The following is a 55,678-nucleotide window of genomic DNA, read 5'->3' as shown; positions in this document are numbered from 1 at the left end:
CCCGGAAGGAAGGCTCCGCCGATGAAGATGATGCCGAGGAACGCGGAGATGACGCCGATCGGGAGCCGGAGCAGCAGCAGGCCGACCGGGACCATGTAGGGCATGGCCGTCCCCTGGAGGTTCTTCACGGACGCCGCTCCGGCCAGCGCCGCCGCCGTCATCCCGATGAACGCGACCAGCAGGACGGAGTCCTCCGACGGTTCGCTCCCGACCGGGCACACCGTCTTCGTCGCGCCGGGGTTGTCCGGATCCGGGGGTTCGAAGCAGAGCAGTGCCTGCAGACCGAAGCTCTCGTCGCAGCCGAGCAGGATGAGGCCCACGGCGATGGCGCTGGTGGCGAGGAACGAGACCAGCAGGATGTTGCGGAAGCTCCGCACCCTGGCCAGTTCCGTCTCCTCGACGGAGTTCGAGGCGTAGAGCACGCTCGCGGCGAGGTCCCGGAAGTCCTCGGTCAGCGCGTTCTGGTGCGCGCGCAACTGTTCCTCGAGGAGCGCGAGACGCGGGTCCTCGGCGCCGAGGTGGTGCCGCCCCGTGGTGAGCACGACGGCGCCCCGCCAGCGCAGGTCCTCGGGCGGCGTGAGCTGGAGGAGCGCCACCTCGGCCTCGTGGATGCTGGACGAGACCCGGTCCACCGCCGATCCCGTCAGCCAGGCGAAGAGGCTCCGCCGCCCGGCGGCCTCGCGCGCGGACTCCAGCAGGACGTGGGTCTTGTGGGCCAGCTGCTGCTGTGCGGGCGTGAGCCGGCGGGTGGCCTCGATCTGGTCGAGCTGCGCCTGCAGCGCGGCGATGTGGGTGCTCCTGCGCTGGCGCCAGGACGCGAGCCGGCCGCGGGCGGCCACGTCCCGGTGGCCGTACGTCGGTGCGCGGTGGGCCAGCTGCCGGAGCAGTGTCTCGGCCCGGCTGAGGTCGGCTTCGGCCTGTTCCGCGTCGGCGCTGCTCTGCCACCGCCGGAACCGGCGTGGTTCGGTCGCCTTGTGCGCGTGCTCCAACAGGGTGGCCGCCTCGGCGGCCAGGCTCTGGTTGTCCGGCAGCCCCTCGGCCTTGAGCCGGAGCAGCTCTGCCTCCAGCCCGGCGATCCGGGTCTGGGTCCGGCGCCGCCAGGACGCCGAGCCGCGCCCGTGCCGGCGGCCGCTCGCGGAGCCGCCGGCGGCAGGCGGATCAGGCGGGGGATCGGGCGGGGGAGGGCTGGGCGGGGTCGGGGCGGCGGGCGGCTCTGGTTCCGGCGGCATGCGCCCAGTACGGCACGCGTGCCGGTGGGCCGCAACCGGGCACCGGGCGCGGTGCGGCACCGCAGCTTCGTATGCGGAGCGAAGCCTCCCGGCCGGTCACAGCCGGACCGTCACCGTCTTCGGCCGCTGGTACTCCTGGAGGGCCAGGGTGGACAGGTCGGTGCCGTGGCCGGAGGTGCCGCGGCCGCTGTGGGGGAGCTCGGCGGTCTGGGCGAGGTGGCAGTTGACCCAGGTCTCGCCGGCGTCCAGGCGGGCCGTCAGGTCCAGGGCGGCGCTGAGGTCGCGGGTCCACACGCTGGCGGCGAGGGCCTGGGGGACGTCGTTGGCCAGGGCGAGCGCCGCTTCGAGGTCCTCGGCGTGCTGGACGGTGAGCAGCGGGCCGAACACCTCCTCCTGGACGGCCGGGTCGTCGGCGGGCAGGTCGGCGAGCAGGCGGGCGGGGCGCCAGAGGCCGTCGGCGCGGCCGGGGGCGGCGATCGAGCGCTCGGCGGCGGAGGCGGCGACGAGGCGGTCGTAGCGGGCGGCCTGGTCGGGGTTGTTGAGCGGGCCGAAGTCGCGCCCGGACTGCCGCTCGGCCAGGGCGGCCGTCAGCGCGGCGACGGCCTGTTCGTGGTTCTCCGTCAGGGTGATCACCCGGGCGGGTGCGGCGCAGCTCTGCCCGGCGTTGTAGGTGCAGGCGGTGGCGAGGGCGGCCCAGGTGTGGTCGGGCGCGTCGGGCAGGACGAGGACGGGGCTGTTGCCGCCGAGCTCCAGGCTGACCCGGCGGTGGCCGGCCCGGGCGGCGATGTCGGCGCCGGCGAGCGCGCTGCCGGTGAAGGCGATCATGTCGACGTCGCTCGCGACCAGCAGCCGGCCGGTCTCCCGGTCGCCGGGGAGCGCGGTGAGGACGCGGTCGCCGAGGGCCCGGGCGGCGTGCTCGGCGAGCAGGACGACCGAGTCCGGGGTGGTCTCGGCGGGCTTGACGACGACGGCGTTGCCGGCGGCGAGCGCCGGGGCGCAGCGCCAGGCGGCCATCAGCAGCGGGTAGTTCCAGGGGACGATCGCCCCGACCACGCCGATCGGCTCCCAGCGCACCCAGCTCTCGTGGCCGGCCAGGTAGCGTCCGGCGGCGGGCGCGGTGCCGGCCCGGGCGGCGCCGGCGTAGAACCGGAAGAGGTCGGCGACCTCGCGGACTTCGCCGGTGGCCTCCGCCTCGGGCTTGCCGGTGCCGGCCCGCTCCAGCGCGACGTACTCCGCGAGGTGCTCCTCGATCAGGTCGGCGAGCGCGTCGAGCCGCCGTTCGCGCTCGCGCGGGGTGTACGCCCGCCAGAGCATGGCGCCGAGCCGGGCGAGGCCGACGGCCTCGGCGACCTGTTCGGCGCGGGCCGGGGTCAGCGAGCCCCGGGCGCGGCCGGTCCGGGGGTCGATCAGGTCGACGGGGTCGGCCGGTGCGGGCGGCGCGGGGGGAGCGAACGGGTGTTCCATGCGGGGCCTTTCGGGGCGGTGCGCGGGTCGGTGCGCGGGTCGGGCCGGTCAGAGGTCGTAGGCGCGCAGCCAGAGTTCGAGGGTGAGGACGAGCCAGAGCTTGCCGCCCTGGCGGGGCAGCAGCGTGCCCTCGCGGCGCATCCAGGTGCGGACGGTGTCGGGCCGGACGAGGCCGCGCTCACGGGCGGTGCGGCCGAGCAGCAGGTCGCCGGAGAGGTCGCGCAGCGGGCCGCGCAGCCACTGCTGGACGGGCACCCGCATGCCGCTCTTCGGGCGGTCGACCACGGCCGCCGGGAGCAGGTCGCGGACGGCCTCCTTGAGCACCCACTTCTCGACGGTGCCGTGCAGCTTGAGCCGGGGCGGGGTGGCGAAGGCGTGGTCGACGACGTGCCGGTCGAAGAGCGGGGAGCGTCCCTGCACGCCCTGCGAGGCGGTGAGCCGTTCCACCTTGGTGAGGATGTGGTGCGCGCCCTTGGTGCGCAGGTTGCAGTGGAGCAGCTGGTTGAGCAGCGAGCGCATCGGGCCGGGCCGCAGGTAGGGCGCGACGAAGCGGCGCGGTTCGGGCGCGGACTCCAGGGCCCGCAGCGCGGCCGGGGTGAGCAGCCGGGGCAGGTCCTCGTAGCACTTGCGGTAGGAGCGCAGGTAGGCCTCGGCGCGGACCTCGGGGGCCGGGTCGTCCCGGTGCATCTCGTGCACCAGCATCGGCAGGTTCTTCGGCCCGCCGAAGACCGGGTCGCCGCCCTCGCCGTTGAGCGAGACGGTGAGGCCGTCGCCGGCGACGGCCTCGGCGAGCATCAGGTTGGGGACGGTCAGCGGGTCGCCGACCGGGCTGTCCAGCAGGGCGACGGTGTCGGCGAGCCGGGCGGCGACCTCGGCGCCGGAGACGGTGAGCACCCGGTGGTCGGTGCGGCAGTGGTCGGCGACCAGGCCGGAGTAGCCGAGCTCGTTGGGGAGCCCGTCGCCGAAGCTGATCGAGTAGGTGCGCACCGGGCGGTCGTGCAGGCGGGCGGCCAGCGCGGTGACCAGCGAGCTGTCGACACCGCCCGAGAGCAGGACGGCGACGTCCTCCCCCTCGGGCAGCCGGCGCGCGGTGGCCTGCTCCAGGAGGAGGCGCAGCTGCCGGGCGTACTCGTCCGGCGGTACGGAGTCGGCCTCCGCGGAGAGGAGTTCGGCCGGCTCCCAGTACGACTCCTGGTGCACCGTGCCGTCCGCGCGCAGGCGCAGGACGCGGCCGGGCAGCGCCTCGTGGACGCCGCGCAGCAGGGTCTCCTCGCCGGGCAGGTAGGCGAAGGTGAGGAAGGAGCGGACGGCGGCCAGGTTGACGCCGGTGCCGAGGGCGGGCCAGTGCCGCAGCGCGCGCAGCGAGGTGGAGGCGGCCCAGCAGCCGTCGGCGCGGGCGTAGAAGACGGTGCGGGCGCCGGCGTGGTCGCGGATCAGGACGAGGTCGGCGCCGTCCACCACGACGAGGACGAAGAGGCCGTCGGCGAGCCGGACGCCGTCCGCGCCGAGGCCGCGCCAGAGGCGGAGCAGCAGCTCGCCGTCGGGGCACCTGTCGGGGGCGGGGCGGCCGGCGGCGGCCAGCGCGGCGTGCAGTGCGGCCCGGTTGTGCAGGGTGACCTCGCCGACGGCGGTGACGCCATCGGCGGTGAACGGGCCGGCGGCGAAGCCGGGTTCACCGGTGATCAGGGCGGCCTGGGCGGCTTCGGGGGCCCGGGCGGCCGGGCCCGCGGTGGTGCCGGCGAGTGCGGCCAGGTGGGTGCGGGCCCGGCCGGCGTCGGGGCCGGCGCAGGCGCAGCAGCGTGCCATGCTCGGTGGTGCCTTTCGGTGTGGTGCCTGGTCGGGCGGGGGGCGGGGAGGCGGTTCAGCCGAAGTCGTCGCCGTCCCAGCCGTCGTCGCCGGAGTCGTCCCAGTCGCCCGCGTAGTCGGCGTCGGCGTCCCCGTCGTGGTCCCCGCCGTCACCCGGGTCGCCGCCCGAGTCGCCTCCGCCGCCGGAGTCACCGCCGGAGGGGTCGGCGCTCCGGGCCTGCGCCTGCCGGCGCAGCTCCTCCTCCTCGTCCGCGCTGAGCTCCAGGGGCGGCAGCTGGGAGAGGGCGACGGCGCCGGCCCCCGCGACGCCGAGCGCCCCGAGCACGACGCCGAGCCGGCCGCGGAAGGCCGTCCGGTTGACGGTGACCAGCTCGCCGTGGGCCCAGACGGTGCGCCCGTAGCCGATGTCGCGGCCGTAGCGGACGGTGCCGTCGGCCTCGGTGCGCTTGACCAGGTCGGTGCCGAGCGGTTCGTCGGTGCCGGACCGGCCGGTGCTGTCGTGCCAGTGCACGAGCGGGCCGGCGCCGCGGCGGCGCCACTCGCTCCGGCCGTCCTCGTAGCGGCGGTGCACGGCGCCGTCGGCGAGCAGTTCGTCGCGGTAGCCGAGGTGGCGTGGCTGCGTCATCAGGGGGAGTCCTCGGGAGTCGGGGAGCGCCTCAGGGCGTCGGCCAGGTCAGGAAGCCGGTGTCGCGCACGGAGCGGACGCGCCGGTGGAGCGGGGCCCGGCGCGGGCCGCCGGAGCCGCCGCGGACCTGGCGGATCACGGTGTGCAGCAGCCGGGCGGGGTTGACGGCGGCCAGCTCGATGGTCCGCCCGCTGCCGAGCCAGGCGCGTTCCTCGGGCCGCAGCCCGGCGGGCAGCGGGCCCCGGTACGGCTGCGGGCCGCGCCCGGAGGTCAGGTGCAGGGTGACGGCGTGCCGGGGGACCAGGCCCATCGAGCGGACCCGCGGCCAGCCGTCCCCGCCCGCCCCGCCACCGTCGTTCCCGCGGCCGTCGTTCCCTCCGCCGTCGTTCACGCCGAGGTCGCGCAGCTCCCGGCGGACCCGCTGGTAGCAGGCGAGCCCGCTCGGGCTGGCGTCGTGCAGCACGTGCACCACGGCGTCGCCGGCCCGCCGCAGGCCGGCCACCAGCCGCGGGTCGAGCGGCAGTCGGTCGGCGGCGACGACCGGGCAGGCGGCCTCCAGGTGCAGGTCGTTGGCGATCAGCATCGCGGTGATCTCGGGGCTCTGGCAGACCAGCAGCCGGGGCAGCCCGTAGTCGTAGAGGTCGCTCTCGGCGGCGGACCGCGGCCCCGGTGCCACCGGCGCGGGGGCGGGCAGCAGGCCGGGCAGCTCCTCGCGGCGCTCGGCCACCGCCTCCGCGAACCGGGCGTACCGGACGGGCGGCGCCAGCGTGTAGGGGATCCGGCGCGGCCCGGCGTGCAGCGGCTGCAGCACCCGGCAGAGCTCGTAGTACAGCTGGCGCTCGGTGTACCGCAGGCCGCCGGGCGCCCCGGCCCGGTCGGCGGCGACGGTGAGCGCGCCGTCCAGCAGCAGGCGCAGCGGCCGGCGGCGCGCCGGCCGGGGCGGGGGCGACACGGTCATGCGGGGGACTCCTCGGTCGGCTCGGGCCAGGTCAGGAAGCCGACGGCGAGCGCCCGGCGGCGGGTCTCGGCGGGGTCCTCCGGCTGCGCGGGCGCCGGCCCCTTCTGCAGCGGGACGCGGGCCGGCGGCTCCGGCGCCCGCTCGGCCGCGCGCTCGGCGACGGCCATCAGCCGCTTCGGCGGCAGCGCGGCGAGCGGGCTCCACCAGCCCTCGGCGTACCACTCCCGCTCGCCCGTGGTCAGCCCGGGGACGTCCCGTTCCAGCCGCACCCGGAGCTCCTCGGCCCGGTCGGGATCGCGCAGGACCACGCACTTGTCCTCGACGCTCAGCACCGCGCGCGCCGGCAGGCCGGCGTCCAGCACCCGCCGGCCGGGCTGCGCGGCGCGCGCCTCGGCGACCAGCAGGCAGCCCTCCGGGGAGGCGTCGTGCAGGACGACGACCGGCGGGCCGTCGGGCACCTCGCGCAGGGCGTGGACGAGCAGCGCGCGGTGGCGCCGCGGGTAGCCGTTGGCGTGCAGGAACCGGGTGACGGTACGGCTGGGGCAGAGCAGCACGAAGGCGGGATCGGCCGGCGGCGGCCCCGGTTCGACCAGGTCGTCCTCGACCAGCCCGGCGGGCAGCACGCCGTAGACCCGCTTCCACTGGACGGCCACCCGGTCGTGGAAGCCCCGGGCGTCCCAGGCCGGTCTGACGGCCGACGGAGGTGCGGGTATCCGTGAGAGCACCAGCCGGTTGACGGCCATCCCCAGGAAGATGACGGCGGCGAGCAGGGCCAGCACCATCGCGGTCCCGTGCAGCACCACCAGGGCGGCGATCAGCGGCACGCCTCCGAGCACGCTCAGGCAGCCCGCGCTCTCCCGGGAGCCCCGGAACTCCGGCGCGGGCCGGCCCCGGCGTGCCTCAGCCCAGCGCAACTGGTCGACGGTGCAGACCAGTTGGCGCCCGTCGGTGATCCGTTCGACGAGCTTGCGGATCCGTACGTCGTGCAGCCCGGGGCCGTCGATCTTCGGGTCCAGGGCGAAGCCCTTGTGGCAGGACGAGCAGGTACGGCCGGAGCGGTCGCGCTGCAGCAGGTTCTTGGCGCAGTGGGGACAGATCATCGCGGTGTCTCCAGCGTCGCGGCGAAGCGGCGCAGCCGGGCGGCCAGCCGCTCTCTCGCGCTGACCGTACCCACCCGCTGGTTCCGCTCCACTTCCCGGAGCGCGGAGGCGAGTCGGGCGTCCTCGCGGCGTTCGGCCTCGGCCGCGGTGATCGCGTAGTCCTCGTGGTCGATGCCGAAGCCGGTGTTGGCGGCCAGGATGTTGAGCGGTCCGTCGCCCCGGTTGGCGAAGGAGTGCGGCATCAGTTCGGGGATCCGGATCAGCAGCCCCGGGGTCAGCGGCACGTCCACCACCCGGCGCCGCTCGGCGTCGTACAGTCCGCAGGAGGCGTGGCCGAGGCTCAGCACCAGGTGCTCGCCGCCGTGGGCGTGCGGGGTGAAGGCGCTGTGCGGGGCGACGATGCCGAGCTTGTAGGTGGCGTTGGACGGCCGCTCGGGCGAGGTCTTGGCGTCGCCGACCAGGTAGTGGGCGAACTGGCCCGCGTCGATGAAGCGCAGCAGCTCCTCGCCGGCCTCGCCGTGCGCGCTGCCCGGCCCCAGCTCCCGGGCGCCGTCCCGGTCGGCGATCAGCACGTGACCGTCCGGCCGCAGCTGGTAGAGGTCGACCCCGGCGGGCAGCGGCCGGGCCAGCCGTTCCAGCCCGCGCAGCCCGGATCGTATCGACATCGGCCACCCACCCCCCGTGCTCGAAACCGCCCCGAACGGCATCACTCCCCGTGACGCCGGCCATCACGCGACCGGTTCCGCCGGAGCGGGCGGTCGCGGTTGTGGATCTTACGCATCCCGGGTGAATGTGCCAGGTACCCGGGGGGAGTCCACCGGAGCGGCGGCCGCGGTCAGCGCCCCCGGGACACCACGAAGCCCGGCAGGGCGAGCAGGAACTCCCGTGCCTCGACGCCCTCCTCGGAGAGGCCGGCGGGCGGGGGAGCGGCCGCCAGCACCCGGGCGAGCTCCCGCTCGGCGGCGGCGACCAGCCCGGCGGCCGCCTCCCGGGCGCTCTGCACGCAGTCGTAGGCCGCCATCCGGTCGAGCAGCCAGCGGACGTCCTCCGCCGCGTCGGGGCCGCGCTGGGCCCGGGTGCCGCGCAGGTACCGCTCGGCGCGGGCGCGCTCGGCCGGGGTGCAGCGCTCCAGGAGGTGGATCAGGATCAGCGTGCGCTTGCCCTCCCAGAGGTCCCCGGCGATCTCCTTGCCGTAGTCCGCCTGGGAGCCGACCAGGTTCAGCACGTCGTCCTGGATCTGGTAGGCCGCGCCCAGGTACCAGCCGAACCGGTCCAGCCGGGCGGCGTCGGCGGCCGCGCCCTCGGCGACCAGCAGGCCGGAGCGGCACGGGTAGAGGAAGGTGTACCAGGACGTCTTCTTGAGGCACATCCGGTAGTAGTCGGCGGACACCAGCGCGCAGGCGTTGTCACGGATCCAGGCGATCTCCAGCGCCTGGCCCTCCAGGGTCTGGCGGCACATCAGCTCGGTCTCCTCGAAGAGCCGCCAGGCCAGCTCGTCGCCGAGCTCCCGCCGGTTGGCCATCAGCCGCTGGTGCCCGAGCAGGTGGGTGGCGTGGGCGACGTTCAGCGCCACCTCGACGCCGTAGGCGGCGGGGAGCGTCGGCGTGCCGCGGCGCAGCTCGCTGCCGTCCTGGATGTCGTCGTGGATCAGGAAGGCGTTGTGGAACAGCTCGGCGGTGACGGCCGGGTTGAGCGCGCGCTCCGGACGGCCGCCGACCGCGGCGCAGGTGGCCAGGCAGAGCGCGGCCCGCAGCCCCTTGCCGGGGCGGGCCGGGTAGTCGGCGGCCAACTCGTAGAGGTAGGGCGGGCTCTGTTCGGGGATGTGGCGCAGCAGCGCCGCCACCGTCCGCTCGCCGTACCGGGCGAGCACCCGTTCGACCAGCCGCGCCCGGTCGGCGAGCGGTGGTGCCGCGGCCGTCACCCCCGGTGGCCTTCGGCCCCGCCGGGGTGCTGCCCCGGTCGCGGCTGCGGGCCGTGCTCCTGCTGCGGCTCCGCCGCCCGCCCGTTCGCCCGCTCGGGGAACTCCGTCGTCAGGGCGGTCAGTTTGAGCAGCAGGTCGAGGGCGTCGTGGGCGTTGGCGGTGAGCCGCCGGGTGTGCGCGGCCGCCGCGGCGGCGGTGTTGCCCGCGAGCCGGGCGCCGACGGCGTCGATCAGCTGGTGGGTGTGCTCGGAGACCTGCTGCACCAGCCGCCCGAACTCCTCGGGGTCGAGCCGGGGTTCGCCGCTGAGCCGGTCGTCGGCCGTCGTCGCGTCGGTCCGCCCGGCGGCGAGCTCGTGCTCCAGCACGGCGGCCGCCTCGACGACCGCCCGCGAGCCCTGCTCGCCCACCTCGCTGAACCGACCGGCGTCGGGCATGGCTGACCTCCGTGTTCGTACCCCGGGCGGACCGGGGCGGGCCGGGCGGTGCGCCGACCCGGTCGCCGATGGTACACGGCTGTGCGCGGAGCGTGGCGGACGCCGTTCGGGTGTCGCCGGCCTGCGGGGCGTGCCGCGCGGCGGGGTGCTCCCGGTCGCGGTCGGTGTGCCGCGGCGCCCGCGCCGGCCGCCCGCCGGTGTCGCGTCTGCGCAGGTCGGCGCCGCTTCTTTGCCGGCCGCCGGACCGGCGAGTCGGCCCGCGCTCGCCGACCGGTCACTGGTAGTAGTTGCGTGGTTGCGCTACGGGCTCCCACGGTGGGGGCCCGGCCGGCCGACTCGACAGGTGCGCGCCGCTGCCGCCGTGCTGCTCGCCGCGGTGCCCGGGTGCTGGAACAAGGAGCGGTCATGGGTGGCAGGCAGCGCCCGCCGAGGGCGCGGAGCCCTCGGCCGGGCAAGGGGACCGGCGCGGCGGGTGCCCCGGTGGACACCCGGGTGGAGATCGCCCGGCTGGAGGGCTACCTGGCCTGGGAGGCCGAGGTGTCGGCGGCCGAGCGGGACGCCCGGGCCTTCGTCGGACAGTTCCCCTGGCTCTCGCCCGGCGACCGGGAGAGTCTCGAACGGGCCTACACCGCCGACCGGTTGCGCTACGCGGAGGACGTCGTGGACCGCGCCGTGGAACGGTGCCGGCAGCTGGCGGCCCGTTACCGCAGCGAGTGCCGCCGGATCTGCACCCGCTGGGCGGCCGTCTGCCTGGGGGTGACGCTCGCCGTGGCGCTGCTCGCGGTGGTGCCCGCCGTCCTGCGGGTCTGAACCCGACCCGGGCGGGCGCACCGGGGCGGGGGCTCAAGCATCGGGGGGCAGCCGCGGGACGGGCAGCCGCAGGGCTGGTCGGGCGCGGGGTTGCCCGGCCGCGGGGCATCGCGAAGGGCCCGCCGCACCGGGGAGGTGCGGCGGGCCCCTGTCGCGCGGGCGGCGCCTGTGGGTCAGTGGTGGCCGTGGCCGCTGGCGATCTCCTGGTGCTCCTCGGCGGTGGGCTTGGCGATCTGGCTGCCCTCGCCGTAGAAGCCCCGGGAGAACTTGGCCCGGGCGCGCGCGAGCAGTCCGGCCTTGCGGACCACCCCGTTCTCGTCCACCTCGGCCGGCAGCACGACCGGCTGCGGCTGGTCGTGCGAGGTGAGCGTGTACAGCCGCTCCTGCGGCAGCGGGGCGTGCACCTCGATGTACTCGCCGTGCTGCAGCCGGTTGATGACACCGGTCTCGCGGCCGTGCAGCACCTTCTCCTTGTCGCGCCGCTGGAGGCCCAGGCACCACCGCTTGGTGATCACGAAGGTCACGACCGGTGCGACGAAGAACCCGATCCGGCAGGCATTGGTGATCGCGTTGATCGACAGGTGGAAGTGGGTGGCGAGCAGGTCGTTGCCGCCACCGGCGAGCAGGACCAGGTAGAGGCTGATCCAGGCCGCGCCGAAGGCCGTGCGGACGGGCGCGTTGCGCGGCCGGTCGGCCATGTGGTGCTCGCGCCTGTCGCCCGTGATCCAGGCCTCCAGGAACGGGTAGCTCCAGATGGCCACCAGCACCAACGGGAAGATCATCAGCGGGACGAAGACGCCCAGGTTCAGGGTGTGGCCCCAGAGGCCGATCTCCCAGCCCGGCATGATGCGGATCAGGCCCTCGGAGTACCCCATGTACCAGTCGGGCTGGGCGTCCGTGGACACCTGGTCCGGCCGGTACGGGCCGTACGCCCAGATCGGGTTGACCGTGGCGACCGCCGACATCGCCGCGATGATGCCGAACACCAGGAAGAAGAACCCGCCCGCCTTCGCCATGTAGACCGGCATCAGCGGCATGCCGACCACGTTCTGCTCGGTCCGGCCGGGCCCGGCGAACTGGGTGTGCTTGTGGTAGAAGACCAGGATCAGGTGGGCCACCAGCAGGCCCATCATGATCCCCGGGATCAGCAGGATGTGCACGGTGAACAGCCGGGGCACGATGTCGATGCCGGGGAACTGGCTGCCGAAGAGGAAGAACATCAGGTACGTGCCGACGATCGGCACGGCGAGGATCGCGCCCTCCATGAACCGGATGCCCGTGCCGGAGAGCAGGTCGTCGGGCAGCGAGTAGCCCATGAACCCGTCGAACATGCCGAGGATCAGCAGGCCAGCGCCGAACAGCCAGTTGATCTCGCGCGGCTTGCGGAACGCCCCGGTGAAGAACACCCGCATCATGTGCACGAACATGGCGGCGACGAACACGATCGCCGCCCAGTGGTGGATCTGCCGGATCAGCAGGCCGCCCCGCCTGTCGAAGCTGATGTCGAGCGTCGAGGCGTAGGCCTCGGACATCGGGACGCCCCGGAGCGGGAGGTACCTCCCCTCGTAGATCACCTCGCCCATGGAGGGCTTGAAGAAGAGGGTCAGCCAGACACCCGTCACGATGATGATGATGAAGGTGTACAGGCAGATCTCGCCCAGCATGAAGGACCAGTGGTCCGGGAAGATCTTGCGGAGGTTGGCCTTGGACAGGGCGTAGATGCCGAGCCGGCCGTCGGTCCAGTCGGCGAGGGCCTCGGCCTTGTTCGCGGGCGCCGCCCGCGTGCTGGTGACCGGTCCCGGGCCCGACTGCTGCGGGGCGCTCACGACGGGCTCCCCGGCGTCCGCTGCGTACCGGCCGGGGAGCCCGCCTGCGGGACTGCCGGCCGGCGGATTGATGTGATCATGGGACCTCTCGATACGGGGCCGCCGGGTACGCCGGCGCGCGGATCCGCCGACCCGCTGGCCCCGTTGCTCAAAGTGATGGAGCGCTTACTCTGTCATGCTGTCGGCAGGGGGCCGCCTGTGCACGTCCATCGGCCCGTCCGGCCGCTCGTGTCGGCCCGTCCGGGGGTTCACCGCGCCGTTCGGCCGCGGGTGGGAGCCCGCGTGGTGCGCCCGGGTGCTGTTCGACGGGCGCCGAACCGTTTCGGCGCGCGCCGTGCACGGGGACGGCGCACCTTCGGGCCTACGCTGCGCCAATGGTGGATCACCGTGAACTCTTCGAGGACGTGACCGCGACCCTGGCCCGCGCGGGGTTCGACACCGGGCAGGGGCCGTCAGGCCTGCGGATCGGACATCGGCCGCAAGGGGTGGTGGTCGGCTGGACGCCGGTTGACCGGGCCGGGCCGGACGGCGCGGAGGACGTCGGGCCGCCGCCCGCCGAGGGCGTCCGGGCGGCGGTGAGCGGGGCGGTCGCCCTGGTGCTGCGGGAGTCGGGCTACCGGGTGACCGAGACCGGGACCGACGCCGTGCTGGTCACGGCCGGGCCGCCCCCGGCCGAGGAAGAGCCCGGGGCTGGAGGTGGGGCCGGGGGTGGGGCCGGGGCCGACCCGGAGCCGGCCGCCGTCCCCGAGCAGTGGTGGGGCTGAGGCCGGTCGTCAGACTCCCCGCGTCCGCCCGGCGGGCGGATCGACGCAGCCGTGCAGGTCGTGGTCGTGACCGTTGTGGAGGCGCAGCTGGTGCACGGGGAGGATCAGCCAGCAGGCGGCGAACCAGAGCATCACGCCGGCGGCGACCCCGGCCGCCGTGACGGAGTCGGTCGCCACCCGGAGCAGGAGCAGCAGCGCCGAGCCGACGGTCAGCGACAGCAGCACCAGACCGGCCGCGACCAGGCGGGCGACGCCGTCCACCAGCTGCGGCTTCAGCCGGCGGCCGGCCAGCACCCGGTGGTAGGAGACCGGCGCGGTGAGCGCGCCGGTGGCCAGCGCGCCGAGCACCACGGTCATCACGTACAGGCCGCGGTCGAAGGCGCCGAGTTCGGCGAAGCGCGGCATGAAGACGACGCTCAGCAGGAAGCCGAAGAGGATCTGCGAGCCGGTCTGCGCGACCCGGACCTCCTGGAGCATCTCGCTCCAGCGCCGGTCGGCGCGCTCCTCGGGCGACTCGCGCCGGCCGACCCGGGGCGGCTCGGTGGCGGCGGGGCGGCTGGTCTCCGGAGCTGTCATCGTGATCGCCTCCGTCGCCTCTGTCGCCTCGATCGGCAGGCCGCCGCTGCGGGCTCCCGTCCGGATCACGCGTGTATCCGGACCCCACGGGGGCAAACGCCGGGGCATGGACGATGCCGAGGTCACATCGGCGTGCCCGGCCGGGGCCGGTTACGTGCCGTGGCGCCCGGCCGTCCGGGCGGTGCGACCGTGTGCGCGGCATCATGGTGGGGACGGCGCCCCGCCGTCACCGGACCGGGAGCCTGGAATGGAACGGGCAGGAGCACACAGGGGCGGGGACGACGGCCTGGGACGGCTGCTGATCTCGGCGCACCGGATCGGGGACGTCCGAGTGGTCGCGGTGGCGGGGGAACTGGACCACGACACCGCGGACGGACTGCGGTCCGCGCTGGCCGCGCCGGCCGGCGGCGGGACGGGCCGGATCCTGGTGGACCTGAGCGAGCTGCGGTTCTGCGACTCCACCGGGCTCAACCTGCTGCTGCGGGCCCGGCTGGACGCCGAGGCGGCCGGGCTGCGCCTGGAACTGGCCGGCCCGCGCTCGGCGGTCGCCCGGCTGTTCGAGGTGACGGGGGCCGACACCGTGCTGCGGATCCACCCGAGTGTCGAGGCCGCGCTGGTGGCCGGCCCGCCGACCGGCGGTACGGCGTCCGGCGACGCCGATCCCGGCGGTGCCGTTTCCGGCGATGCCGCGGAATGAGAGGCGACGCCATGACCGCGCCCGGTGAACGCCCACCTCCCGGTGGTGCAGCGGCACCGGCCGAGACGCGGCGGCTGGCCCTCTCCGGGACGGAGGGCGCCGTGCTGCGCTGCCGGGACTTCAGCCGGCGGGCGCTGCTGGACTGGCACTGGCTGCCGGCCCTGGACCCGGAACAGCAGGCCGTCGCCGAGGACGTCCTGCTGATGGTCTCCGAACTGGTCACCAACGCCTGCCTGCACGCCCCCGGCGGGCCGCGGGAGCTGCTGCTGGACTGGGACGCCCGCCGGCTCCGGGTGGAGGTGCGGGACGACAGCCCGGTCCAGCCGCGGCTCATGCCGCACGCCGACCCGGGCCGGCCGGGCGGGCACGGTCTGCGGGTGGTCGACCGGCTGTCCCGGGCGTGGGGGTCGCTGCCGGAAGGGGTGGGCAAGTCGGTCTGGCTGGAGGTGCCCTCCCCGCTGGCCGGCCCCCCGCACTGGGACCACCACTACCGGCGGTCGGCCGGCTGAGCGGCGCTGAGCGGCATGGCCGATCTCGCCGCCCACGGAGGGGCTCAGCGCACGGCCGGGTCCGGTTCCGGCGGGGGTGCCGGATCCGGGTCCGGGAAGGGCGGCCGGGGCGGGGGCACCGGGTCGGGCTCCTCGCCCGGTCGCGGCCCCGGATGGGGGTGCGGGAACGGCTCGGTGTCGGGGTCGGGGGGAATCGGTACGGTCATCGCCCTGCCGCGGTCCGGTGCGCCCTGTCCGGCGTCCTCGTGGATGGGCGCGTACCGGATGCGCGCGGGGCGGATCCGCGCGTCCCGGCGCTCCCGCTCGGGGCTCGATGCTCGGGGCATGACGCCGCCTCCTCTCGCTCACGGCCGCGCGCCTACCCGGCCACCGCGGGGTCAATCGGCGCGGTCCGGACGCCCGGCGCCGACGTTTCCGGCCGGGCGGAGTGGACATCCGCACTGCGGGGGCGCCGCCACGGCGTGGCCCGGCACGAGGAGCCTGCCCGGGGCGCCCCCGCCCACCGCGCCGGGCGAACCGACCGGCCTATCGTGGAAGGCACGGCAGACGCGGGTGCAAGGAGACGATCCCGATGAACCGTCGCACGCCGAAGAACCCCGAACCGGACGTCGAGCCCGGCGGTCTGTCCGTCTCCACCCGTGCCTGGGCCGGCGGCACCGTCCTCACCCTGCGCGGCGAACTCGACCTCGACACCGTCGAGCTCGTCCACACCGCCCTCGACGAGGCGCTGCGCACGCCCGGCACGACCGTGGTGATCGACTGCGCGGACCTGGAGTTCTGCGACTCCACCGGCCTGAACGCGCTGCTGCGCGCCCGGGGCGTCGCCGACGGCGGCGGCAGCCGGATCGAACTCGTCAACCCCCGGCCGCTGGTGCTGCGGATGCTCGAACTCACCGGGGCCACGGACGCCTTCCGGATCCGCTCCGAGCTGCCCGCCTGACCGCGCCGGCCGGCCTGACCGCGCCGGCCCGGGCGCCCCGGGGACCGCGGCCGTCGGGCCGGACCGCCCCGTCTGTCACCGTGCCCGATCCGGTGGCACAGTGGAAGCCGGGGCGGCGGTCGCCGCCCTTCGCGGCCGGGGTCGTCCGAACGCTCTCCCCGGCCGTGCGGCCGATCCGGAGGCGGGACCAGTGGACGACCTTCCGGCGACACCTCCGTCCTCCGCCACCCCGCAGCCGCCTCCGGGCCCGTCGGTGCAGCTGGCGAAGCAGGGGCTGCGACGGCTGCTGGCGGGGCTCACGGCGGTGCGCGACGGCGACTTCGGCACCCGGCTGGCGCTCGACCAGCCCGGCCTGCTCGGTGAGATCGCCACGGTGTTCAACGGCATGGCCGACCAGCTGTCCCGGGTGACCTCCGAGGTGATCCGGGTGGCGCGGGAGGTCGGCGCCGACGGGCGGCTCGGCGGTCAGGCGCAGGTCCAGGAGGCCTCCGGGACGTGGCTCGACCTCACCGACTCGGTCAACGCCATGGCGGGCAACCTGACCTGGCAGGTGCGCAACATCGCCCAGGTCACCACGGCGGTGGCCCGCGGCGACCTCACCCAGAAGATCGAGGTCGACGCGCGCGGCGAGATCCTGGAGCTGAAGAACACCGTCAACACGATGGTCGACCAGCTGTCCTCGTTCGCGGACGAGGTGACCCGGGTGGCCCGGGAGGCGGGCACGGAGGGCCGGCTCGGCGGCCAGGCGCAGGTCCCCGGAGTGGCCGGGACGTGGCGGGACCTCACCGACTCGGTCAACTCCATGGCGGGCAACCTCACGAGTCAGGTCCGGGCGATCGCCCAGGTGGCCACCGCGGTCGCGGAGGGCGACCTCACTCAGAAGGTCTCGGTCGACGCGCGCGGCGAGATCCTGGAGCTGAAGAACACCATCAACACCATGGTCGACCAGCTGTCCTCGTTCGCGGACGAGGTGACCCGGGTGGCCCGGGAGGTCGGCACCGAGGGCCGGCTCGGTGGCCAGGCGGACGTCCGGGACGTCTCGGGGACGTGGCGCGACCTCACCGAGTCGGTCAACGTCATGGCGGACAACCTCACCGCGCAGGTGCGGTCGATCGCCGAGGTGACCACGGCCGTCGCCGGCGGCGACCTCACCCAGAAGATCCGGGTGGACGCGCGCGGCGAGATCCTGGAACTCAAGGAGACCATCAACACGATGGTCGACCAGCTGTCCGCCTTCGCGGACGAGGTGACCCGGGTGGCCAGGGAGGTCGGCACGGCCGGCAACCTCGGCGGCCAGGCCACCGTCCGGGGCGTCTCCGGCACCTGGAAGGACCTCACCGACAACGTCAACGTGATGGCCTCCAACCTGACCGGTCAGGTCCGCTCGATGTCCGAGGTGGCCACCGCCGTCGCCCGCGGCGACCTCTCGCGGAAGATCACCGTCGAGGCGAAGGGCGAGGTGGCCGCGCTCGCCGACGCGATCAACACCATGGTGGACACCCTCTCGGTGTTCGCGGACGAGGTGACCCGGGTGGCCCGGGAGGTCGGCACCGAGGGCATCCTCGGCGGCCAGGCCCGGGTGCCGAACGTCGCCGGGACGTGGAAGGACCTCACCGAGAACGTCAACTCGATGGCGACCAACCTCACCAACCAGGTCCGCAACATCGCCCAGGTCACCACCGCCGTCGCCAACGGCGACCTCACCCGCAAGATCGACGTGGACGCGCGGGGCGAGATCCTGGCGCTCAAGACCACCATCAACACGATGGTCGACACGCTGTCCGCGTTCGCCGCCGAGGTGACCCGGGTGGCCCGGGAGGTCGGCAGCGAGGGCCGGCTCGGCGGGCAGGCCGAGGTCGAGGGCGTCTCCGGCACCTGGAAGCGGCTCACCGAGAACGTCAACGGCCTGGCCGGCAACCTCACCCGGCAGGTCCGCGCGATCGCCGAGGTGACCAGTGCCGTCGCTGCCGGGGACCTCACCCGCTCGATCACCGTCGACGCCTCCGGCGAGGTCGCCGACCTCAAGGACAACATCAACGCGATGGTCGGCTCGCTGCGCGAGACCACCCGCACCAACCAGGAACAGGACTGGCTGAAGACCAACCTGGCCCGGTTCTCCGGCGCCATCCAGGGCCGCCGCGACATCCGGGCCGTCGCCGAGATGATCACCGACGAGCTGACGCCGCTGGTCGGCGCGCAGCTCGGCGCGTTCTACCTCGCCGAGGAGACCGGGGCCGGCACCGAACTCGTCCTGATCAGCCGCTACGGCCAGCCGGTCGGCGCCGGACCGCAGCGGCTGCGACCCGGCGAGTCCCTGGTCGGACAGGCCGCCCGCAGCCGCCGGAACGTCAGCGTCGACGACCTGCCGCCCGGCTACGCCACCATCACCTCCGGCACCGGCGCCGCCGACGCCCGCTCCCTCGTGGTGCTGCCGATCGCCCTGGAGGAATGGCTGATCGGCGTCATGGAGTTCGCGTCCGTGCACCCGTTCAGCCAGGTCCACCGGGACTTCCTGGCGCAGTTCGCCGAGGCCTGCGGCGTCAACATCGGCACCCTGCTGGCCAACGCCCGCACCGACGAACTGCTCGGCGAGTCCCAGCGGCTCACCGCCGAACTCCAGGCCCGCTCGGAGGAGTTGCAGAAGGGCCAGGAGGAGTTGCAGCGCTCCAACGCGGAGCTGGAGGAGAAGGCCGCGCTGCTGGCCGAACGCAACCGCGACATCGAGGCCAAGAACCTGGAGATCGAACAGGCCCGCCAGGAGCTGGAGGAGCGCGCCCGGCAGCTCTCGCTCACCTCGATGTACAAGTCCGAGTTCCTGGCCAACATGAGCCACGAGCTGCGCACCCCGCTCAACAGCCTGCTCATCCTCGCCCAGTTGCTCGCCCAGAACCCGACCGGCAACCTGACGCCCAAACAGGTCGAGTACGCCGGCGTGATCCACTCGGCCGGCTCCGACCTGCTCCAGCTGATCAACGACATCCTCGACCTCTCCAAGGTCGAGGCCGGGAAGATGGAGCTCAGCCCCGAACCCTTCGCCGTCCGCGAGCTGCTGGAGTACGTCGACTCCGCCTTCCGGCCGCTCGCCGACCAGAAGGACCTCGCCTTCACCGTCACCCTGGACCAGTCCGTCCCCGCCGAACTCCTCACCGACCAGGCGAGGTTGCGCCAGGTGCTGCGCAACCTGCTGTCCAACGCGATCAAGTTCACCGACACCGGGCAGGTCGAGCTGCGGATCGAACGCGCCACCGGTGACGACCTCCCCGCCGAACTCGGCCAGGCCGGGGCGGCGGTGGTGTTCCGGGTGGAGGACACCGGCATCGGCATCGACCCCGCCCACGTGGACACCATCTTCGGCGCCTTCCAGCAGGCCGACGGCACCACCAGCCGCCGCTACGGCGGCACCGGCCTCGGTCTGTCGATCAGCCGCGAGCTCGCCCGGCTGCTCGGCGGCACCATCACCATCAGCTCCAGCATCGGCGAGGGCAGCTGCTTCAGCCTCTACCTGCCGCTCGCCGAGCCCCGGACCGAGGTCCGGACCGAGCCGGCGGCGGGTGACGAGCGCCCCGGCCGACCCGCCGAGGAGCCCGGCGGGTCCCGGGTGCTGGTGGTCGAGGCCGATCCGCCCGGGCTGCTCACCCTGCTCGCCGTCGGCGCCGCGGACGCGGCCACCGAAGGCGCCCCGGCCGGGACGCCCGCCCGGACCCCGCCCCGGATCCGCAGCGCCGGTACCCGGGCCGAACTGCGCGCCGCCCTCGCGGAGGGCCCCTACCGCTGCGTGGTGCTCGACCTCGGCCGCTCCGCCGACCTCGCCCCCGCCGTGCTGGCCGGCCTCGAGGAACGCGACGAGGAGACCCTCGTCCTCGGCTACCGCGGCGACGGCGGCACCGCCGCAGGCCTGTCCGCACCGGCCGAACACGGCCCCGGCGGCATCGAACTCGTCACCGGCCTGGACGAGTTGCGCGAACGGCTGATCCGCTGCTTCGGTGGCCACCGGCCCGCGCCCCCCGTACCCGCCACCGCCGGGCGGCTCCCCGACGAACCGCTGGCCGGCCGGACCGTGCTGATCGTGGACGACGACGTGCGCAACGTCTTCGCCCTCACCTCCGCCCTGGAGGAACGCGGCCTGACCGTCCTGCACGCCGCCGACGGCCGCGCCGGGCTCGACCTGCTGCGCGCCCACCCGGAGGCGGCGCTGGTGCTGATGGACGTGATGATGCCCGGGCTCGACGGCTACGCGGCGATCGGTGAGATCCGCGCCGACGAGCGGCTGGCCCGCATCCCGGTCATCGCCGTCACCGCCAAGGCGATGCCCGGCGACCGGGCGAAGAGCCTGGCCGCCGGCGCCGACGACCACGTCAGCAAGCCGGTCGACACGCTCGCGCTGCTCGACCTCATGCGGCAGCTGCTGCTGGGGGCGTCATGACCGGGACGGACGGCCCGGGACGGGGAGGCCCCGGGCCGGGCGGGCGGGGGCCGGACGGCACCGGCGCGGGCGGCGCCGGGCCCGGCGGCGCGGAGGAGCGCGTCGCCCTGGCGCTGGCCGCCACCGTCCGCCGGCTGCAGCGCGGGCTCGACCGGCTCCGCACCGAGGAACGCGAGCGGGCCGCCGTGGACGTCGCCACCGGCATCCTCGCCGAGCGGCTGCGCTGCACCCCCGCCGAGGCCGCCGTGCGCCTCGCCCGGCTCGCCCGCGAGGCCGGGCAGCCGGCCGCGGTGCTCGCCGCCGACATCGCCGGCGTCCCCGGCCCCGCGGACGGTCCGCCCGCCGCCGAGCCCCCGTCCGCCGGCCGTCCGCCGGCCGCGCCGCCCGGCCCGGCCCTGGCCGCCACCCCCGACCTCGCGCACGCCGCCGCCGCGGTGCTCGACCAGACCGCCCGGCCGCTCGGCGTCCACGCCGTCGCCGTCTGGCAGCGGCTGCCCGGCGGAGTCCTCGCGCTGGCCGCCCACGCCGGGCTCACCGCCGCCGACGCCCAGGCCTGGGACCGGGTGCCGCCCGGCGTCGGCACCCCGGCCGAACTCGCCGTCCGCACCGGCCGCGAGCTCTGGCCGGACGACCCGGCGATGCCGACCGCGGCGGGGCCGCTCCCCGCCGGGGCCGACCGGGCCGTCCTCCCGCTGGTCGACCGCGGCCGCTGCCGCGGAGCCCTCGAACTGCGCTGGCCCGGACCGGCACCCCCGCTCACCCGACCGCTGCGCCGCCAGCTCCACGCGCTCGCCGACCTCTGCGCGGGCCTGCTCGACGCGCCGGACCGCACCGGCCCGCCGGGCCCGGCGGGCCTGCCGGAGCGGGAGGGCCCGCCGGAGCAGGAAGGCGCGACGCTGGAGGGGCTGCTCACCCCGGCGCTGCTGCTCGAAGCGGTCCTGCGCGACGACGAGGTCGCCGACTTCCGGATCGTCCGGGTCAACGACCACTTCCGCGACCCGCTCGGCCGGCCCCGGACCGTCGTGGAGGGCGCCTCACTGCTGGAGACCTACCCGGCCGCCTGCGCCACCGGCCTGTTCGACCGGCTGGTCCACGCCCACCGCAGCGGCGAACCCCGGCCCGCGGAGCGCGTGCACCTGGTCTTCCAGAGCGGTGACACCCCGCTGCCCGCCACCGTCCGGCTCGCCGTGGCCCCGCTCGGCCGGCGCCTGCTGGTCAGCTGGCAGCTGGAGACCGAGCGCACCGGCGAGGGCGACCAGGCCGCGCTGCTCCGCCAGGCCCAGCGGCTCGCCCGGGTCTGCGGGTTCCAGGAGTGGACGGCGGACGGCCGGGTCCTCTGGAACGACGGCCTGGTCGACCTGTACGGGTTGCCCGCCGACGCCGCCCCCGTCCCGCTCGCCCGGCTCGCCCGCCACGCCCACCCGGACGACGAACCCGCCATCCGGCGGCTGCTCGACACCGTCCAGCGGCGGCACCGGACCTCCTCCGCCGTCTTCCGGCTGGTCCGCCCGGACGGCACGCAGCGCTACACCCGGATCGTCGCCGAGCCCCTGCTGGACGAGGACGGCCGGCTGACCGGCGTCCGCGGCGCGTACTACGACGTCTCCTCGCAGCACTGGACGGAGGTCGCGCTCGGCGCCACCCGGGAGCGGCTGGCCGACAGCGAGCAGGAGGCGGCCGAACGCGAGCGGCTGGCGCTCCGGCTCCAGCAGGCGATCCTGCCGCCCGAGCCGCCCCCGCTCGACGCCACCGGCCTGCACGCCGCCGTCCGCTACCGCCCGGCGGCCAAACGCGACCGGGTCGGCGGCGACTGGTACGACGTCCTGGCGCTGCCCGACAAGCGGGTGCTGCTGGCCGTCGGCGACGTCGCCGGGCACGGCGTCGGCGCGGCGACCGGCATGGTCGCGCTCCGGCACGCGCTGCGCGGTCTCGCGATGACCGGCGCCGGACCCGGACGCCTGCTGGAATGGGCGAACGGCATCGCGCTGCGCGAACCGGGCCAGGTGACCGCCACCGTCGTCTGCGCGCTGTTCGACCCGGCCGCCGACGAGATCCGCTGGGCCCGGGCCGGCCACCTGCCCCCGATCCGGCTCGGCGCGGGCGGCGCCGAGGTCCTGCCGCTGCCGCACGGCGTACTGCTCGGCGCCCTGGAGGACGCGCAGTACGAGGAGCACACCACCCGGCTGGCACCCGGGGAGGTGCTGCTGCTCTACACCGACGGCCTGGTGGAGCGGCGGGACCGCCCGGTCGAGGAGTCGGTGGACCAGCTGATCCACGCCGCCGGTGCCCCCGGCGCCGACCTGGAGCAGTACCTCGACCGGCTGCTGGAGTTCAGCCCGGCCGACACCGAGGACGACACCTGTCTGATCGCCGTGCGGGCCGCGTAGGCGGCTGGGCGGATCGGGGCGGTGCCGGCCGGGCGGTGCCGGTCCTCGGGCGGTCGGGGTCCCGGGCCGGTCCTCGGGGGTGCAGGTGTTCGGGCCCGTCCGCGTTAGGCCGGGGCCGGTCCGGGTAGGCGCGGCGCGACCGGGGGTGGACGGACCCTGAAAGGACGCGCGCCATGCTGCTCCTCGGACTACTGCTGATGGCCGCGAGCGGGGCCTTCGTCGGCCTGCTGATCGCGGACAACCTCTCCGGCGGGCCGGAGTACCAGGTGACCGTCCTCGGCAACGACCTCGTGACGCTGAACAGCCTGGCGATCTTCCTCTCCGGTGTCGCCCTCGCCCTGATCTTCTGCCTCGGCCTGGCGCTGGCCGGCCTCGCCCGCCGGGCCCGCCGCCCGGTGCGGCCCGGCGCGGACCTTCCCGCCGGGCAGGCGCGGTACGAGCGGCCCGGGCCGGTGACCGACGAGCGGGCGGTCGGCCCGGCCGAGCCGTACGGGCGCGCCGAACCGGCCGAACGTCCCGCCGAGCCCGTCCCGCCCGCCCGAGCGGTCGGCCGGGACGCCGCCCCGGCCGGCCAGGCGCCGACCGCTGCTCGGGCGCGCCCCGAGGAGCCGGCCGCCGCCGGACAGGGAGGCCAGGAGGACGTGGCCCAGGCGCCTGAACGTCCCCGCGGGCGGATCCGGCAGCTCTTCGACCACTGAGCGGCTCCGGCTCCACGTCCGACGCCCGACCGCGCGGTCGGGACCGGGCGGACAGCACGCCCCACGGTCGGGGCGCGACGGCACGCCCCCGCGGACGAGGGGGAGGCGAGAGGAGATGCGGTATGACGGGCCGCCGGCGGCCAGCGCTCCGGGCCAGGTGCGGCTGCGGGCCCGCAGCCGCACCACGGGCGTGCCGGCTCTCGCTCTCGGCCCGGCCCGGGGTCGTCGCCGAGTGCCGCGCCTTCACCCGGGCGGTCCTCGCCGACGACGTGCCCGGCGGAGCCGTGGACGACGCCGTCCTGCTGGTCTCGGAGCTGGTCACCAACGCCTGTCGCTACTCGGCGGAGGCGGGCTCCCTGCTCCTGGTCCGCGGCCCGGGCGTGTTGCGGGTCGAGGTCAGCGACAGCAGCCCGCTGCCGCCGACGCCGCACCGGCCGCACCACCCCGACCGGCCCGGCGGCCTGGGCCTCCACCTGGTGGACCGGCTCGCCCGGTGCTGGGGATGGCGGCGGCAGGGGCCGGGCAAGGTGGTCTGGTTCGAGCTGCCGATGTAGCGCCGGCGATGCGGCGTCCGCCCGTGTGGGGCGGGCCCGGCCGGGTAGGCGCCCGGCGGAGCCGCCGAGTACCGCGGACCGTCCGGGTGCCACGGATCCACCGAGTCCTGGGGAGGCCGTCATGCAACTCGCCTTTCTCGCTCCGCTCCTCGACCGGCCCGGCCCCTGGGCGTCCGTCTTCCTCGACACCTCGCACAGCACGGAGGACGCCACCCAGCGCCAGGACCTGCTCGACCGGACCGCCGTGCGCCGGCTCGCCGCACTGGGCGCCGACGACCGGACCTGCGCGGCCGTGCGGGACCACCTCGCCGCCGAGCCGGCCTCCGCGGCCCCGCCCGGGCGGGCCCTGTTCGCGACGGACGGCGAGGTGGTGCTGGACGTCCCGCTGAGCGGCTCCCCGCCCGACGTGGAGGCGTCCTGGTCGGCCCTGCCGCACACCTCGCGCCTGCTGGGCCTGCTCGACGACCTCGCCATCGCGTGCCTGGTCGCCTTCATCGACCGCACCGGCGCCGACCTGGAGGTCCGCGAACTCGGCCGGTCCGACCGGCTCGGCTCCGTCGCCGGCCCGCAGTGGCAGGGGCGCGGCCCGCACCGCGCGCCGCCCGCCGACCGGTACGAGTGGCACTACCAGCACCGGCGCGAGGACGGCTGGGAACGCACCGCCGAGCTGATCGCCGACGAGATCGCCCGCCGCTGGCCGGAGAGCGGCGCCCGGCTGCTCGTCCTGACCGGCGACGCCCGCGAGCGCCGGGCCGTCCACGACCGGCTGCCGCAACAACTGCGCGCGGAGGCGGTCGAGGTGGACGGCGGCGGCCGCGCGGGCGGCATCGCGGCCGAGGCGTTCGACCGGCAGCTCGCCAGGGCCTGGCAGGAACACCGGCAGCGCCGGCTCGACACCGCGCTGGCGGACTTCCGGGCCGGCCTCGGACGCCCGGGCGAGCACACCACCGACGGCGGCGGCACCGAGGCGGCGCCCGGCGCGGCGGCCCAGGGCGTGCCCGCCGTGGTCGCCGCGGCCCGGCAGCACCGGGTCGCGACCCTGCTGATCCAGCAGGGCGCGGCGGACGCCGAACGCCAGGTGTGGGTGGGCCCGGAGCCCGAGCACGTCGCCGTCCAGCGCGGGGAGGTGCGCACCATGGGCGCCGACGGGGTGGAGCCCGCCCCGGCGGCGGACGCGCTGCTGCGCTGCGCCGCGGCGACCGGGGCCGAGGCGCTGCTCGTCCCCGCCGGGGTGTCCGGCCCGGCGGGCGGTGTGGGCGCGGTGCTGCGCTGGCAGCCCTGACGGCCCGACTGCTTCGCAGCGGCACGGCCCGGGGCCCCGTGGCCGGTCTGCCCCGGATGACAACTGGTCTGCCCCGGATGACAACTGTCACGGCACGAAGGTGTGCTGACACACTGCCGGGGGTGCCGGTCGCTGCCCTAGAGTTGGGGACATGATCAAGGACAACGCACAGGGCAACGCACGGGACAACGACAGAACCGACGTCCGGGTGAGCATCATCGGCGGCCACAAGCTGGCCGGGGCGACGATCCACGAGCGGACGGTGACCGCCTCGCTGATCGGTGGCGCGGACATCGACCTCACCGACGTCGACCTCCCCGACGGCGCCGAGCTGAAGATCACCAAGCTGAGCCTGATAGGCGGCGTCAGCATCACCGTCCGGCCGAACGTCCGCGTGGTGGTCGGCGGCATCCGTCTCGGCGGTGTCAGCGACGACGGCCCGACCGAGCCCGGCGGCCCGACCGTTCGGGTCGACGCCTGGGGTCTGCTCGGCGGCGTGCGGGTGCAGCGGGCCTGAGAAGACGGGGCGCGGGCCCGAGAAAGGCCTGACCCGGGTCCGACGCGGCGCCGAAGCCCAGGTCCGACGCGGGGCCGAAGCCCAGGTCCGACGCGGGGCCGAAGCCCAGGTCCGACGCGGGGCCGAAGCGAGCTTGACGCGGGCCTGGTGCGGTCCTGACGCGGGCTCACGGCGCGGCCGTGGCCTCCGCCGCCGCGCGCAGGGTGTCGAGGAAGGCGGCGGTGGCCGGCGGCACCGAGCGGCCGCGGAGGGTCGCCGTCCGCACCAGGCGGACGGGCGTGTCCTCGGGGTGCAGCGGGACCAGCGCGAGGTCGGGCCGAGCGGCGCGGGCGGCGAGGGAGGGGATGAGCGTCACCCCTAGCCCGGCGGAGACCAGCCCCAGCTTCGCCGTCCACCCGGCCACCGCGTACTCGACGCGCGGACGGAACCCGCTGCGGACGCAGGCGGCCAGCAGGGTGGACTCGGTCTGCCGGCTGGCCGCGATCCAGTCCTCCTCGGCGAGTTCGGCCAGCCGGAGCCGGCGCCGGGCGGCCAGCGGATGGTCCCGGGGCAGGGCCACCAGCACCGGGTCCTCGGCGAGCGGGCAGAGGTCGAACAGCTCGTCGTCGTAGGGGTGTTCGGGGTAGCCGGCGATGACGGCGAGGTCGATCTCGCCGTCCCGCAGCCGGCCGAGCAGGGCTGCCGAGAGCCCCTCGGTGAGCGAGATCGCGACCTGTGGGTGGGCGGCGCGGAAGGCCGCCAGCGCGCCCGGCACCAGTGCCGCGTTGGCGCTGTCGAAGGCGCCGACGCGCAGGCGGCCGAGGCTCAGTCCGGTGACTGCCGCCAGGTCGCGCCGGGTGCCGTCCAGCCGGTCGAGCAGCGCCTCGGCGTGCGGCAGCAGGGCCCGCCCGTGTTCGGTCAGCCGGACGCCGCGGGCCAGCCGGTCGAACAGCTGGGCGCCGAACTCGGCCTCCAGTGTGGAGATCTGACGGGATATCGCCGACTGGGTGTATCCCAGGCGCTCCCCGGCGGCGGTGAACGACCCCAGATGGGCGGCGGTGCGGAAGACTTCGAGCCAAGCCATGTCCATGGTGCATGGCTACCATGCGGGACATTCGTTTGTCGCCTGCCTCGGCCGACCCTAGCGTGGTGGCCATGGAGAAGATCGCATTCCTCGGACTCGGTCGGATGGGGCTGCCGATGGCCCGCCGACTCGCCGCCGCCGGACACCCGTTGACGGTGTGGAACCGTACGCCCGCCAAGGCCGACGGCCTCGACGAGGCGGCCACGCCCGCCGAAGCCGTCCGGGGCGCCGGCCTCGTCATCACCATGCTGGCCGACCCCGCGGCGGTGGAGTCGGTGGCCGCGCGCTTCACGGCGGAGCTGGCGCCGGGCACGCTCTGGATCGACATGTCGTCCATCGGCTCGGCGGCCACCGCCGCCCTGCGTGCCCAACTGCCGGACGGCACCGGCCTGGTGGATGCGCCGGTGCTGGGCAGCGTGGGTCCGGCCGCCACCGGCGGACTGACCGTGCTGGCCGGCGGCCGCACCGAGGACCTCGACCGGGCGCAGCCCGTGCTCGACACCCTCGGCACGGTGGTCCGCTGCGGCGGCCCCGGTTCGGGCGCGGCGCTCAAGCTCGTCGTGATCAGCGCGATGGTCGGCGGGGTCGCGGTGGTCGCCGAGGCGCTCAAGGTGGCCGACTCGCTCGGCCTGCCGGAGGAGCTCACGCTCGGGGTCCTCGCCAAGGGGCCGTTGGGCGGCGTGGTGGCGCGCGCCCGCAGTCTGGACTCGGACTTCCCGGTCCGGCTGGCGGCCAAGGACCTCGCGCTGGCCGGCGGCGGCCCGGTCCTCACCGCCGTCCGCGACCTGCTGCTGGCGCACCCGGACCTCTCCGAGCAGGACCTGGCCCGGGTGGTCGACGCGGTCCGCGGCTGACCCCCGGTTGAACGTCCGCTGCCGCCGGGCCGGCCCGCCCCCTGTGCCGGGCCGGACCGGTGGCAGCGCCGGGTCAGGCCGCCCAGCGGGAGACGGTGAACCTCGTACCGGCGCGCCGCACTTCGGCCGCCCCGGAGCCGCCGAAGTGCGCGGGGATCACCAACTCCCGCTGGTCCGACGCGCGTTCGAGGACGCGCAGCCGGCTGGCGGCGGCCTGCTCCTGGTCCTCGCAGAAGCAGCTGTTGCAGGAGGGGTGCAGGATCTGCACCGGACTGTGCAGCAGGTCGCCGACGAACACGGCGCGTTCGCCGCGCGAGGCGAGCCGCAGCACGGAGGAGCCGGGGGTGTGGCCGGGGGCCGCTTCCAGGGTCAGCGCGTCGTCGATCCGGTGGCCGCCCTCCCACAGCAGCGCCTGCCCGGCGTGCTGGACCGGCAGGACGCTGTCGGCGAACAGGTGGTACCCGTCGCGGCGCGGGTCGGTGGCGGCGGCCAGGCCCGCGTGGTCGGCGGCCGGTAGGAGGTAGACGGCGTTGGGGAAGGCCGGCACCCAGGTGCCGTCCCGGTCGACGGTGTTCCAGCCGACGTGGTCGGCGTGCAGGTGGGTGTTGACCACCACGTCGACCTCCTCCGGCCGGACGCCCGCCTCGGCGAGCCGGGCCGGGAGGTCGCCCTGCCGCCGGTGGAAGTGCGGCGACTCCGGCCGCTCGCGCCCGTTCCCCACGCCGGTGTCGACCAGCACGGTCCGGCCGCCGTACCGGATCACCCAGGTCTGCAGCGCGCCGACGTAGCTGTCGGTGGCCGGGTCCCAGTGGTCGGGCGCCAGCCAGTCCTCGTTCTCCTTCCAGGTGGCGGCCGTCACCCCGGGCACGATGACCGGGGCCGGCGCGAACGGCCCCTGAAACTCCCGGACCCTGATGATCTCGGCGTCGCCGAGCACGATCGGCTCCATGCTGTCCCTCCCGCGAAGTCCTGCGGCGGCGCTCCCGCCCCGCTCCGCCATCGAGCCTAGGGAGCCACCCTGAGCCGCTCAATGCCCGTTCGGCTCAACTGGCTACGTGATCCGCTCACGGCTGCGCCGTGCGGGCTACCATGGCCGCATGGACGTGGTCAGCGACGCGATCGCCGCCGTGCGGATCGGGCGGCCGTCCTCCAACCGGTTGCGGGTGGCGGGCCGGTGGTCCACCCGGCTCCCCGCGTACGACGGGGCCGGGTTCCACGTCGTGCTGGCGGGCGGCTGCTGGCTGCTGCCGGACGGCGGCGCGCCGGTGAGCCTGGGCGCCGGCGACGCGGTGCTGCTGCCGCACGGGACGGGCCATGTGATGGCGAGTGAGCCCTTGGAGCCGGGCGAGGCCGAGCGGGCGGTGCCCATCGACCGGCTGCTCGGCCCGGGCCGGCCGGTGCCGCCACCCGTGGGCCCGCCCACGGGAGCGGCCGAGCGGGGTGGCCCGGTCGCCGAGCTGCTCTGTGGCAAGTACCGGCTGGACCACAGCCGAAGCCACCCGCTGATGCGCGAGCTGCCGGACGTCGTCCATCTGCCGAACCGGGTCGGCGGTCACCCCCACCTGCGGGCGGCCGTCGAGCTGTTGGGCGGAGAGCTGGTCGACGACGGGCCCGGCGCGGCGCTGGCCGTGCCCAGCCTCATCGACCTGCTGCTGGTGTACATGGTGCGCGCCTGGCTGAGTCGGGAGCCTGGCGCCGGTGCGGCCGCCCCCGCGGCGGCCGAGCCCCCGGGGGCGGCGGACGCGGTGTCCGCCGGCGGTCGCTGGCCCGCGGCCCTCGCCGACCCGGTGGTGGCCGCCGCGCTGCGGGCCCTGCACGAGGACCCGGCCCGCGCCTGGAGCGCCGACGGCCTCGCCGCCGCGTCGGGCGTCTCGCGCGCCACCCTGACCAGGCGGTTCACCGCGTTGGTCGGCCGGCCGCCGATGGCGTACCTGGCCTGGTGGCGGATGACCCGGGCCGCGGCCCTGCTCCGGCAGACCGACGATCCGCTGGAGGCCATCGCCCGCCGGGTCGGCTACAGCACGCCCTACGCCCTCTCGCACGCGTTCAGCCGGCTGTTCGGGACCACCCCGGGCCGCTACCGGGCCCGTGGTGCGGACGGGGCGGGCGCCGACTGAGGTGGTCGGTGTGACCCTCCGCGCTCACTGGTCCAACTCTTGAACGCAAGAGCTGTCCACCCCTCTACTTGTCAGAGGAATGTGTGGGCGCTGCGGAGGGTCGGTGATGGCGCGCCCCTGGTTCGACCATCTCAGGTCCGTACCAGGTCAGCGTCGCCCCCTGTGCGATTTCGTCCGTTCTGTCATGTCCTGTCATGGTGGCGTTCGGAGTTTCCTCCAAGTTTCGATCGCGGGTAGGCGTTCATGAAGATAACGAAAAGCCCTCGACTGGCCGCTGCTTGGATTTACTTATTGACGTCATGCGTGACGGCCGGATTAACTCCTCCCACCCCGCCGCAGTGTTGCGGCACCGTCAGGGAGGCACCCCCCACCATGAACGCAATGACGCGCCGCCTCGTCATCGGCACCGCCGCGGTCTCGATGGCCCTGTCCATGGCCGCCTGTGGCAAGGCCGGCGGCGACAAGAAGGACGCCGCCGGCTCCGGTGACACCAAGTCCATCGGTCTGCTGCTCCCGGAGAACGCCTCCTCCACCCGGTACGAGTCCTTCGACCGGCCCTTCATCGAGGCCAAGGTCAAGGCGCTGTGTGCGGACTGCAAGGTGCAGTACAGCAACGCCGAGGGCAGTGCCGCCAAGCAGAAGCAGCAGTTCGACACCCTGATCGCCCAGGGCGTGAAGGTGATCATCCTGGACGCCTTCGACGCCAAGTCCACCCAGTCCTGGGTGAAGGAGGCGGCCGACAAGGGCGTGAAGGTCGTCGCCTACGACCGCCTCGCCACCGGCCCGGTCTCCGCCTACGTCTCGTTCGACAACGAGAAGGTCGGCGAGCTCCAGGGCCAGGCCCTGGTCGAGGCGCTGGGCGCCAAGGCCGCGGACGCCAACATCGTCATGATCAACGGCGACGAGGCCGACCCGAACGCCGCCAAGTTCAAGTCGGGCGCGCACAAGGCGCTGGACGGCAAGGTCAAGAAGGTCGTCTACGAGCAGTCCGGTGAGTGGAAGCCCACCGTGGCCGGCCAGAAGATCGGCGCCGCGATCACCCAGTTCGGCAAGGACGGCTTCCAGGCCGTGTACTCGGCCAACGACGGCATGGCGGGCGCGATCATCACCCAGCTGAAGTCGGCCGGGATCGCCGTGCCGGTCGGCGGCCAGGACGCCGGCCTCGACGCCGTCCAGCGGATCGTGGCGGGCGACCAGTCCTACACCATCTACAAGGCGTACAAGCCGCTCGCCGAGAGCGCCGCCGAACTGGCCGTCAACCTGCTCCAGGGCAAGGACGTCAAGGCCGTCGCGTCGTCCACCATCGACAGCGACACCGACAAGGGCATCCCGGCCAAGCTGCTGGACCCCAAGGTCGTCACCAAGGCGAACATCAACGACACCGTCATCGCCGACGGCCTCTACAAGGCCGCCGACATCTGCACCGCCGACTTCGCCGCCGCCTGCACCGCCGCCGGCATCAAGTAGCACCCCCGCCGGGCGCCGCGGTTCCGGCGCTCCCCACCACCCCCGGGGAGCGCCGGCCCGCCGTGCCCTGCGCGGACCCCCTCCCACCCCACGCACTACCCCGCAGGAGATGGTTCACGTGACAGGCGCACCCGTACTGGCGCTGCGCGAGGTCTCCAAGCGCTTCGGCGCCGTGCAGGCACTCACCGACGTCGACCTCGACGTCCACGCCGGCGAAGTCGTCGCGCTGGTCGGCGACAACGGCGCCGGCAAGTCGACCCTGGTCAAGACGATCGCCGGCGTCCACCCGATCGACGAGGGCACCATCAGCTGGGAGGGCCGCCCCGTGCGGATCGGCCGCCCCCAGGACGCCCAGGCACTCGGCGTCGCCACCGTCTACCAGGACCTCGCGCTCTGCGACAACCTCGACGTCGTCGCCAACCTCTTCCTCGGCCGTGAGCTGCGCCGCCACGGCACGCTGGACGAGGTCGCCATGGAACGGCGTGCCAAGGAACTGCTGGACACCCTGTCGATCCGGATCCCCAGCGTGCGGATCCCGATCGCCGCGCTCTCCGGCGGCCAGCGCCAGGTCGTCGCCATCGCCCGCGCCCTGGTCGGCGACCCGAAGATCGTCATCCTCGACGAGCCGACCGCCGCCCTCGGCGTCGAGCAGACCGCCCAGGTCCTCGACCTGGTCGAGCGGCTGCGCGAGCGGGGCCTCGGCGTGATCCTGATCAGCCACAACATGGCGGACGTCAAGGCGGTCGCCGACACCGTCGCCGTCCTGCGCCTGGGCCGCAACAACGGGACCTTCCCGGTTGCCGGCACCTCGCACGAGGAGATCATCTCCGCCATCACCGGCGCCACCGACAACGCCGTCACCCGGCGCCAGGCACGCATCGCGGAGGAAGCGAAGTGAGCACCAGTCAGACCACCCCCAGCCCGGCCGCCGGCACCCCGGCCGACGCCCCGGCCGCCCCGGCGACCGACCCCCGGCTGCTGGTCCGCCAGGGCGGCGTGGCCGGATACGTGGAGGAGTTCCGCCGCAAGATCAAGAGCGGCGACCTCGGCTCGCTGCCGGTCGTCATCGGCCTGATCCTGATCGCGGTCATCTTCCAGAGCGTCACCGGCCACTTCCTGCAGGCCGACAACCTCACCAACATCACCAAGTGGATCGCCGGACCGGGCCTGATCGCAGTCGGCGTCGTCTTCGTGCTGCTGCTCGGCGAGATCGACCTCTCGCTCGGCTCCATCGCCGGCGTCTGCGCCGCCGTCACCTCCGTCCTGGCCGTGCGCGAAGGCCTCAACGAGGGCCTGGCGATCCTGCTCGCCCTCGCCACCGCCGTCGCCATGGGCGCCCTGCACGGCTTCTTCTTCGCCAAGATCGGCGTGCCCGCCTTCGTCGTCACCCTGGCCGGCATGCTCGCCTGGAGCGGCCTGCAGGACTACGTGCTCGGCAAGCTCGGCACCGTCAACAACATCAACGACGGCGTCGTCGCCAACCTCGACACCTACTTCCTCGGCGACGGCGACATCCTCTTCGCCTGGCTGCTCGCCTTCCTCGCCATCGGCCTCTTCCTGGCCGGACAGCTGCTGGACGCCCGCCGCCGCACCGCCGCCGGCCTGCCCGCCCGCAGCACCAGCGAGATCGCGCTGCGCACCGGCGCCCTCGCCGTGCTCGCCCTGGTCGGCGCCTACATGCTCAACCAGGACCGCGGCCTGCCGCTGCCCCTGGTGATCCTGCTGGGCGTGGTCGTGCTGACCGACTTCGTGCTGCGCCGCACCTCCTACGGCCGGCAGATCTTCGCCGTCGGCGGCGGCATCGAGGCCGCCCGCCGGGCGGGCATCAACGTCGCCCGGGTCCGCATCTCGGTGTTCATGATCTCGGCCGGCCTGGCCGGTCTGGGCGGTCTCTTCATCGCCTCCCAGCAGGGCTCCGCCGACAAGACGCTCGGCGGCGGCAACGTCCTGATGAGCGCCATCGCGGCGGCCGTCATCGGCGGCACCAGCCTCTTCGGCGGCCGCGGCAAGACCTGGTCGGCGCTGCTCGGCATCCTGGTCATCCAGTCGATCACCACCGGTCTGGACATGGTCCACGCCGCGCAGGCCATCCAGTACATGATCACCGGCGCCGTGCTGCTCGCCGCCGTCGTGCTCGACTCGGTCTCGCGCCGCACCCAGAAGTCCTCCGGACGCGGCTGACGCCACCCCCTCGATACCCCCTCGCACGGCCCGGTACCCGCCCACGGGTACCGGGCCGTGCGCGTTCCCGGGACGTTGGTCCCTGCCGGGCGGGCCGCCGGTTGCGCACCCTGGAGACGGGCCCGCCGGTCCGCGGAGGCCGGCGGCGCGAACCGAGTGCGTGGAGGACCGCCGTCCATGTCCGCCGAGACGATCGTGCACCGATTGGTCGACGCCTTCTTCACGCACTGCCACGAGTGCGAGGAGCCGCGCGACCCGGAGTGCCATCCCCGGGCCCACTGGCGGCTCTACCTCGACCTCGACCCGGAGACGCTCGGGCGGATCCGGGAATGGGCGCTCGACCCGGCCGCCCGCGTCGGCACCGAGGCCGAGCGCACCGTGCTGTTGCACTGGCTCGACGCCCAGGGGGCGTGAACCGGGGACGGCGGGTCGGTGACGGCGGGGTCGGTGACGCCGCGCTGGTTCGGCCCGCCACGGGCCGGGAACCGTACGCCGCCGCCGACGCGGACGCGGACGCCGCGCTGGGCCGCTCCTGCGCCACGGGTCGGTGCCGCCCCGCGGGTCACCCCGCGCCGGGGAACCGGACCTCCAGGTGGCCGGCGATCACCCGGGTCTCGAAGACCGGCTGCGGGGCCGTGGCCGGCCCGTGCACGACCTCGCCGTCCCGCAGGCGGAACTCGCTGCCGTGCCACGGGCACCGCAGGCAGCCGTCGACCACCGCGCCCTCGGCGAGCGGACCGGAGAGGTGGGCGCAGCGCTCGGCGAGCACGGCGAACCCGTCGGCGCTCCGCACCACCACCACGCCCAGCCCGCCGGCCGTCCGGCGGGTCGGGACGCCGTTCGCGAAGTCCGCCACCGGGCCCAGGCCGACCCAGTCGGCGGGCGCCAGCCGCGGCACCGCGGCCGCGCGGTTCGGCCCGGCCGCCAGCCGGTAGGAGAGGTGGCCGCCGAGCGCCGCGCCCGCCGAGACGGCGGTCAGCCCGGCCCACCCGAGCAGCCGCCCGCGCATCCGGTGCCCGCGGCCGCGGGCCAGCAGCGACCCCGTGTACAGCACGACACCGGTGGTGTTGGCCACGGCGTGCACCAGGCCGGTGCGGCGGCGCGGCGGGTCGAGTTTCGCCCAGTCCACCCAGCCGGCCAGTGCCGCGGGCCCGACCGCGACCAGTCCGGCCGCGACCAGGGCGCCCGAGGCCCGCCGTTGGCCGGTGGCGTCGAGCAGGCCGGCCGACAGCCAGCAGCCCATCGGCACCTGTACCAGTGCCGGGTGCAGCGGGTGCCCGAGCCAGACCCCGTGCAGGACGTCCCGGTACGGACCGAGCGGCAGCGCGGTGACGGCGTCGTGCAGCGGTCCGGCGGGCGCGTCCAGGAAGCTCCACGAGGCGGGCGCGTCGAGGGCGGCGCGCAGCCGCCGGGACCAGGGGGAGGTGTGCGTGATGATGTCCATGCCGGGCGGCTAGCCGCTGACCGCGCGCCCAAACGTCCGCCTCGCGGGGCACCGGGAATGGGCGGCGCGCAGGCGGGTAGACGCCAGCGGGAGCGCGGGGTTTCAGGCGACTCCCTCCGGCGCGCCGGCCTCCGCCGGTCGGTTCGGGTCCGCCGCGCGGGTCGCCGCCACGTGCGGGTCGGTGCGCCGGTCGTAGCGCCACAGGGCGGGCAGGGCGGCGGCGAGCACCCCGGTGGAGGCGAGGCAGAGCAGGCCGCCGGAGCGGAGCGCGGCCCGGAGGCCGTCGCGGGCGGCGAACCCGCCGGCCCGGACGTCCCCGAGGGCCGGGCCGGCCGAGCCGACCAGCACTTCGAGCCCGGCCGTGCGGCCGCGCAGCTCGTCGGGGACGGACTGGTTCCACATCGCGGTGCGGAAGGTGTCGCCGACCCAGCCGGCCGCGCCCGCTGCCGCCAGACAGACCAGCAGGGCCCACACGTTCCGGCACAGGGCCGCCGCGACCATCGCGGCGCCGATCAGGGCGCCGGAGAGCAGGACCGGCCGGCCGTGCCGCGCCACCCGCTCGGTCCAGCCGCCGGTCGCGGCGGCCAGCAGCCCGCCCGCCGCGCCGGCCGTGTAGAGCAGCCCGAGCGCCCACCGCGCGTCCAGCTCGCCGGCGAGGAAGGGGAGGAGCGCCGTCGGCAGGGCGAACACGGTGGCCGCCAGGTCGACCAGGTGGGTGCCGACCAGTTCGGGCCGCCGCGCGGTGTACCGCACGCCCTCGGTGAACGCGCGCAGGTGCGGCACCTCGGCGTCGCGGGCCGACGGGACCGGGCGGACCGCGGCGAGCAGGGCGACCGAGACCAGGAAGGTCGCCAGGTCGACCAGGTACGCGACCGGTACGCCCGCGGTGGCGATCACCACGCCTGCGGCGGCCGGTCCGGCCAGCCCGGCGATGTTCCAGCGCAGTGAGAGCAGCGACCCCGCGGCGAGCAGCTGCTCGTGCGGTACCAGCCGCGGGACCACCGCCTCCACCGAGGGCTGTTGGAGCCCGTGGACCGCGGCCGCGCAGCCGGCGGCGGCGTAGAGCGGCCAGAGCATCGGCGTGCCGAGCAGCGCGTTGGCCAGCAGCAGTGCGCTCAGCCCGGCCAGCCCGAGCTCCGTCACCAGGGCGACGGTCCGCCGGTCGGCCCGGTCGGCGAGCACCCCGCCGTAGAGGCCGAACACGATCGTCGGGACCAGCTCCACGGCCCCGACCGCCCCGACGGCCAGCGGCGAGCCGGTGAGGTCGGCGATCTGCAGCGGGATCGCGGTCATGGTGAAGACCGAGCCCAGCAGGGTGACGGCCCCGGAGGTCCACAGCAGCCGGAAGTCGCGGGAGGACCGCCAAGGAGTGGTGTTGGGCAGCAAGCGGGTCGCCGTCCGACGGGTCGCCGTCAGCCGGGACACCGCCCGACGGGTCGCCGTCAGCCGGGACACCGCCCGCCGGGACCGGAGGCGGCCCCGGCGGGGGCTCGTCCGAGTACTCATCGGGGGATCGACTCCGTTCGTCCTTATCGCTGATAAATTCCGAGGAGGGAACTTAGCAGCGATAAGGTGGGCGGCCAAGCGATGAACAACGAAGCCGAGGCGACGGCGAACGCGGACAGGAGGGCCGGAGGGCATGGCACTGCAACGCGACGAGGTGGTCCGCACCGCCCTGCGCCTGCTCAACGAGGTCGGCATCGACGGACTCACCACCCGCCGCCTCGCGCGGGAGCTCGGTGTCCAGTCCCCGGCGCTGTACTGGCACTTCAAGAGCAAGCGGGAACTGCTCGACCTGATGGCGGAGGCCATGCTGGCCGAAGCCCTCCCGCCCGACCGCGCCCCCACGCCCGAGGAGTGGCCCGCCTGGATCGCCGCGGACGCCCGGGCCAAGCGCCACGCCCTGCTCGCCTACCGCGACGGTGCCCGCGTCCACGCCGGCACGCTGCCCACGGTGGACGAACTCCCCGCCGTCGAGGCCCAGGTGGGCGCGCTCTGCCGCGCCGGACTCCGCCCGCGGACCGCCCTGCGGCTGCTGCTCACCGTCGACCGCTACGTGATGGGCTGGGTCGCCGAGGAGCAGGCCTGGCGCCAGGATGCCGACCACCGCACCCAACCGGCCTTCCCCGACGAGGCGTTGGCCGGGCTGCCGCTGCTGCGCGAGGCCGCCGACGTCCTGCGGATGACCGACCACGACGCCGACTTCGAGTACGGGCTGCGCGTCCTGATCGAGGGCTTCCGCGGCGCGATCGCGGGGGAGGCCGCCGGGGAGGGGCCGGTGGGGGGTGCCGCCGAGGGGGCGGGGGAGCCTTCGGGGTGACGCGTTGCCGTGTCGACGTGTCGAGGTGTCGATGGGGCGACGCATCGGGGGTGAAAGTCTCGGCTGTGAGCGTGTTGGCTGTGAGCGTGTCGGCTGTGGGCGCGGAGGCGCGCGTGCGCGCTGGGCCCGGCGTGCGCTCCGGACCTGGCGCCCGGCCAGGGCCCGGTACGCGGTCCGGGCCCGGTGCGCGGTCCGGGTCCGGCGCGTGGTCCGGGTCCGGCGCGCGGCCGAGTCCGGGGGCGGTCGGGCCGGTGAGCACGCCGTCCCCCTTGCGCGGGGTGATCCCCGGGGGAGAAGCTCGATCGGCGCCCGCCGCGGCCGGTCCGGCCGACTGGGCGTCACCGCCCTGCCGACAGCCCTGCCCAGCCCCGGAAGGAGCCGCGATGGCGGTCCACGACTCGGTGGTCGACGCGATCGGCGGGACGCCGCTGTTCCGGCTCTCCCGGCTCGGCGCCGGGCTCGCGGCTCCCGTCTACGCCAAGGCGGAGTTCCTCAGCATCGGCGGCAGCGTGAAGGACCGCGCCGCCCTCTCGATGGTGCTGGCCGCCGAACGCGGCGGCCTGCTGCGGCCCGGCGGCACGATCATCGAGGCCACCTCCGGCAACACCGGGATCGGCCTGACGATCGTCGGCCGCCGACGCGGCTACCGCGTCATCGCCGGGGTGTCCGACCGCTCGGCGCCGGAGAAGTCCGACATCCTGCGGGCCTACGGCGCGGAGGTGGTGGTGGCACCCACCGCCGTGCCCATCGAGCACCCGGACCACCTCTTCCAGGTGGTACGCCGGCTCGCCGCCCAGATCCCCGGCGCCTGGCTCGCCGACCAGTACGACAACCCCGCCAACCCGGACGCGCACGTGCGCACCACCGGCCCGGAGCTCTGGGGGCAGACCGGCGGCCGGATCACCCACTTCGTCGCGGGCGTGGGCACCGGCGGCACCATCAGCGGCACCGGCGCCCACCTCAAGCAGGCCTCCGGGGGCGCCGTCACCGTGGTCGGCGCCGACCCGGAATCCTCCCTCTACGGCGGCGGGGACGGCAGCCCCTACTTCGTCGAGAGCATCGGCCACTTCCTCCACCCCGGGACGGAGGAGGACCGCTGGCCGGTCTCCTTCCACCGCGACGTGGTCGACCGCTTCGAACGGATCCCGGACCGGGAGTCCCTGCTGACCGCCCGTCGGCTGGCGCGCGAGGAGGGCCTGCTGGCCGGCCCGTCGTCGGGCACCGCCGTGGCGGCGGCCCTCCGGGTCGCCCGCGACCTCGGTCCGCAGGACCTCGTCGTCGTGCTGCTCCCCGACTCCGGCCGCTCCTACCTCTCCAAGCTCTACAACGACGACTGGCTGCGCCGCTGGGGCTTCCTGGAGGAGCCGCGCACCGCCGCGGGCGCCGAGCCGACCGCCGCGGGCGCCGAGGCGACCGTCCGGTCCGTCCTGGCGGGCTCCGGACCCGGCGGCGCTCCCGGCCGGCTGCCCGTGGTCGGCTCCGACGCGACGCTCGCCGAGGCGCTCGCCGTGCTGCGCGGTGTGCCCGGCGGCGTCGCCCCCGTGGTGCTGGCCCGCCCGGCCCGTCCGTACGGGATCAGCGCCACGGAGGTGCTCGGTTCGGTGTCGGCGGCAGCCGTCGACCGCGCGCTGGCCGGCGGCCACGCGAAGCCCGGGGGCCCGGTGACGGCACTGCTCGGCCCGGCGCTCCCGACGGTCGGCATCGGCGAGCCGCTCTCGTCCGCCCGGGCGGTCCTCGGCCCCGACCACCACGCCGCCCTGGTCCTGCTCGACGGCCGCGCCGCCGGCCTCGTCCACCGGACGGAACTCGGCGGCTGAAACCGGGCGTTCACCCCGGCCGCTGTTCGGGGCGGCTCAGGCCTCGCGCCCGCGCGCCGCCGACAACTGCTGGTCCGTCGGCCCGTGGTGGGAGGTGGCGGACAGCATCGGTGCGGTGTGCCGCTCGGGTCGGTACGTGGCCGGCTCGGTGATCCGGCTCCGCGGTGTGGTCTCCTCGGCGGGCACGAGCGGTACGAGCCGACGGGCGGCGAGGTGGCCGACCCAGTGCCGGTGGCACTCCGGGCAGGCCCGGGCGCCGTCCGGCACGTACGGGGAGGCGACGGGGATGCCGTCGAGGGAGAAGTACTCCCAGTCGGTGCCGTCCTCGTCGCGCACGTGCTGCACGTCGTAGTCCGAACTCCATTGGTGCCAGCAGTGGCCGCAGGTGAACTCGACCCGCTCCACGGCAAGTTCGGTGATCATCTCCGACTCCTTCCGGTGTCGGTGCTGCGATGTCCCGCTGGGGCGATGTGTTGCTGTGCCGATGTGCTGCTGCTGTGCTCTGGTGTCTGCGGCGTTGGCTCGGGTGGGCGCCGCCGGAGGGGTGCTCACGTGGTGCGGCAGCAGGGTCGGCTTGGCGGCGGGCGGTCGCCCCCGGCGTCGGCGCGTATTCCCACCCACCTGGTTCGTATACCTCGGTGGCTCCGTGATGACAAGACCCGGCCGGTCGGCGGGCGTGCGGAACCGGCGTCCTCCCCGGCGTCCTCCCCGGTGGGCATGTGCGGCGGGCCTGTGCGGCGGGCCTGCACGTCAGGTCTGCCGCCCCACGGATTCCAGCGCCTCGCGGAGCCGCCCGGCCGAGGCGGCGAGCAGCCGTTCGGCCGTCGGGGCGTCCACTCCGGCGAGGACGACCAGGATCGCGTCCTTCGCCCGGCCGCCGGTCGCGGCCAGCGCGGACCGGACGGTGACCTCGTCGGCGCCGGTGGCCTCCGCGACGATCCTGCGCGCCCGCGCGCGGAGCTTCTCGTTGCCCGCCCTGACGTCGACCATCAGATTTCCGTACGTCTTGCCGAGCCGGACCATGACGGCCGTCGAGATCAGGTTCAGCACCAGCTTCTGCGCCGTCCCCGCCTTGAGCCGCGTCGAGCCCGCCACCACCTCGGCGCCGACCTCCACCTCGATGCCCAGCTCGGCCGCGGCCACCAGCGCCGAGCCCCGGGCGCAGGCCAGCCCGACGGTCAGCGCCCCGGCCGCGCGGGCCTGCCGGACGGCGGCCACCGTGTACGGAGTCCTGCCCGACGCCGAGACGCCCACCACGCTGTCCGCCGGCGTGAGCGCGAGCGCCGCCAGGTCGGCGACGGCGAGCTCCGACCGGTCCTCGGCTCCCTCGACCGCGCTGACCAGGGCCGGCGGCCCGCCGGCGATCAGGGCCACCACCTGTCCCGGTGCGGTGGCGAAGGTCGGCGGGCACTCGCTCGCGTCCAGCACCCCTAGCCGTCCCGCCGTCCCCGCGCCCGCGTACACCAGCCGGCCGCCCCGCTCCATCCGCTCGGCGACGGCGTCGACCACGACCGCGATCGCCGCCAGCCGGCCGCCGACCACCTCGGCGACGGTGCGGTCCTCGGCGTTCATCAGCCGCAGCAGGTCGAGGGTCGGCAGCCGGTCGATCCCGGCCCATTCCGCGCGCACCGCCTCCGTCGCGGGTACGGACGCCGGTGGTGCGGATGTCGGTGGTGCGGACGCCGGTGGTGCTGATGGCGGTGGTGCTGATGGCGGTGGCGCGGGCGCCGGTGGTGCGGACGCCGGTGGTGCTGATGTCGGTGGTGCGGATGTCGGCGGTGCGGATGCTGCCGGTGGGGGCGTCGGGGGTGCAGTGCGGGGGTCGTTGTCCATGCCGCCCTCCTCCCCGAGCATGACCGGCGCGAACCGGGGCATGCGCCCAGGAGAGGGAGGCGTGCCATGAATCACGAGCGGACCGTCGCTGCCCTGCTGGAGCGGTACGGACAGACCTATGCGGAGGAGGCGGGCATCACGCTGCGCGACACCCCCGCGCCGCTCTACCAGCTGCTCGTCCTGACGGTGCTCTGCTCGATCAGGATCAGCGCCGCGACCGCCGTCGCCGCCGCCCGGGAGCTCTTCGCCGCGGGAATGCGCACCCCGCGGGCGATGACCGAGGCCTCCTGGCAGGCCCGGGTGGACGCGCTCGGTCGCGCCCACTACGTCCGGTACGACGAGAGCACCGCTACCGCGCTCGGCCGCGGCGCCGACCTGCTGCTCGACCGGTGGCACGGCGATCTCCGGCGGCTGCGCGACGAGGCCGACGGTGACCGCGACCGGGTGATGGAGCTGCTCCGTGAGTTCCCCAGGATCGGGCCGGTCGGGGCGCGGATCTTCTGCCGGGAGGCCCAGGCGGTCTGGCCCGGCCTGCGGCCCTTCGTCGACGAGCGCGCGTGCGGCGCGGCTGCGGACCTCGGTCTGCCGCACACCGCCGAGGGCCTCGCGGCCCTCGTGCGTCCCGACGAGCTGGCCCGGCTCGCGGCCGCGCTGACCCGGGCAGGTCTGGCGCACGCCGAGCCGCGGGAGCTGGTGGCGGCGCACGGAGAAACCGGCTGACCGGGTCTCTCCTGACCGGGTCTCTCCGTGCGCGCGCCTTTCGTGTTCGGCCTGTTCTGGGTCCGGGCGGCTCCAGGGTTCTGATGCGGGCGGGTCCCGGGGCTGCCCTGGTTGCCCCGGCTCAGGCCATCCAGAAGAAGACGGCCGTCATCCGCCGCTCCTCCAGCGTGACGCCGGAGTAGGCGGTGGCGCTGTGGATCAGGTTGGCGTGGTACAGGAGCAGCCGGTTGTAGCGGTTGGGGACGCGGACGTCCTCGGTGAACGCGTCGCCGGGAACACGGCGGGTGCCGAGCGCCTCGACCAGGTTGTTGTGGGGCGCGTTGACCAGGTTGCCGCCGAGGCGGCCGCCGGGGAACTGCTGGCGGTAGAAGCTGGTGCCGGCGTCCTTGGGGGCGCCGGGGGAGAGGTAGAGCACGGCGGCGTAGCGGCACAGCGCCCGCGAGTCGGTGTGCGGCCGGGAGTCGGACTCCCCGGCGCCGACGAGCTGCACGCAGTTGTGGTTGAGGGTGCCGCCGCCGGGCGTTTTCTGCACCCAGAGTGCGGAGGCGCCGGTCGACTTGCGGACCAGGGCCTCCACCCGGGCCAGCTCGTCCGGTTCCAGGCCGGGCATGGTGCGCAGGCCGGGCCAGGCCTCGGGCCGGTACGGGTAGCCCTCGGTCCAGTCGCCGCGGGCGAGCACGCGCTCGCGGACGGCGTCGGGGTCGGGCAGGACGTCGTCCAGCACCCAGTAGTCCCGGCCGGGGGTGGGTTTGCGGTAGGGCAGGACCGGTAGGGCGGTCCGCCCGGGGGGTTGTGCGGGCATGCGCCGACCTTAGGGGCGGAGCCCACCAACGTTCTGCCGTGAGCAGGTCAACCTTTCGTCAAGCGTCTTCTGGGCGCTCACCCGGCTGTTCCGGAGGCGCGCCCAGTCGGATTGACGAGGGCTCACGGCGACGGGCGGACCGCGTACCCGCCGAGGGAGCCCTCCAGTTGGTCGAAGGCGCGGACCGCGGCCGCGCGGACGGCGTCGGATATCTTCTCGTGCTCCTCGCCCGCCAGGACGCGGCGGAACACCTCGGCGAACAGCGTCCGGTGGACAGCGGCGAGCAGGGCGGCCGCGAGGCGGGCGGTGAGGTCGGCTGGCGGCGAGTCGGTGGCCTCGGCGAGCGCCGTGCCGAGCGCGTCCTCGCTCTGTTCGTGGATCTCGCGCAGGCGGGCGGCCAGCGCGGGGCTCTCGGTGATGGTCCGGGCGAAGTCCGCCCCGGCGAATCCGAGCGAGGGGTCGTGCCGGTCGATCGCCGCCAGGCACTCCCGGCGCAGCGCCGCCAGCGCGGACTCGCCGGGTGCGCGCCCGGCGACCGTCCGCGCGAGGCCGGAGACGAGCTCCTCGTGCCGGTCGAGGAAGAGGTCCTCCTTGCGCGGGAAGTGGTTGGTGACGGTCATCTTGGCCACCCCGGCGGCTGCCGCGACCTCGGCGATGGTGGTCCGGTCGAAGCCCTGCTCGATGAAGAGCCGGGTCGCGGCGTGCGAGATCGCCAAGCGGGTGCGGCGCTTGTTGAGTTCGCGCAGGTTCGGGGTGCCGTCGGTCATGGAGGTGATCCTAGCGCAGGTTCGCTGGGTCGAGCACAGGAATTAGGCTTGACCCAATCAGTGGGTCGGACCTAAGTTCTTCCTCGGCGGCCGGGGCGGTCGCCGGACTACGCATTCGTGCGGGTCCGTACGACTCCGTGCGCCTCCGTACGGGTCGGGACGACTCCGTACGACTCACGACCCAGGGAGGGGCCCATGGTCCGACCGGCCACCACGTCACACCTCGGCAGCACCGGCGGCAGCGGGAGTACCGGCAGTACCGGCAGCACCGGCCGGGCGGCCGGGGGGAGCCGGCGCGAACCGCTGCCGCCCGGGCTGCTCAGGATGGGTGCCGTCCTCGCGCTGGGCCCGGTGCTGGCCCAGCTCGACGCCACGATCGTCAGCGTCGGCATCGACCCCGTCGCCCGCGACCTGCACAGCTCGGTGGCCGCCGTCCAATGGGTGTCCATCGGCTACCTGCTCGCCATCTCGCTCGCCATGCCGCTCTCCGGCTGGGCGGCCGGTCGGTTCGGCGCGCGCCGGACGTGGCTGGTCTCGGTCGCGCTGTTCGTCGCCGGTTCCGCCCTGTGCGGGCTGGCCTGGTCGACCGGCAGCCTGATCGCCTTCCGGGTGTTGCAGGGGATCGGCGGCGGCATGATCCAGCCCCTCGGGCAGACGATCATGGTCCAGGCGGCCGGACCGTCCCGGATCGGCCGGGTGATGGGCACGCTGATGCTCCCGATCAGCCTGGCTCCGGTTCTCGGGCCGGTCCTCGGCGGCCTCGTCCTGGAGCACCTGGACTGGCGGTGGATGTTCCTGCTGAACGTCCCGGTCGGGCTGGTCACGCTGCTGCTCGCCGCCCTGACCGTTCCGGCGGACGCGGAGCGTCCGCACCCCCGCCCCCGGCTGGACGTCACCGGGCTCGCGCTGCTGTCACCCGGCCTGTCGGCCCTGGTCTACGGGCTCGCCACGATCGGCGGCGACGCGGGCTCCGGCAGCGGGGTGGCCGTCGCGCTCGGCTCCGCACTGCTGCTGGGGTACGGCGCGCACGCGCTGCGCGCCCCGCGCGAGGGCCGGCCGCCGCTGATCGACCTGCGGCTGTTCGCCCGGCGCGGCTTCTCGGTCGCCACCGCCAACTCCTTCCTGCAGGGTGCCGCGCTCTACAGCTCGATGTTCCTGGTGCCGCTGTACTACCAGCAGGTCCGGCACAGCGGCGCCGTCGAGGCGGGGCTGCTGCTGGCGCCGCAGGCGCTCGGCACGGCGGTCGCCTCACTGCTGGCCGGCCGGATCGCCGACCGCATGGCCCCGCGGCCGCTGATCCTGATCGGCATCGCGTGCTCGCTGCTCGGCACGCTCGCCTTCACCCGGCTCGGCTCCGGCTCCGGCCCCGCGGACGGTCTGCTGGCCGCGTCGCTGGCGCTGCGCGGCGCCGGCATGGGCATCATCGTCATCCCCGGGATGGCGGCGGTGTACAGCAGCGTGGAGCGGTCGCAGGTCCCGGCCGCCGCCGGCGCGGTCAACGTACTGAACCGGTTGGGCGGCGCGCTCGGCACCGCGCTCCTCACGCTCGCCCTCCAGCACTCGCTGGCCGGCCACCCGGCGCAGCCGGCCGCGGCCTTCGGCGACACCTTCTGGTGGGTCCTCGGCCTCTCCGCCCTCGCCGTCGCACCCGCCCTGCTCTACCCGGCCGGTCGCAAGCGCCCCTGACCCCGCTCAGCACAGCACCCGGCACGCACCCACCAGCCACGGGCGGTCGTCCCGGACCGCCTCCACCTCCCAGGGAGACCCGTGTTCACCAAGCACCCCGAGCTCCGCCTGCTCAGCGTCCACGCCCACCCCGACGACGAGTCCAGCAAGGGCGCGGCCACCCTCGCCCGGTACGCCGCCGACGGCGTCGACGTCATGGTCGCGACCTGCACCGGTGGTGAGCGCGGCTCCGTCCTCAACCCGGCGCTCGACCGCCCCGAGGTCCGGGCCGACCTGGCCAGGATCAGGCGGGCGGAGATGGCGGCCGCCCGCGAGATCCTCGGAGTCGGCCAGCGCTTCCTCGGCTTCACCGACTCCGGCCTTCCCGGCCCCGACGAACCGCTGCCCGAGGGCTGTTTCGCGCTCCAGCCGGTCGAGGCGGCCGCGGCACCCCTGGTCGCCCTGATCCGCGAGTTCCGCCCGCACGTCGTCGTCACCTACGACGAGACCGGCGGCTACCCGCACCCCGACCACGTGATGACCCACCAGGTCACCGTCGAGGCCTTCGAGGCGGCCGCCGACCCGGACCGCTACCCGGAGGCCGGCGCGCCCTGGCAGCCGGCCAAGCTCTACTACCACCTCGCGCTCTCCCGGGCCTGGTTCCAGACCCTGCACGACGCGATGACGGCGCAGGGCGTCGACTCGGCGATGGGCGAGCTGCTCGCCGACTGGCCGGACACCCCGCCCGCCCTCGCCACCACCACGCGGATCGCCTGCGCCGAGCAGTTCGCCGTACGCGACGCCGCGCTGCTGGCGCACGCCACCCAGATCGAGCCCGGGGCCGGGTTCATGGCGCACCCGCGGAGCATCGAGCGCGAGGTCTGGCCGACGGAGGACTACCACCTCGCCCGCAGCGTGGTCCCGACGGCGCTCCCCGAGGCCGACCTGTTCGCCGGCCTGCGCCCCGGGGAGGTGGGCGGATGAGGTGTCCCTGCCTCGCCGTCCCGGGCGGCGCCCCGTCCGGGACGGTCAGGCCGAGCGAGCCGGTCAGTCCGGTCAGCCCGGTCAACCCGGTCAGTCTGATCAGTCCGGGTAGTCCCGGCCGTCCGGTCGGGCCGGTCGGGATGGTCGGTTCGAGCGGTTCGGGCAGGTGGGTGTCAGCACTGTCCGTCGGCGAGGACGAAGTAGTCGGGACCGGTCTGCTTCAGGGTGTGGGTGGTGAAGGCGTTCCACAGGCCCATGCCCTGGCCCGAGCCCAGGGCGTACGTGAGGCCGGCGCGCTGGGTCGCCCGTCCCGCCTTCACCTGGTCGTAGTTGTCGTCCGTGAAGCACTGCGGCGCGCTGCCGGTGGTGCGCGCCGTCACCGCCGCCGAGCGGGCGCCCTCGACGCCCGCCGCGTCCACGGCCGCCACCGTGTAGCCGTAGGACGTCCCGGCGCTCAGCCCGGTGTCGGTGTACGAGGCGGCCACCGGGGCGGCCACCCCGACCCCGTCCCGGTACACCGCGTACGAGGCGGCCCCGGTGACGGCCTGCCAGGTGAGGGCGACCGAGTCCGGGCCGGCGGCGGTCGCGGTCAGCCCGGCGGGCGCGGGCAGCGCCGGGGTGGTCGGGCCGCCGCCGTCCAGGCCCCAGAACCGGGCGGTGTGGTAGCTGGAGCAGATCGTGTCGAGGAAGTAGCTGCCGGTGGCCCCGCACTGGTCGGTGCCCGGGCCCGGGTTGACCGCCAGCCCGTGGCGCATCCCGGCGACGGAGTAGAGCGCCACCGCGGGCCGGCCGTTCGCGTCGTCGTACACGTACTCGGTGGTGCCGCCCGGCAGGCTCCGGGTGGCGGACGCGCTCTGGCCGACGCCCCAGACGTCCGTCCACTGGTCGCGCAGCTCCGTCGCGTTCACCGGCCACACGGTGGTGTCGGCGGTGCCCTGCCAGATCGCCACCCGGGGCCACGGCCCGGCGTACCCCGGGTACGCCCGGCGGACCTTGTCACCCCACTGGGCGGGCGTGAGGCGCTGGTCGGAGTTCTGGCAGCCGGAGGCGGCACTCTGGGTGGTGGCGCAGTGCGCCGGCAGTCCGGAGTCGATCGCCCCGCCCGCGAACACCTCCGGGTAGTCGGCCAGCAGGTCGGCCGCCATCCCGCCGCCCGCCGAGAGACCGGTGACGAACACCCGGTGGCTGTCCGAGCCGTACAGCGACTCGGCCTTGGCGACCATCTCGACCACCGACGCGGCCTCGCCCGTGCCCCGGCTGTCCTTGCTCGCGTCGAACCAGCTGAAGCAGGAGAGGCTGTTGTTGGCCGCGCTGGTCTGCGGGAACACCACGGCGAAGCGGTACAGGTCGGCGAACTTGGTCCAGCCGGAGTCGCGGTAGTAGTCGGTCGCGGTCTGCACGCAGCCGTGCAGCGCGACCACCAGCGGCGCCCCCGTCGGCAGCCCCGCCGGGACGTACGCGTACATGGCCAGGTTGCCGGGGTTGCTGCCGAAGCCGGTGACCTGCTGGAACGTCCCGTTCGGCGCGTCATCGGTGGGAGCGGCGACCGCGGCGGCGGCGACCGGGGCGGTGGAGCCCGCCGCTGCGGGGGCGGCCGTGGCCGTGAGCGCCGCCGCGGCGAGCACCGCGGCGGCCGCTCGGCGCGCGGACCGCCGGCCGCGCCGGGGCGGGGTGGCACGCGGGGCCGTGGACGGGGAGGACGGGCCGGTGGCGGGCAGCACAGCCATGGAGGACTCCGGGGTGGGGGAGGAGTTCAACGGGACGCCGTGCAGCGTGGCGCGTCCGGCCGCCAGGAGGTATGTGACGGTCACCCGGCCTCCGGTCCTCCGTCATGGCCCGCAGCGCCATGGCCGGTGCCCCGGGGCCTGCCCGCCACCGCCGGACCCGGCCACCCTGCCCGGCGGGTCCCGTCAGGATCCGGTGCGGCCCGGCTCGCGGTCAGGAGGGTCAGTGGTAGTCGTCGGGGTGGCCCTGCATCCAGGCATTGAGCTTGTCGCGGGTGCTGATCAGCGAGGCCTGGTGCTTCCTGAGGTTCTCGAAGGACCGGTCGCCGCCGAGTTCGGTGTCGAGCTTCTTGATCAGGTCGATCGGCACCGGGAAGTGGCCGGGCCCCTTCGGATAGATCGTGCGCGTTCTCCAGTGCCACGCCCTGGCGGCCCTACGGGCATGGCGGTTGCTCAGCGTGTTCTGCGGTCGGCCGGGTCATTCCCGGCTGCCCCTGAGCCGCCTGCGATCACGGGCGTCCCGAATATCATGAAAAGAGCGAATTCATCACATGATGTGCGGATGATAGGAGCGGGGCCATGGACCTGCTGCCGATCGAGATCAAAGTCAACATCGAGGGCCGTGTCGACGACGCCCTGTCCGCCTTAGGCGGGCCGGAGGGTCAGGCTCTGAAGCGTCTCATCTATTTCGCGGAGGATCACCGCGCCGTCGCTGGCGGCTCCGGCGGCCGACTCCTGCTCGACAGCGGCGTGATCATCAGGATCCGCAGCGGCGACACTCCGGACGAGCTGACCGTCAAGCGGCGTCCAGTCCACAAGAAGGACCTGGTCGAACCGTTCACCCACCCCTTCGAGGAGACGTCGTTCGAGTACCGCGTCGAGGAGGACTGGTCGGGGGACCGCCACGTGCTGGCCGCCTCCGCCGTGGGCACCCATCCGCAGGGGTCGCTGCTGGGCGCGGTCGCGCCCGGAGCCGATGCCGCCGCGCCGCTCGACGACCGGCAGCGTCAGTTCCTCGCCGAATGCGCGCCGTCGGTGGAGCTCGACGGCCTCGTCGCCCTGGGCCCGATCGACTCGACGAAGTTCGACGACCTGCCGGTCGACGACCTCAAGGTCGACCTGGAGCACTGGGCGGTCGCCGGTCTGGACTTCCTCGAGGCGTCGATCCGGGTGAAGCCCAAGGACGACGAGGAGGCGGACGACTTCGAGGAGCGGGCCGAGCGCAAGCAGCGGAAGCTCGAATCGGCGCTGCGGGAACGCGGATTGACGATCTCGCAGCAGCTCGACAACAAGACCCGGCGCGTCATCACCGCCTTGACCGCCCGGAACCACTGAACGGGGTCCTCCTTACCCGCTCGGTCGTTCCCGTGGTCGTTCCCGTGGTCGTTCTCCGTGGTCGTTCCCCGTGGTCATTCCGCCTGGTCATGCCACCGGGCGTCCTCAGAGTGCGGCGAGCAGTCCGCACAGCGCGAGCAGGCCGCAGATGCCGAAGTTGATCAGCTTGTGGGAGAGGAACACCGCGGCGAACTCGCGGATGGTCGCGCTCGGCCAGTAGTAGGCGGCCGTCGGGGAGCCGAACACCTGGCCGTTGACGCCCGTCTTGCGGGCCATCAGGGCGGCGCGGAAGGCGTGGAAGTTGTTGGTGACGATGACGCACCGGTAGTCGGGGTTGGCCTGCTCCATGATCGCCTTGCTGAACAGCAGGTTCTCCTCGGTGGTGCGTGACCGGTCCTCGCGCTGGATCCGCTCCGCCGGGAATCCGCGCTCGATCAGGTGGTCGGCCATCGCGTGGGACTCCGGCAGCCTCTCGTCGGGTCCCTGGCCGCCCGAGGTGATCAGCACCGGGGGGTTCCCGCGCGCGGCCTGCTTCTCGTGGACCTCGCGGCCGCGGTCGAGCCGGCTGGCCAGCAGCGGTGGCACCCGCTCGCCGCCGATCAGGCCGGAGCCGAGCACCACGACGAAGTCCACGTCACGGCGAGGCCGGTGACGTCCGTAGAGGAAGGCGTAGCCGACGAAGCAGACGAACAGGAAGGAGACGTAGCCGACCACCAGTACGGCGGTGCCGGCGAGGATGCCCAGCCGGCGCGAGCCGGTGGCCACGGCCGCGACGAGCAGGACGAGTACGGCGAGGATGCCGAGACCCGCGAGCAGGGAGAGCAGGTTGGCCGGTCGCCGGCCCTCCTTGCGGATCATGGTCAGGCCGTTGGCTATCAGGAAGCCGATCAGCGCCAGCGTGCCGAGCGCCGGCAGCAGGATGATCGCGACCGCCGCCAGCTCGGCCACCAGGGTGGGTGCCTTGCGCAGTTCGGCCAGCAGCGCCAGGGCGAGGAGGGAGACGGCGATGCCCAGCAGCACGGCGTTGCTGAACTGACGGCGGTCGCGCAGGACGCCGATCCCGCACAGGACGAAGAAGAAGGCCGCTGGGGCATAGGCGATCATGCCCGTATCGTAGGGGCCCGGTCCGAGCGGTCAGCCGCGGGCCTCGGCCGTCTCTCCGGCCTCGGCGGCGTCCGCCCGTCGGTCGTCGTGCGCCCCGCTGCCGGCCGCTGGCTGTCCGTCACCGATCAGGGCCGGCCGGCCGACCCGGCGGATGCCGGGCACCGCCGCCGTGCCCGCGCACGCGAACGCGACGAGGGCGGCCGCGATCAGGAGCGGCGTCGTGCTGCCCCAGGCGTCGGCGGCCAGTGGCGCGAGCGCGTAGCCGAGCGGGGCCGCGGCCAGCGAGAGCAGCCAGTCGTAGGAAGTGACCCGGGCCAGCACCTGGGCGGGGAACTCCTGTTGCACGACGGTCTGCCAGACCGGGTTGAGGAAGCCGAGCCCGGTCATCGCCACCGTGTACGCGGCGACGGTGAGCGGGGCCGGGGCGGCGGTGGCGAGGGCGAGCAGCGGCAGCGCGTAGAGCGCGAGGCCGAGGTTGGCGACCAGGACCGGCCGGCCCGGCCGCACCCGGCCGGCGAGCAGTGACCCGGCCAGCACCCCGACCGCCCCGGCCTGGGTCATGGCGATCCAGACGCCGTCCCCGCCCAGCTCGCGGGAGGCGATCAGCGGGCCGAGCGTGAGCAGGACGGTGCTCGCGCCGTTCCACGCGGCGTGCGCGACCAGGCTGGTCCAGTACCAGTCGCGGGAGCGGATTTCGGTCCAGCCCTCGGTGAGGTCGGCGAAGAACGGGCGGCGCTCGGCGGGGGAGTGCCGGACGGTGAGCCGGGTCAGCAGCGCCGCGCTGACGGCGAACGAGAGGCCGTCCAGCACGAACGCCCAGCCGGCCCCCGCCGTGTACACCAGCACGCCGGCGAGCGCGGGGCCGCCGAGGCGCGCCGCGTTGCTGACGGAGGCGAGCAGCGCGTTGGCCCGCATCCGCAGCGGGCCCTCGACGGTGGCGGCGACCAGCGGGGTGGCGGTCGGCATGGCGAAGGCGGAGGCGGTGCCGCCGAGTGCCTCGGCCAGGGCGATGTGCAGCAGTCGGGGGTCGCCGCCGATCAGTTCGACGCCGACGAAGAGCTGCGCGGCGGCCCGGACCAGGTCGGTCACCAGCGCCACCACGCGGGGGTTGAAGCGGTCGCCGATCACCCCGCCGAGCGGGAGCAGCAGCAGCCGGGGCACCATCGTGCAGCCCAGGACCAGGGCGAGCGCGCCCGAGGAGCCGGTGGCCCGGGTGATGGCGATGGCCAGCGCGGCGGGGACGACGGCGTCGCCGAGGGTGGAGATGGTGCGGCCGACGAAGAGCAGCCGGAAGTCGCGGAGTCTCAGTGGGTGCGTCACGTCCCGGACTATATTTCGGCACCGAAATTTCGGCAACGAAATATTAGTCGGCGATCAAGGCGCCTAGACTCGTCCCATGGAGTACCCCGATCGTCGAGCTCACGAGTTGCCGGCCGGCCCGGCAGCCGAGCCGCGCAGCCGCTCGGGCGACGGCTCGGGCGACGGCTCGGGCGAGCGCCCCCGCAACGGCACGGACGACGGCACGGACGACGGCACGGGCACGGCACCGGCCCGGGAGCCGCGCGACTGGACCGACGGTCACGTCGAGCGCTGGCAGCCCGTCCTGCCGCACCTCGACCCGGACATCGAGGGCGCGGTCACCCGGATGAGCAAGCTCACCCGGCATCTGAGCCGGGTGCGGGAGCAGGGCGTCGCCGACTACGGCCTGCAGAAGCACGAGTTCGACACGCTCCACGAACTGGCCGGCCGCGGCGGCCGCGCCACCCCGTCCGAGCTGCGGGCCGACCTCAGCCTGGCGCCCGCCTCGGTGACCGGCCGTCTCGAAGCCCTGGAGCGCCGCGGGTTCATCCTCCGCACCCCCTCCACCGAGGACCGCCGCCGCGTCGACGTCGAGCTGACCGAGGCCGGCCGGGCGGCCTGGCACGAGGCCCTGGACGTGGTCGGCCGGGAGGAGCGCCGCCTGCTCGGCGTCCTGACGCCCGACGAACGCCGTCGGCTCTCCGGCCTGCTGCGCCGGGTCCTGCTGGCGGTCGAGACCCCCGCGCCCGCCCACGAGCCGGGCGGAGCGGGCGCGGCCTCGGCCTCCTAAGCCCGACGGCCCGAGGCCCCATTGGCCCCATGGCCCCATGTCCCCATGGCCCCAGGGCCCAGGGCGTCAGCGCGTCGGGGCGCGCCCGTCCGTCAGTTCCACCGGCTCACCGAGAGGCGGACGGCGGCCTGTCGGCCGAGGATCGGGGCGGCGGTGGCCGGGACGGGGAGGTGTCCGACCCACGAGTCGGCGGCGGGGTCGTCGTCGGGCAGCGGGTCCCCGTCGGGGCGGAGGTCCTTGATCGTGCCGGTGACCCGGGAGTTCCAGTGCGCCCAGGCGGCCGGACGCGGCCCGGAGGTGTCCACGTCGACGATCAGGCTGTCCGCGAAGTCGGCGGTCTTCTCCAGGTGGTCGCCGAAGCCGAAGAAGCCGTGGTGCTCGCGCAGCGAGAACACCCGCAGGTCGAGCGCGTAGCGCAGCGGGTCGCTCGCACCGGGTCGTGGCAGCGAGCTGGAGAGGAAGGTGGTCGCCAGCCGGACGGTCCCGTCGCCGTCCGGACCGGTCATGCCGCCGTCACCGTTCCCGGCGGGGTCGGAGAGCTGGACCGGGCACCAGTGCGGCGCCACCCGCTCGTGCATCGTCACCGGCAGCCCGCGCACCGAGAGCGTGACCTCGGCCTGCCAGGTGACGTCGGGATCGTCCGCAGGTAGGTCCAGCCCGACCAGGTCGGCGTTGACCCGGTAGTCGCCGAAGAGGAAGCGGCGCAGGTTCTGGTAGCCCTCCTCGGAGTTGACCAGCCCGTACCGCCCGCTGTGGCTGCGGTGGACGAAGGCCTGCTCGGCACCGGTGACCTGGGCGTTCGCGATCTGGACCAGCCCGTCGCTGCGCGGTCCCACGGTCGCCGCCGAGGCCCCGTGGGCCACGTCGTAGTCGCTCGGGTCGGTGCCCACGAGGCAGAAGACCCGCTCCAGCGGGAAGCCGCCGGCCGCGGATTCGGCCGGACCGGTGCCGTCGTCGTCCGGCATGTCGACGGCCCGCCAGCCGTCGGGCGGCCCGTGCGGGTCGAGCCGAGCCGCGGGTGTGAGGTACTGGTACATCCGGTCCGGCCCGAAGACGTCCGAGCCGTTGATGTTGAGGGTGTCGCGCAACGTCTCCGGCATGCCGAAGCCGACGTCGAAGGTGATGCCGCCGTGCGGCGTTCCGTAGGTGAACAGCTTCGAGACGTACTCGCTGGCGCGGCGCCCCGGGCGTTGGTCCGGGATCGTCTTCTGCAGCAGGCAGCGGCAGATCAGCCCGCCCATCGAGTGGGCGATCAGGTGGACGCGCGGCGCGCCGGTCTTGGCCCGGAGCTTCTCGATCAGGGTCAGCAGGTCGGCGGCGGCCGCCTCCAGGTCGAACTGCCTGGGCTTGGCCCCCCAGGTGCCGGAGCAGAGGTCGTAGAAGCGGTGGATCCAGATGCTGTCCGGCGGGATGTCGTCGTGCGTCTCCAGGTACGTCCCCTGGCCGCCCTCGACGAAGATGTGGTAGCCCTCGTCCAGGTGCAGGCGGAGTAAGGGACTCTCGAACTGGTAGAAGACGGGGGAGTCCTCGCGCCCGACGCGGATGTGCGTCGAGCCTTCGTTGAATCCGTAGAACGGATCCGTGACGGCCTTCTCGATCCCCGAGGTGCCCCCGGCGTAACCCCGGACGTAGATGATCGGGAGCCTGGCGGACGGCGTGCTCATGGCCGGCCTGCCCTCTCCGCGGCCGGCACCGGCCGGCACCGGCCGACCCGTTGGCGTGGTCCTTCCTCCCTCCAGTGTCGGAGCCCGGGCCCGGGCTGTCACCCCTGGGATCCGGACCGTCGCAGGCTCGTCACCGCCCGTCCCGCGGGAGGTGTCGCGGCCCGGTGGCGGCGAACCGTTCGAGGGCCGCGAGGATCGCGTCGCGCATGACCGGGCTGCCGGTGTGGCCGGACTCCCGGACGACCGTCAGCTCGGCGTCCGGCCAGGCCTTCGCCAGCTCCCAGGCGGTCGCGAGCGGCGAGCCGAGGTCCAGGGCGCCGTGGATCAGCACGCCCGGGATGCCGGCGAGCCGCCCGGCGTCGCGCAGGAGCCGGCCGTCCTCCAGGAACGCGTCGTGGGAGAAGTAGTGGGCGGTGATCCGGGTGAAGGCCATCAGGGCGTCGTCCGGGCGGTCGCCGTAGGCGTTGGGCGTGCCGAGCACCTCGTGGGCGATCACCGCGTCCTCCCAGGTGGCCCAGTCCCGGGCGGCCTTGCGCCGGACGGCCTCGTCCGGACTGTTCAGCAGCCGGCTGTAGGCGGCCACCAGGTCGCCGTCCCGGTCCGCCGGCGGCAGGGCGTCCCGGAACGCCTCCCACGGGCCGGGGAGCAGCCGGCCGACGCCCCGGTAGAGCCAGTCGGTCTCCTCGGGCCGGGTCATGGTGACGCCGCAGATCACGATCTCCGAGACCCGCTCGGGGTGGGTCTCGGCGTAGGCGAGGATCAGGGTGGACCCCCAGGAGCCGCCGTACAGCAGCCACTGCTCGATCCCCAGGTGCTCGCGGAGCTTCTCCATGTCCGCGATCAGGTGGGCGGTGGTGTTGTGCTCCAAGCCGGTGGCCGGGTCGGCGGCGTGCGGCAGGCTGCGGCCGCAGCCGCGCTGGTCGAACTGGACCAGGTGGTACCGCTCCGGGTCGAAGTACGCCCGGCTGGCCGCCCGCAGGCCGGAGCCGGGCCCGCCGTGCACCACCAGCGCCGGCTTGCCCCGCGGGTGGCCCGAGGCCTCCCAGTGGATCCGCTGGCCGTCGCCGACGTCCAACAGCCCCTGGGCGTACGGCTCGCTGATCGGATGGAACCCGGACACGGCGACGAACCTCCTGGGACGAGCGGGGAGGGGCTGGGGCGAGCTGGGGCGAACGGCCGGACCTCGCGAGGCTACCCGCCCGTTCGCCCACCGTCGATCGCCGGTGCGGCGCGCAGCCCTCGGAGCGGCGCGCGGCTCGTCGGTGCGGCGCGGCCCGTCGATGCGGCGCGGCCCGTCGGTGCGGTGCGGCCCGTCGGTGCGGCGGGGTCCGTCGGTGTGGCGCGGCCCGTCCGGGTGAAGGCCCGCCGGTGTGGCGGACCGTCAGCCTGGCCGGTCGGCCGCGCGGTTCAGCGCCGGTCCGGTGGCAGGAGCGTGGCGAGCCCGTCGAGGATGCGGTCGAGGCCGAACTCGAACCGGGCGTCCATCGCCGGCTGGGTGAGGTCGTCGGCCAGGGCGACCAGGTTGGGGAACTCCTCGGGCGGCAGGGCGCGGAACCGGTCGCCGGCGGCCGCGGCGATGGCGCCCCGGCTGGTGCCCGTGGTCTCGTCGGCCGAGATCGGGGATTGCTCCTGGAGGACAAATCCCTGGACGTAGGCGCCGAGCAGGTACGTGGTCATGGCGGCGTCCGCGTCCGTGAACCCGGCCTCGCGCAGCCGGTCCAGCTGCTCCTCCATCAGCCGCAGCAGGTGCGGGCCGGGGGCGAGTCGCCCGGCGACCACCTTGGCGGCGTCGCGCTTGTCCAGCAGCAGCCGGCGGTAGCGGCGGCTGTACTCGCGGAACTGGCTGCGCCAGTCGCCCTCGCGCGGCGGGGCGACGGCGTCGGCCATGATCTCGTCGTTGAGGAGGTCGAGCAGCTCCTCCTTGTTGCGGACGTGCCAGTACAGCGAGGCCGCCTTCACGCCGACCTCGGCCGCCACCTTGCGCATGGACAGGCCGGCCAGGCCGTCCCGTTCCAGCACCCGCAGGGCCGCTACGGCGAGGGCCTCCCTGGTCAGCGCGGGCTGGGCCCCGGTGTCGTCGTCCGCCGGCATGGGTCTCGCTCGCCTCCCGCGACCGCGGGGCGCGCCCGTGCCCGCGGGCCCACCCCTGTCCGGACTCCCGCGACCGCGGGAATCCCGCTTGCAATCTAACACCGTTAGGGGCACTCT

General features: G+C 74.9%; 50 protein-coding genes (1 of these 50 running past the window's edge). 24 read left to right on the top strand and 26 right to left on the bottom strand.

What is annotated here, in order from left to right:
- The 9 genes from ACFVHB_RS04605 to ACFVHB_RS04565 form a co-directional block, all read right to left on the bottom strand.
- Nucleotides 1-1,229 carry the 5' portion of a hypothetical protein gene (locus tag ACFVHB_RS04605; RefSeq protein ID WP_380314989.1) on the bottom strand. 220 nt of this gene lie to the left of the window's left edge, so only the first 1,229 of its 1,449 coding nucleotides appear in the window; the start codon lies at nt 1,227-1,229; its stop codon lies beyond the left edge, outside the window.
- Between the two features lie 96 nt (nt 1,230-1,325).
- A complete protein-coding gene (locus ACFVHB_RS04600) occupies nt 1,326-2,693 on the bottom strand; it encodes an aldehyde dehydrogenase family protein (protein ID WP_380314986.1) in 1,368 nt (455 codons plus the stop codon).
- 48 nt (nt 2,694-2,741) lie between these two features.
- Entirely contained in the window at nt 2,742-4,499 is a 1,758-nt protein-coding gene (locus tag ACFVHB_RS04595; protein ID WP_380314983.1) for an asparagine synthetase B family protein, read from the bottom strand.
- 55 nt (nt 4,500-4,554) lie between these two features.
- Nucleotides 4,555-5,124, bottom strand: coding sequence for a hypothetical protein (locus ACFVHB_RS04590; RefSeq protein ID WP_380314981.1), 570 nt, complete (start codon nt 5,122-5,124; stop codon nt 4,555-4,557).
- Between the two features lie 31 nt (nt 5,125-5,155).
- Entirely contained in the window at nt 5,156-6,082 is a 927-nt protein-coding gene (locus ACFVHB_RS04585) for a hypothetical protein (RefSeq protein WP_380314978.1), read from the bottom strand.
- Entirely contained in the window at nt 6,079-7,182 is a 1,104-nt protein-coding gene (locus ACFVHB_RS04580; RefSeq protein ID WP_380314976.1) for a hypothetical protein, read from the bottom strand. Before ACFVHB_RS04580 ends, ACFVHB_RS04585 begins: the two co-directional genes overlap by 4 nt.
- Nucleotides 7,179-7,847 carry a cupin domain-containing protein gene (locus ACFVHB_RS04575; protein WP_380314973.1) on the bottom strand — a complete coding sequence of 223 codons (669 nt, stop codon included), beginning with the start codon at nt 7,845-7,847 and terminating at the stop codon, nt 7,179-7,181. Before ACFVHB_RS04575 ends, ACFVHB_RS04580 begins: the two co-directional genes overlap by 4 nt.
- Before the next feature lie 170 nt (nt 7,848-8,017).
- The gene (locus tag ACFVHB_RS04570) at nt 8,018-9,103 is read right to left on the bottom strand and encodes a polyprenyl synthetase family protein (protein ID WP_380314970.1); all 1,086 of its coding nucleotides are present in this window, start codon (nt 9,101-9,103) and stop codon (nt 8,018-8,020) included.
- A complete protein-coding gene (locus ACFVHB_RS04565) occupies nt 9,100-9,537 on the bottom strand; it encodes a hypothetical protein (RefSeq protein ID WP_380314967.1) in 438 nt (145 codons plus the stop codon). Before ACFVHB_RS04565 ends, ACFVHB_RS04570 begins: the two co-directional genes overlap by 4 nt.
- Nucleotides 9,538-9,942: 405 nt before the next feature.
- On the opposite strand from ACFVHB_RS04565, the gene ACFVHB_RS04560 reads away from it, so the two are divergent.
- Nucleotides 9,943-10,347, top strand: a complete 405-nt coding sequence (locus tag ACFVHB_RS04560; protein ID WP_380314964.1) for a hypothetical protein — start codon at nt 9,943-9,945, stop codon at nt 10,345-10,347.
- Nucleotides 10,348-10,520: 173 nt separating this feature from the next.
- Here the strand turns inward: ACFVHB_RS04560 and ACFVHB_RS04555 are convergent, their stop codons facing one another.
- Entirely contained in the window at nt 10,521-12,173 is a 1,653-nt protein-coding gene (locus ACFVHB_RS04555; RefSeq protein WP_380314961.1) for a cytochrome bc complex cytochrome b subunit, read from the bottom strand.
- A 374-nt stretch (nt 12,174-12,547) separates the two neighbouring features.
- On the opposite strand from ACFVHB_RS04555, the gene ACFVHB_RS04550 reads away from it, so the two are divergent.
- On the top strand, nt 12,548-12,937 hold the full coding sequence (locus tag ACFVHB_RS04550; protein WP_380314958.1) for a hypothetical protein: 390 nt from the start codon (nt 12,548-12,550) through the stop codon (nt 12,935-12,937).
- Between the two features lie 9 nt (nt 12,938-12,946).
- Here the strand turns inward: ACFVHB_RS04550 and ACFVHB_RS04545 are convergent, their stop codons facing one another.
- Nucleotides 12,947-13,582: a DUF6328 family protein gene (locus tag ACFVHB_RS04545; protein WP_380314955.1), complete on the bottom strand. Its 636-nt coding sequence runs from the start codon at nt 13,580-13,582 to the stop codon at nt 12,947-12,949.
- Between the two features lie 178 nt (nt 13,583-13,760).
- Here ACFVHB_RS04545 and ACFVHB_RS04540 point away from each other — a divergent pair, with 178 nt between their 5' ends.
- The 9 genes from ACFVHB_RS04540 to ACFVHB_RS04500 all read left to right on the top strand — a co-directional run bounded on the left by ACFVHB_RS04540 (nt 13,761) and on the right by ACFVHB_RS04500 (nt 25,520).
- Nucleotides 13,761-14,210, top strand: a complete 450-nt coding sequence (locus ACFVHB_RS04540) for an STAS domain-containing protein (protein ID WP_380314952.1) — start codon at nt 13,761-13,763, stop codon at nt 14,208-14,210.
- 11 nt (nt 14,211-14,221) lie between these two features.
- Complete coding sequence (locus ACFVHB_RS04535) at nt 14,222-14,719, top strand: ATP-binding protein (protein WP_380314949.1); 498 nt, start codon at nt 14,222-14,224, stop codon at nt 14,717-14,719.
- A gap of 571 nt (nt 14,720-15,290) precedes the next feature.
- The gene (locus ACFVHB_RS04530; RefSeq protein WP_380314946.1) at nt 15,291-15,659 is read left to right on the top strand and encodes an STAS domain-containing protein; all 369 of its coding nucleotides are present in this window, start codon (nt 15,291-15,293) and stop codon (nt 15,657-15,659) included.
- Nucleotides 15,660-15,912: 253 nt separating this feature from the next.
- On the top strand, nt 15,913-20,082 hold the full coding sequence (locus tag ACFVHB_RS04525) for a HAMP domain-containing protein (RefSeq protein ID WP_380315189.1): 4,170 nt from the start codon (nt 15,913-15,915) through the stop codon (nt 20,080-20,082).
- Nucleotides 20,079-22,469 (top strand): SpoIIE family protein phosphatase, encoded by a 2,391-nt coding sequence (locus ACFVHB_RS04520; RefSeq protein ID WP_380314943.1) that lies wholly within the window; start codon nt 20,079-20,081, stop codon nt 22,467-22,469. Before ACFVHB_RS04525 ends, ACFVHB_RS04520 begins: the two co-directional genes overlap by 4 nt.
- A 173-nt stretch (nt 22,470-22,642) precedes the next feature.
- Nucleotides 22,643-23,167, top strand: a complete 525-nt coding sequence (locus tag ACFVHB_RS04515) for a hypothetical protein (protein WP_380314941.1) — start codon at nt 22,643-22,645, stop codon at nt 23,165-23,167.
- A gap of 122 nt (nt 23,168-23,289) precedes the next feature.
- A complete protein-coding gene (locus tag ACFVHB_RS04510) occupies nt 23,290-23,721 on the top strand; it encodes an ATP-binding protein (protein WP_380314938.1) in 432 nt (143 codons plus the stop codon).
- 121 nt (nt 23,722-23,842) lie between these two features.
- A complete protein-coding gene (locus ACFVHB_RS04505; protein ID WP_380314936.1) occupies nt 23,843-25,003 on the top strand; it encodes a hypothetical protein in 1,161 nt (386 codons plus the stop codon).
- Between the two features lie 151 nt (nt 25,004-25,154).
- Complete coding sequence (locus ACFVHB_RS04500; RefSeq protein ID WP_380314933.1) at nt 25,155-25,520, top strand: hypothetical protein; 366 nt, start codon at nt 25,155-25,157, stop codon at nt 25,518-25,520.
- 166 nt (nt 25,521-25,686) lie between these two features.
- Here ACFVHB_RS04500 and ACFVHB_RS04495 read toward each other — a convergent pair whose 3' ends face one another.
- Entirely contained in the window at nt 25,687-26,589 is a 903-nt protein-coding gene (locus ACFVHB_RS04495) for a LysR family transcriptional regulator (RefSeq protein ID WP_380314930.1), read from the bottom strand.
- A 65-nt stretch (nt 26,590-26,654) separates the two neighbouring features.
- On the opposite strand from ACFVHB_RS04495, the gene ACFVHB_RS04490 reads away from it, so the two are divergent.
- On the top strand, nt 26,655-27,437 hold the full coding sequence (locus tag ACFVHB_RS04490; protein WP_380314927.1) for an NAD(P)-dependent oxidoreductase: 783 nt from the start codon (nt 26,655-26,657) through the stop codon (nt 27,435-27,437).
- Nucleotides 27,438-27,510: 73 nt separating this feature from the next.
- On the opposite strand, the gene ACFVHB_RS04485 is transcribed toward ACFVHB_RS04490, so the two are convergent.
- The gene (locus tag ACFVHB_RS04485) at nt 27,511-28,386 is read right to left on the bottom strand and encodes an MBL fold metallo-hydrolase (RefSeq protein WP_380314926.1); all 876 of its coding nucleotides are present in this window, start codon (nt 28,384-28,386) and stop codon (nt 27,511-27,513) included.
- Between the two features lie 148 nt (nt 28,387-28,534).
- Between ACFVHB_RS04485 and ACFVHB_RS04480 the strand changes: the two genes are divergently transcribed.
- The 5 genes from ACFVHB_RS04480 (at nt 28,535) to ACFVHB_RS04460 (ending at nt 33,616) form a co-directional block, all read left to right on the top strand.
- Nucleotides 28,535-29,554 (top strand): AraC family transcriptional regulator, encoded by a 1,020-nt coding sequence (locus ACFVHB_RS04480; RefSeq protein ID WP_380314923.1) that lies wholly within the window; start codon nt 28,535-28,537, stop codon nt 29,552-29,554.
- Nucleotides 29,555-29,926: 372 nt separating this feature from the next.
- Nucleotides 29,927-31,021, top strand: a complete 1,095-nt coding sequence (locus tag ACFVHB_RS04475; RefSeq protein WP_380314920.1) for a sugar ABC transporter substrate-binding protein — start codon at nt 29,927-29,929, stop codon at nt 31,019-31,021.
- A 109-nt stretch (nt 31,022-31,130) separates the two neighbouring features.
- Nucleotides 31,131-31,919 (top strand): ATP-binding cassette domain-containing protein, encoded by a 789-nt coding sequence (locus ACFVHB_RS04470; RefSeq protein WP_360200183.1) that lies wholly within the window; start codon nt 31,131-31,133, stop codon nt 31,917-31,919.
- Entirely contained in the window at nt 31,916-33,202 is a 1,287-nt protein-coding gene (locus ACFVHB_RS04465) for a sugar ABC transporter permease (RefSeq protein WP_380314917.1), read from the top strand. Before ACFVHB_RS04470 ends, ACFVHB_RS04465 begins: the two co-directional genes overlap by 4 nt.
- A gap of 177 nt (nt 33,203-33,379) precedes the next feature.
- Nucleotides 33,380-33,616 carry a hypothetical protein gene (locus ACFVHB_RS04460; protein WP_380314914.1) on the top strand — a complete coding sequence of 79 codons (237 nt, stop codon included), beginning with the start codon at nt 33,380-33,382 and terminating at the stop codon, nt 33,614-33,616.
- 148 nt (nt 33,617-33,764) lie between these two features.
- On the opposite strand, the gene ACFVHB_RS04455 is transcribed toward ACFVHB_RS04460, so the two are convergent.
- Complete coding sequence (locus ACFVHB_RS04455) at nt 33,765-34,646, bottom strand: Rieske 2Fe-2S domain-containing protein (protein WP_380314911.1); 882 nt, start codon at nt 34,644-34,646, stop codon at nt 33,765-33,767.
- Between the two features lie 102 nt (nt 34,647-34,748).
- On the bottom strand, nt 34,749-36,032 hold the full coding sequence (locus ACFVHB_RS04450; protein WP_380314908.1) for an MFS transporter: 1,284 nt from the start codon (nt 36,030-36,032) through the stop codon (nt 34,749-34,751).
- A gap of 253 nt (nt 36,033-36,285) precedes the next feature.
- On the opposite strand from ACFVHB_RS04450, the gene ACFVHB_RS04445 reads away from it, so the two are divergent.
- Both ACFVHB_RS04445 and ACFVHB_RS04440 read left to right on the top strand, forming a co-directional pair.
- Nucleotides 36,286-36,966 carry a TetR/AcrR family transcriptional regulator C-terminal domain-containing protein gene (locus ACFVHB_RS04445; RefSeq protein ID WP_380314905.1) on the top strand — a complete coding sequence of 227 codons (681 nt, stop codon included), beginning with the start codon at nt 36,286-36,288 and terminating at the stop codon, nt 36,964-36,966.
- Nucleotides 36,967-37,349: 383 nt separating this feature from the next.
- Nucleotides 37,350-38,783, top strand: coding sequence for a pyridoxal-phosphate dependent enzyme (locus tag ACFVHB_RS04440; protein WP_380314902.1), 1,434 nt, complete (start codon nt 37,350-37,352; stop codon nt 38,781-38,783).
- Nucleotides 38,784-38,819: 36 nt separating this feature from the next.
- Here ACFVHB_RS04440 and ACFVHB_RS04435 read toward each other — a convergent pair whose 3' ends face one another.
- The gene (locus ACFVHB_RS04435; RefSeq protein WP_380314899.1) at nt 38,820-39,206 is read right to left on the bottom strand and encodes a hypothetical protein; all 387 of its coding nucleotides are present in this window, start codon (nt 39,204-39,206) and stop codon (nt 38,820-38,822) included.
- A 327-nt stretch (nt 39,207-39,533) separates the two neighbouring features.
- On the bottom strand, nt 39,534-40,412 hold the full coding sequence (gene murQ, locus ACFVHB_RS04430; protein WP_380314896.1) for an N-acetylmuramic acid 6-phosphate etherase: 879 nt from the start codon (nt 40,410-40,412) through the stop codon (nt 39,534-39,536).
- Between the two features lie 270 nt (nt 40,413-40,682).
- Between murQ and ACFVHB_RS04425 the strand changes: the two genes are divergently transcribed.
- Nucleotides 40,683-41,336, top strand: coding sequence for an endonuclease (locus tag ACFVHB_RS04425; protein WP_380314893.1), 654 nt, complete (start codon nt 40,683-40,685; stop codon nt 41,334-41,336).
- Nucleotides 41,337-41,457: 121 nt separating this feature from the next.
- Here the strand turns inward: ACFVHB_RS04425 and ACFVHB_RS04420 are convergent, their stop codons facing one another.
- Both ACFVHB_RS04420 and ACFVHB_RS04415 read right to left on the bottom strand, forming a co-directional pair.
- Nucleotides 41,458-42,138, bottom strand: coding sequence for a DUF6445 family protein (locus ACFVHB_RS04420; protein ID WP_380314890.1), 681 nt, complete (start codon nt 42,136-42,138; stop codon nt 41,458-41,460).
- Nucleotides 42,139-42,260: 122 nt separating this feature from the next.
- Nucleotides 42,261-42,905 (bottom strand): TetR/AcrR family transcriptional regulator, encoded by a 645-nt coding sequence (locus tag ACFVHB_RS04415; protein WP_380314887.1) that lies wholly within the window; start codon nt 42,903-42,905, stop codon nt 42,261-42,263.
- A gap of 195 nt (nt 42,906-43,100) precedes the next feature.
- On the opposite strand from ACFVHB_RS04415, the gene ACFVHB_RS04410 reads away from it, so the two are divergent.
- A complete protein-coding gene (locus tag ACFVHB_RS04410) occupies nt 43,101-44,591 on the top strand; it encodes an MDR family MFS transporter (RefSeq protein WP_380314884.1) in 1,491 nt (496 codons plus the stop codon).
- 81 nt (nt 44,592-44,672) lie between these two features.
- Nucleotides 44,673-45,554, top strand: coding sequence for a mycothiol conjugate amidase Mca (gene mca / locus ACFVHB_RS04405; RefSeq protein WP_380314881.1), 882 nt, complete (start codon nt 44,673-44,675; stop codon nt 45,552-45,554).
- Nucleotides 45,555-45,727: 173 nt separating this feature from the next.
- On the opposite strand, the gene ACFVHB_RS04400 is transcribed toward mca, so the two are convergent.
- Both ACFVHB_RS04400 and ACFVHB_RS04395 read right to left on the bottom strand, forming a co-directional pair.
- Nucleotides 45,728-47,281, bottom strand: coding sequence for a PHB depolymerase family esterase (locus tag ACFVHB_RS04400; protein WP_380315186.1), 1,554 nt, complete (start codon nt 47,279-47,281; stop codon nt 45,728-45,730).
- A gap of 220 nt (nt 47,282-47,501) precedes the next feature.
- Nucleotides 47,502-47,648, bottom strand: coding sequence for a hypothetical protein (locus ACFVHB_RS04395; RefSeq protein ID WP_380314878.1), 147 nt, complete (start codon nt 47,646-47,648; stop codon nt 47,502-47,504).
- A gap of 209 nt (nt 47,649-47,857) precedes the next feature.
- Here ACFVHB_RS04395 and ACFVHB_RS04390 point away from each other — a divergent pair, with 209 nt between their 5' ends.
- A complete protein-coding gene (locus tag ACFVHB_RS04390; RefSeq protein WP_380314876.1) occupies nt 47,858-48,613 on the top strand; it encodes a hypothetical protein in 756 nt (251 codons plus the stop codon).
- 105 nt (nt 48,614-48,718) lie between these two features.
- On the opposite strand, the gene ACFVHB_RS04385 is transcribed toward ACFVHB_RS04390, so the two are convergent.
- Both ACFVHB_RS04385 and ACFVHB_RS04380 read right to left on the bottom strand, forming a co-directional pair.
- Nucleotides 48,719-49,717 carry a YdcF family protein gene (locus ACFVHB_RS04385; RefSeq protein ID WP_380314873.1) on the bottom strand — a complete coding sequence of 333 codons (999 nt, stop codon included), beginning with the start codon at nt 49,715-49,717 and terminating at the stop codon, nt 48,719-48,721.
- 30 nt (nt 49,718-49,747) lie between these two features.
- Nucleotides 49,748-51,037: an MFS transporter gene (locus tag ACFVHB_RS04380; protein ID WP_380314870.1), complete on the bottom strand. Its 1,290-nt coding sequence runs from the start codon at nt 51,035-51,037 to the stop codon at nt 49,748-49,750.
- 283 nt (nt 51,038-51,320) lie between these two features.
- Between ACFVHB_RS04380 and ACFVHB_RS04375 the strand changes: the two genes are divergently transcribed.
- Entirely contained in the window at nt 51,321-51,806 is a 486-nt protein-coding gene (locus ACFVHB_RS04375; RefSeq protein WP_380315183.1) for a MarR family winged helix-turn-helix transcriptional regulator, read from the top strand.
- Nucleotides 51,807-51,898: 92 nt separating this feature from the next.
- Here the strand turns inward: ACFVHB_RS04375 and ACFVHB_RS04370 are convergent, their stop codons facing one another.
- From ACFVHB_RS04370 to ACFVHB_RS04360, 3 genes are all read right to left on the bottom strand, one after another.
- Nucleotides 51,899-53,470, bottom strand: a complete 1,572-nt coding sequence (locus ACFVHB_RS04370) for a lipase family alpha/beta hydrolase (protein ID WP_380314867.1) — start codon at nt 53,468-53,470, stop codon at nt 51,899-51,901.
- A 130-nt stretch (nt 53,471-53,600) separates the two neighbouring features.
- The gene (gene pip / locus ACFVHB_RS04365; protein WP_380314864.1) at nt 53,601-54,590 is read right to left on the bottom strand and encodes a prolyl aminopeptidase; all 990 of its coding nucleotides are present in this window, start codon (nt 54,588-54,590) and stop codon (nt 53,601-53,603) included.
- Between the two features lie 287 nt (nt 54,591-54,877).
- On the bottom strand, nt 54,878-55,561 hold the full coding sequence (locus tag ACFVHB_RS04360) for a TetR/AcrR family transcriptional regulator C-terminal domain-containing protein (protein ID WP_380314861.1): 684 nt from the start codon (nt 55,559-55,561) through the stop codon (nt 54,878-54,880).
- Nucleotides 55,562-55,678 lie beyond the last annotated feature (117 nt).

Source organism: Kitasatospora sp. NPDC127111 (assembly GCF_042677465.1).
GTDB lineage: Bacteria > Actinomycetota > Actinomycetes > Streptomycetales > Streptomycetaceae > Kitasatospora.
This window is presented reverse-complemented; position numbering and strand designations above follow the sequence as displayed.

Excerpts from the sequence above, each read along its gene's own strand:
- ACFVHB_RS04480 (WP_380314923.1), top strand. The coding sequence starts at position 28,535 with ATGGACGTGGTCAGCGACGCGATCGCCGCCGTGCGGATCGGGCGGCCG.
- ACFVHB_RS04600 (WP_380314986.1), bottom strand. The coding sequence starts at position 2,693 with ATGGAACACCCGTTCGCTCCCCCCGCGCCGCCCGCACCGGCCGACCCC.
- ACFVHB_RS04470 (WP_360200183.1), top strand. The coding sequence starts at position 31,131 with ATGGTTCACGTGACAGGCGCACCCGTACTGGCGCTGCGCGAGGTCTCC.
- ACFVHB_RS04575 (WP_380314973.1), bottom strand. The coding sequence starts at position 7,847 with ATGTCGATACGATCCGGGCTGCGCGGGCTGGAACGGCTGGCCCGGCCG.
- ACFVHB_RS04360 (WP_380314861.1), bottom strand. The coding sequence starts at position 55,561 with ATGCCGGCGGACGACGACACCGGGGCCCAGCCCGCGCTGACCAGGGAG.
- ACFVHB_RS04415 (WP_380314887.1), bottom strand. The coding sequence starts at position 42,905 with ATGACCGACGGCACCCCGAACCTGCGCGAACTCAACAAGCGCCGCACC.
- ACFVHB_RS04560 (WP_380314964.1), top strand. The coding sequence starts at position 9,943 with ATGGGTGGCAGGCAGCGCCCGCCGAGGGCGCGGAGCCCTCGGCCGGGC.
- ACFVHB_RS04590 (WP_380314981.1), bottom strand. The coding sequence starts at position 5,124 with ATGACGCAGCCACGCCACCTCGGCTACCGCGACGAACTGCTCGCCGAC.
- ACFVHB_RS04565 (WP_380314967.1), bottom strand. The coding sequence starts at position 9,537 with ATGCCCGACGCCGGTCGGTTCAGCGAGGTGGGCGAGCAGGGCTCGCGG.
- ACFVHB_RS04490 (WP_380314927.1), top strand. The coding sequence starts at position 26,655 with ATGGAGAAGATCGCATTCCTCGGACTCGGTCGGATGGGGCTGCCGATG.
- ACFVHB_RS04410 (WP_380314884.1), top strand. The coding sequence starts at position 43,101 with ATGGTCCGACCGGCCACCACGTCACACCTCGGCAGCACCGGCGGCAGC.
- ACFVHB_RS04510 (WP_380314938.1), top strand. The coding sequence starts at position 23,290 with ATGACGGGCCGCCGGCGGCCAGCGCTCCGGGCCAGGTGCGGCTGCGGG.
- ACFVHB_RS04515 (WP_380314941.1), top strand. The coding sequence starts at position 22,643 with ATGCTGCTCCTCGGACTACTGCTGATGGCCGCGAGCGGGGCCTTCGTC.
- ACFVHB_RS04520 (WP_380314943.1), top strand. The coding sequence starts at position 20,079 with ATGACCGGGACGGACGGCCCGGGACGGGGAGGCCCCGGGCCGGGCGGG.
- ACFVHB_RS04425 (WP_380314893.1), top strand. The coding sequence starts at position 40,683 with ATGAATCACGAGCGGACCGTCGCTGCCCTGCTGGAGCGGTACGGACAG.
- ACFVHB_RS04445 (WP_380314905.1), top strand. The coding sequence starts at position 36,286 with ATGGCACTGCAACGCGACGAGGTGGTCCGCACCGCCCTGCGCCTGCTC.
- ACFVHB_RS04580 (WP_380314976.1), bottom strand. The coding sequence starts at position 7,182 with ATGATCTGTCCCCACTGCGCCAAGAACCTGCTGCAGCGCGACCGCTCC.
- ACFVHB_RS04535 (WP_380314949.1), top strand. The coding sequence starts at position 14,222 with ATGACCGCGCCCGGTGAACGCCCACCTCCCGGTGGTGCAGCGGCACCG.
- ACFVHB_RS04370 (WP_380314867.1), bottom strand. The coding sequence starts at position 53,470 with ATGAGCACGCCGTCCGCCAGGCTCCCGATCATCTACGTCCGGGGTTAC.
- ACFVHB_RS04500 (WP_380314933.1), top strand. The coding sequence starts at position 25,155 with ATGATCAAGGACAACGCACAGGGCAACGCACGGGACAACGACAGAACC.
- ACFVHB_RS04400 (WP_380315186.1), bottom strand. The coding sequence starts at position 47,281 with ATGGCTGTGCTGCCCGCCACCGGCCCGTCCTCCCCGTCCACGGCCCCG.
- ACFVHB_RS04390 (WP_380314876.1), top strand. The coding sequence starts at position 47,858 with ATGGACCTGCTGCCGATCGAGATCAAAGTCAACATCGAGGGCCGTGTC.
- ACFVHB_RS04475 (WP_380314920.1), top strand. The coding sequence starts at position 29,927 with ATGAACGCAATGACGCGCCGCCTCGTCATCGGCACCGCCGCGGTCTCG.
- ACFVHB_RS04585 (WP_380314978.1), bottom strand. The coding sequence starts at position 6,082 with ATGACCGTGTCGCCCCCGCCCCGGCCGGCGCGCCGCCGGCCGCTGCGC.
- ACFVHB_RS04435 (WP_380314899.1), bottom strand. The coding sequence starts at position 39,206 with ATGATCACCGAACTTGCCGTGGAGCGGGTCGAGTTCACCTGCGGCCAC.
- ACFVHB_RS04385 (WP_380314873.1), bottom strand. The coding sequence starts at position 49,717 with ATGATCGCCTATGCCCCAGCGGCCTTCTTCTTCGTCCTGTGCGGGATC.
- ACFVHB_RS04420 (WP_380314890.1), bottom strand. The coding sequence starts at position 42,138 with ATGCCCGCACAACCCCCCGGGCGGACCGCCCTACCGGTCCTGCCCTAC.
- ACFVHB_RS04550 (WP_380314958.1), top strand. The coding sequence starts at position 12,548 with ATGGTGGATCACCGTGAACTCTTCGAGGACGTGACCGCGACCCTGGCC.
- ACFVHB_RS04505 (WP_380314936.1), top strand. The coding sequence starts at position 23,843 with ATGCAACTCGCCTTTCTCGCTCCGCTCCTCGACCGGCCCGGCCCCTGG.
- ACFVHB_RS04540 (WP_380314952.1), top strand. The coding sequence starts at position 13,761 with ATGGAACGGGCAGGAGCACACAGGGGCGGGGACGACGGCCTGGGACGG.
- ACFVHB_RS04460 (WP_380314914.1), top strand. The coding sequence starts at position 33,380 with ATGTCCGCCGAGACGATCGTGCACCGATTGGTCGACGCCTTCTTCACG.
- ACFVHB_RS04485 (WP_380314926.1), bottom strand. The coding sequence starts at position 28,386 with ATGGAGCCGATCGTGCTCGGCGACGCCGAGATCATCAGGGTCCGGGAG.
- ACFVHB_RS04455 (WP_380314911.1), bottom strand. The coding sequence starts at position 34,646 with ATGGACATCATCACGCACACCTCCCCCTGGTCCCGGCGGCTGCGCGCC.
- ACFVHB_RS04595 (WP_380314983.1), bottom strand. The coding sequence starts at position 4,499 with ATGGCACGCTGCTGCGCCTGCGCCGGCCCCGACGCCGGCCGGGCCCGC.
- ACFVHB_RS04440 (WP_380314902.1), top strand. The coding sequence starts at position 37,350 with ATGGCGGTCCACGACTCGGTGGTCGACGCGATCGGCGGGACGCCGCTG.
- ACFVHB_RS04530 (WP_380314946.1), top strand. The coding sequence starts at position 15,291 with ATGAACCGTCGCACGCCGAAGAACCCCGAACCGGACGTCGAGCCCGGC.
- ACFVHB_RS04495 (WP_380314930.1), bottom strand. The coding sequence starts at position 26,589 with ATGGACATGGCTTGGCTCGAAGTCTTCCGCACCGCCGCCCATCTGGGG.